The sequence below is a fragment of the Cohnella sp. LGH genome (assembly GCF_017671885.1).
Classification (GTDB): Bacteria; Bacillota; Bacilli; order Paenibacillales; family Paenibacillaceae; genus Cohnella; species Cohnella phaseoli.
Genome location: NZ_CP072117.1, coordinates 7259642 through 7317312 on the forward strand (window position 1 = coordinate 7259642; position 57671 = coordinate 7317312).

Here is a 57671-nt window from a genome sequence, read left to right on the forward strand (position 1 = left end):
GCAACGTTCATATCGACGTCGTACCGTTCCGCAAGCAGCTCTCCATTCTAGGCAAACGCCTGAGGGAAATGAAGCCGCTGCTTCCGGGAATGGTTCTGCAGACGCTCGGGGCGGGCATGCTGCTTCCGATTCTGCCAAGCTTTGCGGTTAACGCGCTTGATATGACCGCCACGCATTACTCCATTCTGTTGATGATTGGAGGAGGCTGCACGGTTATCGGGCTGATCCCGATGGGCAAGCTTTCCGATATGTTCGGCAAGAAGTGGTTCCTGATCGTCGGCTTTCTGGCGTTCGGCCTGGTTCTGTTCGCGCTCACCCTGCATCCTCCGCTTGGACTTGCTTTGTTCTGGGCGTTTGTGCTCGGCGTTTCCTATTCCGCCGTGCTGCCCGCATGGAACGCTCTGCTGGCCGCTTATGTTCCGCCAGGTCAGCAAGGGCTCGGATGGGGCGTATTCTCTACAGTGGAAGGCATTGGCGGCATGATCGGTCCTGTCGTCGGCGGGCTGATTGCTACCCGTTACAGCGAAGCTTCGGTAATCGGCATCGCCGGAGTTTTATTTATCGTCATCAGCGTGTTTTATGTATTCTTTCCTTTCCGACTGTTCAGGGGCGAAGCTTCGCCCGCTGCAGCGAAGGAGGCGCAATAGTCGAATTGAAGTCCGTCAGACGAGTCGAATGGAGCTGCTTGTGCAATGTTTAATGGAAATTTCAATCTCGAAGAGATCGAGCTGCTGCTGCACCGTTATTCGCAATTCGGACCGCTGCCGGGCATTGCGCTTCCTTTTCTCGAAGCGCTTCTTCCGGTCCTGCCGCTTGTCGTCTTTATCGTTGCCAACGCGGCCGCTTACGGCATGTGGTGGGGCTTCCTGTACTCCTGGATCGGCGTCACTCTTGGCGCGCTGCTCGTCTTCTCGCTGGCCCGGCGTCTGGGCAATCGCTACGGCGACCGGATTCGCGCGAGATTTCCGAAATCTAAAAAATTTTTTGAGTACATAGAGCGCAAAGGCTTTACCCCGATTTTCCTGTTGGCCTGCTTCCCGTTCTCTCCTTCCGTCATCGTAAATATCGCCTCGGGCATGTCGCGAATTCCGTTCCATACGTTCCTTACGGCAATGGGTCTGGGCAAAGCCGTCATGATCTTCACCCTGAGCTTTCTCGGACATGATCTGCAGGCGATGGCCGATCAGCCGTGGCGCATCGTCTTTGCCGTCTCCTTCGTCTTCCTGATGTGGCTGGGGGGACGCAAGCTGGAAAGCCGTTATCAGTGAACGAGATAGCATAACGTCCCTCTTCCCGTGGAATCCTAAACAGGCATTTCGAATGTCAAAGGAGGGAATGGTCATGTCCGGCAAACAGCCTTCCGACAAGCAGAAAACGGCCAGCAAAGCCCAGTCTGAGGCGGATCGGACCGGAGCAGGCAAGGAAGCGGCGAAGCGGCTGCAGTCCGAGGCCGACAGAGCCGCCGTTCCGAAGCACGGATTGTGAGGGGGCAAACGCGATGAGCGAAGCGAAAAGAATGGACCCGATGTCGGGAGAAAAAGTAGAAGTGGACGGCGTGTACGAGAACGAAGCCGGGCAAGCGCAGAAGCTTCAGCGGGGAGACGTATTCCCGTCCGATCTTATTCTCGGAGAGACGGAATGGACGCTCACCGAATTCGCCTTCGATAATCACCACGAAGGCCGAACGGACCCTCGACTCGTTCCGAAGGAGAACGATACGGACAAAATCGGCAAAATCGACCACCCCCGCCGCCAAATGGCTCCGGGCAAGAAGTAAATCAAACGCCCAACCGGCTGCGAATGATCTCCGCCGGTTGGGCGTTTCGTATAGCTATTCGTTCAAGCGGGAGAATAACGACCGCTCCTGTCTGTCCTCTTGTTCGCCGGTTTCCAGCCTGCGCTGAAACCATTGCTCCATCAGCTTGTCCAGCCTCCGCAGTCGTTCCTCGTAGCTGTACAACGCCCCTGAAATCACCAGCATACGACAACGAGCGGGCCGGTCGTTCTCCATCTGCCCGTCGATCAGCTCTGTCAGCAAAATCGAAGCCTCGGGCGGAGGTGCGGCCGAGGAAGCTCCGGGCTTAATTTTCCCGTCCCATTTCCATAGCAGCTGCTCGTGATAGGCACACAGAGCTTCGATCTCCCGATCGATGAGCCGGTTCCAGGATTTCGGCGTGGACACGGCCCAGTACTGCTCCTCCACCGCTTCGATCAGCGCGTAGCCCCGCTCCAGAGCGGCGAGCATCCCCTTGTATACGACCAGCAGCCGGACCCGCTTCAGCCGCGCCTCCTTCCGCCAAACTCTCTCCTCCGCGAACATATCGTAGTAATCCTCAAGCTTGCGAATTTTCGTCCGCAGCTCGCTTTGCTCCTTCCGGTACACGCTCTCCTTCAGCTCGTTGGAGATTACAGTGCGAAGCAGCCGGGACAGCAGCGCCTGAGCTTCTTCGACCTGCTTCACGAATCGCGAACGATGGCGGGGCGGAGCGATGCTGACGTTCACGACAAATGCGGATACCATCCCGGTCAAAATAGCGGCCAAGCGATCCCAGGCGACCATCCAACCTTGGGAGTGAGCCTCCATAATGACGACGACGGTGACCAGCGTCAAAGCGATCGTGTCCTCGGCCTTCAAACGAATGCAGATTAGAATGACGCCAATGCAGACAAGTCCGACAAGAATCGGCGTATTGCCGACGAGCCACACCGCGCCGATCGCGATAATTGCGCCAAGCACGTTGCTCTGAACCTGGTCCAGCATTTGCATCCACGAACGGTAGATCGAGGGCTGAATCGTGAAGATCGATGCAATGGCCGCGATAAGCGGGGATTCCAGGCCGATCAGTTGGCCGACCCACAGCGCGATGGCGACCGCAAGGCCGGTCTTCAGCACGCGTGCTCCGATCGTCATGCTTGCGCCCCTCCCTGCTCCGTGTCGGCCGTCAGCTCTACCTCGGCATAGGCGACTTCCCGTCCGTTCGCGACAAGCGCCATTCGGTGTACGCCAGGGTAGTGTCGGCGAGTCGACAGATCGGCGAAGGAAAACCCTCTCCCGCCTTGAACGTACGCACCGCCTGGAATACTTTTCTCGCTAAGCTTAAACAGTTTGCGGTATAGCTTGCCGTTCGAGCGCGGGAAGAATACGGCTAATTCGAGCCGCAGCTTCACTTCGTCCCCTGTGGGAGCGAGCAGCCCGTATCGGAACTCCACCGCCTCTCCGATCGAGAGTCTGGCCGGATGAATCTCCCATTCCAGCACCTCTATATCCCCCAACGGGGCCAGACCGAATAGGGCCATCGCTTCGGGATTGGCGGCTTTCAGCAGCCCGCGGCAGGCATGGCGAACGATCCAGTCCGTCCCTTGATCGCTGCCTTGCCAAGCTTTCGCGCGGTCAAGCACCAACTGCGGATGATCCTTCGAGATGTCGTTCAGATTATTCGCTACGCTGCGTCTAACGTATTCCGACGGATCCGCTTTTAGCCGTTCCAAAATCGGCCAGATCGGAGCAGGGTCCCGCTTCAGCGCGCCAAGCGCCTCTCCCCACGGCAGGCGAGGTCGGCAGCCTTCGCTGGCCAGCCTGCGCACATGCTCGTCGGGATGCGCGCTCCATTCCAGCATCTGCGCCATCATTCGCTCCTGATCCAGCTTGATGAACGGCCGCACGGCGAATTCGGCGCTGGAGCCGCAGGTGTAGCGTTCCAACGCCCGCATCGACCTCTCCCAATCGTTTAGCCCATACTTCTCTACAAAATCAGGAAAGAACAAATACGGAAAACCGCGGCATTCGTCCGCAATTGCATCAAGCACATCGAGCGCTTTGCCGTAGTCTTCGGGCAGCGTCTGTCGCAGACTCTCCGTAATTCTGCGCATTCGCTGCTTGAGCTCCAGCCCCTCCCATCCCTCGCCGAGAACGAGAGCAAGGAACCTTTCGACATCGAATTTTTCGTAAGCTTGTTTCACTTTATCGCCGAACGCCTTCAAAAAAGCAGCGTTGTAAATGGCCTTAAGCGGCTCTGCCATCACGAACTCCTCCAACCAAATAAATTCATTATAGCACGTCCGCCTTCCCGTCCGCCCGACCTCCCCTTATAATGAGAATTGATCAGCTTTCTTCAGAGAGGATTTGGCAGCTTGATACTGTTCGTCGTCAATGAAACCTCCGGCAATGGCCGCAGCCGTTCCATATGGAAACGCCTTGAGGCACGGCTTGTTCTGCAAGGCGTCGCCTATGAGCGCGTCTCGACTTCTTCCGCTGAGCAGGCCCGCGGGCTCGTTCGCGAACGCATCGAACGGGGCGGCTTGATCGCCGTGGCCGTAGTCGGCGGCGACGGCACGCTGCACGGCCTGCTTCCCGCCCTTGCGGGCTCAGGCGTACCGCTTGGCCTTATTCCGTCCGGCTCGGGTAACGACACAGCTCGCGCTCTTGGCATTCCGAAGAACGCCGACCGTGCCCTGGCGCTGATTTTGAACGGACATACGCAAAAAATCGATCTGCTGGATACGACCGCCAAGAATGAACAATCTCAGCTCACGCTGACCGCCGTCGCCATTGGGCTGGATGCGGCCGTGGCGGCGGACGTGAACGGATCGGCCTACAAAAAGTGGTGCAACCGCTTGGGTCTCGGCTCTCTCGCTTACGTCATCGGCCTGTTGCGCACGCTCGGCAGGTTCAACCCCCGCGACGTAACGGTCACGGTCGACGGAAAGACCCGCCGCTTCGAGAGGTGCTGGCTGTCCGCCGTCACCAACGTTCCAACCTATGGCGGCGGATTGCGAATAAGCCCATCCGCCCAACCGGACGACGGGCTTATTCATCTATGCGTCGTGCACGCCTGCAGCGTGCCCCGTTTTCTCATGATTTTCCCCACTGTGCTCTTTGGCCAACATGTGCGTTGGACGCAGTATGTAACGCTGCTGTCCGGAAGCGAGGCCGCGATCGAAGCCTCGCCTCCTATGCTCGCCTTCGGAGACGGGGAACCCGCCGGTCAAACCCCGCTTCGCACAGCGATTCGCCCGGGTCAGCTGGATTTCTTGATCTCGGCCTCCGGGTAGCGGAAGGGCAAAGTAATTTCGAACAACGTGCCTTTGCCAAGCTCGCTCTTCACGTCGATCTTGCCCTGATGGTTGTCTACGATTTTGTAGCTGACCATCAGTCCGAGTCCCGTCCCTTTCTCCTTCGTCGTGTAGAAAGGCTGGCCCATTTTCGCCAGTTGGTCTTCCCCGATGCCGGGTCCCTCATCTCGTATGCGAACGAATACGCCGTCGTGCTCGCGCGACAGATTGATGCGGATCCAGCCTCCGTCTATCATCGCCTCGATGGCGTTTTTGATCACATTGATGAACACTTGCTTGACCTGATTTTCCACCCCGTAAATCCAGAGAGGCTCCGTGCCGTATTCCGCTTCAATCGCAATATTGTGCAAAATAGCCTGAGCCTCCAGCAGCGTGACCGTGTCGCGCATCATCACGCGCAAATCCTGATACGTCAGCTCGTACACCTGCGGCTTGGAGAGCATCAGCAGCTCGCTTACGATGTCCTCGATCCGATCCAGCTCGGCATTCATAATATCGTAATAGCTGTTATTGTTTCTTCTCCCCGAGACGATCAATTGCAGGAAGCCTTTAAGCGAGGTCAGCGGATTGCGGATTTCGTGCGCGATGCCCGCAGCCAATTGTCCCGCCACGTACAGCTTCTCCGAATTGATCAACAGCTCCTCGTTCTTCTTGCGCTCCGAAATGTCGCGAATGATGATCTGAATCGCCGGCTCGTTGTCGAGCGTCGTCATCGTCTCCACGATTTCGGTGTGCAGCACTTTTCCTTTTAACGTAAACCATTCTTGCTCGATCGGCTTGCTGCTGCCCACGAACACCAGGTTATGCAGTCTGTCCTTGATCGTGTTATGATCGGCCGTCGGCAGGAACGCGTAGATGGACTTTCCGATCAGATCGCTCGCGTTCTCCGCTTCGAACATCCTTAACCCGGCGGCGTTGACGAAGCCCCAGCGATTGCCTTTCAGTATGGCGATCGTATCGAGAGAATTTTCCACCAGCAGTCTGTACCGTTCGTCCATCTGGTTCAGCCTCTTATCGATGTACCAGGTAATCAATGTGGAGACGAGGATGAGCAGCGCTCCCAAACCGAGAATCAACGCCAGGAAGTTAATATCCTGAGTCAGCTTGTCCGAAGTGCTGTAGATGCCGGAGGAGTACTCCACCTTGAGCGCCTGCGTCCCCAACAATTGGAGCGCGACGACCAACGTCCCCAGAAGCAAGCTCGCCATCAGCTCCCGAAACCTGAACGTCGATTCCGCCACCATGAACGCCAGAAACGTGCCGACGAACAGCATGAGCAGAGACAGGAACAGCTTGCCCGGCTCGATGTCCAGACGCTCGATCCGCGGGCCGAACACGCTGAAATAATTCAGAATGGCGATCCCAAAGGCGAGAATCGAGCTGCCGTACAGTAAGCGATACTTCAATACTCCTTGCAGGGTCAGCATCACGAAAGCCATCAAGGAGAAGAAGATAATGAACATCAACGTAACCGGCATCACCCATGTGAAAATAATCGGCTCCTGGTCGCCCAGCAAGGCCACGAAATGCTTCGCCCACAGCCCCAACCCGAACACAAAAGCCCCCCCTGCCAGCCAGAACTGACGGAACGTTCCGTTTGAACGTTTGAGGTTGCCAATAAAGTTAAACATGGTATAAGATGCGAGTATGCTAATTAACAGTGCCAGCAGCAGAAAAAAAGGAGGCCATGAGGCTACGGAACCGTTCATTGTTTACCCCTCGCATAATCTGACGTCAGGTGCTTTTTGCTTTATAAGCATTTCGACGAGTGCCAGCGAATTCCTTTTCAAATAAACCCTAAAATTTGGGAGGTACGGTATGATTAAATCTTTTTTTAATGAATTCAAAACGTTCGCCATGCGCGGCAATGTCGTGGATCTTGCCGTCGGCGTGATCATCGGGGCAGCTTTCGGCAAAATCGTGACCTCGCTCGTCAACGATATTGTTATGCCTCCTATTGGTAAGCTTTTGGGAAATGTGGACTTCAAAGACTTGTATTGGAATCTGGATCCGTCCAAAACGTTGGATGGCGGCAAAGTGCCGCAATCGCTCGACCAGGCGCGCGAAGCCGGAGCCGCAGTCATTGCCTACGGGGCGTTCATCAACATTCTGATCGATTTCCTGCTAGTTGCCCTATGCGTATTCCTGCTCGTTAAGGTGATTAACAAGCTCAATCGTAAAAAGGAAGCGGAAGCGCCGGCTCCTGTCGAATCGAAGACGCGCGAATGCCCTTACTGCCTGTCCGAAATTCCTAAGGCGGCCTCCCGCTGCTCCCACTGCACCTCTGAAGTTAAGCCGGTTGGACAAGCCTCCCCAACTAACGGGTAAAGAGCGTTGACGGAACTTTTCGACATCTACGATGAACACGACGTCTGGATCGGCACCGCCGAACGCAAGGAAGCGCACCGGCTTGGGCTATGGCATCATACGGTCCATTGCTGGCTCGTTCGCCGCGAGGATCGGGAGGGGCGGATCGCCGCCAAAATCTTGTTCCAGCAGCGTTCGGCCAACAAAGACACCGGCGCCGGCTGCTTCGACATTACGGCGGCCGGCCATCTGGAGGCTGGCGAAACGCCGGAAGCGATCGTTCGAGAACTGCAGGAAGAGCTCGGCTTGGAAGTTGGCTTCGAGAGTCTAAGCGAGTTCGGAGTCGTTCGCGAGCAAGGCTCCGGGGTTGTCGGGGGAGCAGCTTACATCGACAACGAGATCAGCCGCGTCTATGGCTTGGAAGTAGCTATGAAGCTGACGGAGTTCCGGCTGCAGGAGGAAGAAGTCGCCGGATTGTACGAGGCGGATGCAGATGAACTGATCGAACTGATAGAAGGTCGGCGAGAGCTTGTCCACGCACGCGGCGTTGCCCTGCGCGAGGGCAAGCTGCAGGCAGCGGAAGTCGAAGTCGCCCGCAGCTCTTTCGTCAAGCGGGATTTGAGCTACTACGTCTCCATATTCAAGTTTCTGCAAGCGCTCGTTCGGCAATAAGCCGGACGGGCTGCCAGCCGATCCGTCCGTTCCGAACTTTGCCCTCTACCCATTCGCCCTGCTGCGGATGCTGAAACAGCACTTCAAGCTTGCCGTCCCCGTCCGCATCCCAGATGCGGAAACGACGGCCGTCGTTCATCGGCCCGAATTTGCGGCTATCCCCGATCGACTTCCACTCCACGCGGATTTCGTTGGAGCGCTCCCCTTCCGAAGGATTTTCGCTCAGCTTTCCTAGCCACCAGTCTCCGAACAAGGAATTGTACAACAGAATCTCGTCGCCTTTTCCTTCGAACGAACCGTACCAGTAACCGCCATCCGCTCGAAAACGGCCAAGCCCTTCCCAGTTGCGATACCAACGATCAATCATATTGTGAATGTTGTAAAACTCCGTATAGCGAGGAGCGAAGTCGAAATCGTTAAGCTCGGGCTCTCCGTACAATCTTGCAGCTTCCTGATGGATACAGCCGTGCAGGTTCGACGATTCGATAAATCGTCCAAGCTCGTCGGCGCTCGCGAACGACTCCGGCTGGAACAGAATTCTTGCTTCCGCCGCCTGATTATAGCAGGGCGACCTGCGGATCGCTTCGGGAACGGATACCCACGCTTCGAGCAGCCTGGGATCTAAACCGTTCTCGCGATACCAGGCCTGAGCACGGCCGATAAAATCCCGGTGAAATTGCAAAAATTGCAGCCCGTAGCCGGGCGGCGGGTTGTTGATATCGACGTTGTGCCGGGCGTGATGCCAGTTTTTGTGCTCATCGAGCAGGCTCTGCGGAAAATTCGGAATGCGCGACATATCGGGTCAGCCCCCTCCAGGTTATGCCGCCTGCGCGGGTCGCGATTGCGGTTGCAGTTTGCGGGCAGTAGAATTGCCTATAGCATATGCAGAGGAGGCTTGGGAGGGTACTGACGCCTAATATGCAGGGACGTGACTAGGGCGTCGTCTTAATGTCGACTGACGTATCGGCCGCACTCCAGACGATCTTCGCCTTGTCGTGGACAGCGGCCAATTCTCTTATCGGAACATATCCTACGCTGCCGAACAACAATGTCGAAAGCGACTTGCCATTCGCGGTGACGGCTTTGTTGGCAAAGCCGATTTTGAGCTGCAGCGCTTCGCCGACAACTCTGGCGGCTACCCAGGTCTGTCCGGAAATGAGACGGCCTTCCGCCAGGAGCTCGCCGTTCAGACGAACGGGAATCGGCAGCGGCTCCGGTTCAGACGCCGGCGACTTCGTAGGCGGCTTTACCGGATCGGGCTTGGCGGCTTCCTCGTCGTAGCGCTTGAGCTTGTTGGCGTTGATTAGCGAGACGATCTTCGATCCGTATTGCGGATCCGTCGCATAGCCGCACAGACGCAGCGCCTCGGCTTGCATTTCGGGTGTTGTCGATTTTCTCACACGTTCATAACGGGTAAGCTGGAATAGCAGATCCTGATCCTTGTAAAAATCATAGATACTGTCATAGGCGCGAAAAAGGGCCGTCGTATCGACTCTCGTCCCATTTTCGACCTCCCATGTCCCTTTGCGCACATACTGGCCTTTCCAGTAACCATTCGGTTTACCGCTGCCTACCTTAATTCCGCCGAGATTGTACCACGGATGGATGACTCCCCCGGTCTCGAGCAGATTTTGCGCAAGCCGCACGGAAGGAAACAGGGGGGAGCCCTCTTTCCTAACTCGTATCGCGATCGGCGCCAGTGTGGCGATAAACTCCGTTTTGCTGAGCTTGACCATCTGATTGCACCTCTCTCTTCTTCGTAAAATGATAGACGCCCGACGCCGTCAGTCCGATAATGGAAATCGTCGCGAGCGTCTGCTGAACATGCTGGGGAACGAGTATAAATACAGTAGCAATGAGCAGGCTGACGAGATGATAATAGCGGCTTGGCACGCGAAACTCCTTCACGACGCCTACATAGGCGGCAACGATCGGAGCGAGAAGAGCCACCTCGTCGGTCATAGAGATCAGTTTGTCCATAGTGTATTCAACCTCCTTGCAGGTTGGTCACGGCCGCAATCACGGCTGCGATAATCGCCCCGACCAGCGTCCGCCACAGCCAACGCTGATTATCGGCAATCTCGTCAATCCGCAGATGCGCCGACCTCGTCGACTGCAGCGCTTCAAGCGCCGTGTCTCTCGCCGCCTCCGCCGTATCGCGGACATCGGTCATCGCATCGATCTTCGTCTCCAACCTAACGACGCGCTCCCGAATTTCCGAGAGCACGCGCGCTTCTTCGCTGGACATGGGTCACACCTCCTGGGTGTAGTTTTAGTTTTGTAAAAATAGGCTGCTAGTTGCAGGGGTTCCTGTTGTGTTTGAGGTTGCAGTTGAGCAGTCTTCGATACTATTTGTGCAGACTAGTAGAGCGACTCAAAAGTAACGTAATCCAGCATCGGAAACCTGCAAGCTTGGTCAGCACTCTTGCAGCCGTTCAATATCATGGTTGGACGCTCTAAGCTTGGCTAGTACGCTTGCAGACGTTCAATATCGCGATTGGACGCTCTAAGCTTGGCCAGTTCGCTTGCAGCCGTTCAATATCGCGGGTTGGACGCCCTAAGCTTGGCCAGCACTCTTGCAGCCGCGCAAAATCGCCGGTGGGACGCTCTAAGCTTGGCTAGTACGCTTGCAGCCGTTCAATCTCGCGGTTGGACGCTCTAAGCTTGGCCAGTCGTCTTGCACATCTCCAGGTGAATTTCATTACGTTATTTCGGAATCGCTCTACTAGGCATCGCTGCTTAAAATAGCTTCCACTTCCGCCCTTTTGGACTCCGGAACTTCGTCAAGCGTTTTGATGCCTTTGCGGATCAGATTGGCGTAGATTTGGGCCATGTTTCTTCATCTCCTTATTTGTGGATGGATAGCCGTATGATTCTATCGGAGCCTATCGCTTCGCGGAGGAAAACACACTCATCAGCTTCTGCAGCCGCGGCGCCGCATTCGTCTCTGCCAGCGCTTCATAGATTTCCGTCAGTCCTAGCATCACCTCGACGCTCTCCGCTTCAAGCTGCGCAATTCTGTCTTCGGGCGACAACGGCCTTGGCGCATTCCGAATCTCATCGATCTGTTCCTGTTCCATCCCCTCAATCCACGTCGAGTTAGAAAAATCCCATCGGGGCGTAAACAGCCCTTCTGGGACTTTCTCGGCGACGATGTAGCCAGTTAGAGCCTCTTCCATTTCGGATGGCGCTATCTCTAGAATCTCTGTTACGCCTGTTTGCGAGAGTGGTACGATGACCGGTTCGACGTAAAAGCCGTTAAGGTCTGTTTTTATGGCTTCTTTCATTTTGGCGGTACCTCCTTTAACTGAATGATTTATACGTGATACTACCGTAGATAAGATGTCCCATTGTAAAATTAGTAGTTCCCGAAACTATCACACCGCCCACCGTACCATTAATAGTTAATCCCAAGCCCGCTGAACCAGTATTATTATTATAAGTAGGTATTGGAGTATTGGTTGCAGGAAAGTAACCCGCTGGTAAAAACATAACGGGGGCGTTCAGTGTTAATGTTCCTACAGTTATACCATATCGGAGAGTAACCATGCCGTTTTCATCTTTAGTGTAGTGAAAGTCGCCGCTCCAATCAGATAGTAACGTTGCTTTTATCCACTTAATCGGTAAAGTTACTTTCTGATTATTTTCCTTCGTATTCTGCAAAACGGATGTTTCTGTCCTGGCTTCTACCAGTTCCCGCACGAGCGATTCGACCGACTCCCGAATGTTCGGCACATACTCTGCGTTTACTACTTGCGGGGTGATACCGATCTTGTAGGTGTCGAGCGCAAGATAGGTCGAGCTATATGCACCAGTTTTATCGAATTGAGCTGCTGGAGTCTCTCCATACCCAAGACCCAATATGGCGTTCAAAGGTTGATTAGCAAACTTCCAATCGTCTTTTTCTTGATTCTTATAGATGCAAACCATTTTATTGACTCTATATTTCATTGGTGCGGCACTACTACCATTAATAAAATATTTTCCATTGATCGTTGTTGGATTTGCTGTTTCCCTCACCACAATCCCTGTTCCGACCTCGACTTGATTATCACCCTCATGTAGCATTAAGGAGCCTTCATAGGTGACAGATTCGTCTACGCTTTGGGCGAGTTGGTACATTAGGCGGTAGGGGCTGAAGTTTGGTGAAATTTCTGTAGGCACGACGGTACGGACATCTGTCAACGTCAAACCTACTTCCGACCTCCGACACCAAAGTTTTGTACCTGAGATAAATTGGTCGGTGCTTAGTCCTCCTTGTGGATACATCTTCCACCCGTTGAAATAAGCCTTAACCTCATCAGCTATAGGAGTATAGGATTCTCCCCAACCAGTATCGGCATTTGCAACAGAAATGAAAAGAGTTTGGTTAAAACCTAAATCGGCATCAAACACATTATCCTCTGCTTCTAACGTCAGTCCGATAAGTTGCCTTTTTAGTATTTTTCCATCATATTTAACAACCGTTTTTGTCTGATAGACAGCATCCGACGTGAGATTCGTCACCCGTACCTCTTTGTAGCCAACTCGATCATTATGCCATTGCCATGCTTGTGAACCATCCAATATCGTCTCCCGGAACCACCTTGTCACCCTCGGTTTGCCTTGTCCATCCGTATACAGCCGATCTGCTACACTGCCGTCTACGTTGGAGCGTATTCTGCAATTCGGTAGATATAGGTAGGACGGTTTCTGCGGCTCGAACGGAAAAGGTCCGGAGCCGAGGTTAAGCATGGGATCAGCAAAGATAAATGTCCCAGTCTGTCCCCCTGTATTATAGACATCTATATATATTAATTTTTGCGTCTCGGTTGTAGTAAAAATAATTGGCACAGAATAAGGTGCATCGTGGTACAGATGACCATCATCTCCAAGTATTTTCGCTACACCATTACTTCCCTCACCCAAGGTAAAACAATAAGTCGTACTTGGAGTTACAGTAATTTCAACTCTAGATGTCTGCCAACCGTTTGGTGCGGTAAGAACTATCTTATATGGTTCAATGATGTCAGCATTGGGATTAATCGTTTTCCACTCTGGAAAAGGAGGAATCAGATTCTTCCCTTTATTCTCGATATAGACTGCATTTACGTGCCTCATGTCGTCTACGTACGGGTATTTTTGAAGTAAAGTCTGAATCGGCTCGCTTGCTTCAACGGACGTGATCTCATTGATCATAAATCCATCTGCATAACCATAAGCACCTGGGGAACCTTCAATAACAATTGCTAAATTCGTTGCTTTAGCATATTCCGAAGGTGTGATAACAAATCCTACCCTTTTCCATCCTACTGAGTTTTGGCTTACTCTCTTATCCGAGCTTGATAATTCAATCCTTAAACCTGCCCCCGTGTTATTGCTCAAGTAGGAACTCACCAGATAGTATTTTCCTGAAACAATATTGGCATTGGCCTTCGGCTTATAAACGTAAGCCTGACTATCTCCGGAAGCAACCTTCAATTCCAAACTTGACTTTCCAATTATCAACGTATTTGTTTGAGTAGATAACGAAACCGCTCCATATGTTGTCCACCCTGACAGCTCATCAAAATTCCCATCCCGCCCCAACAAATTAACAAGGGTCCGCCCCTGCATCGTCGGGCGAAGGATAGCAGGAACGTCACCGCCCTGGACGATCTGAACACCAGGAGTCAACGTCAACTGTTCATGAGGCTTATCAGCCAATTGATCGTATATTTCCGATATCGCTCCAGCCGCATTTTTGGCCGTCGTAGGCAAGTCTCCCACAGGACCCAGTGACTGATCGACTTTATCCATATTTTCGTTCAGGGTTTGAATGTTGACAAATTCGCTTTCCAGCGGCTTCTTCAACCCTATATTCGTTGTAACTTCCGCCATTAGCTCCAACTCCTTGTCATCACTTCACCCCAGGTGAAGGTATTGAGTTCTCCCCACGTTTTCTGCCTCAGCTCGCTCCACTGGGTATAGGTGAAGGCATATTCGACGGCGAGATGTGCCGGTTTGATTTCTTCAATGACGGCTTTGAGGTCGTCCAAGTTAGGCGGAATGCCCCGTGTATCCACGAACTTTATCGTAAAAGTGTAGGCTTCCGGCTGAAGCGTCACCTCGACTGAACCGCCATCGTAGGCTTCGGCAACTGATTTGATGAGACTGACCGTCACCGTCCCGATCCCACGCAGCTTGGACAAAATAACGCTACGTCTTTGCGTGACAGGCTTGGTAGCATCAATAGTAATACCCAGCTCACGTTCCCACTGCTCCAGTCCCCAAGTCGCCGTCGAGACAAAATATTGCTCAAGCGTTCCATCAAGCGCCTGCCATAACGCGTCCAATTCCTGTCCTTGAGCCTCCATATTGGCGCTCATGATTCTCGAAGTCGCATAATAGTTCGGGAGGAAGGACATCATCTCCTTCCCTCGGACGCTTGTCATCGTATAGTTACTCACTTAGGCTCACCGTCCCGATTACCGCAACCTCGCCAAGCGATAAATCGATATTATCGACACCGCCGCCCACCAACAAATCTTCAAAATCGACTATTCGAGGAATGTCCAACAAAATGGCCGAAATCCGATTATAACGAATGAGCGGATCGACAAAAGCAAGCTGCTCCAAATAGTCGGCAAGCCCCGCTTCAAAATCTTCCCTAGCTTGCTCCAATGTCGATCCGCTTGCCAGCGTCAGTTTAGCTTCTATATGAAGCGGTACTTCAACCGCAGCTTCCACCGTTACTGCAGCGCCGATCGGAGCTTTGCCTTCTCCTTGACCGGCAGCTGGAGAAATGTGATGCTGCACAGTATCAACAATTGTCTGACTAGGAGCACGCTTATCTTCACCCAGCACGTAGAGTCTTACAGTTCCCGGACCGTTCCATAACGGTTCCACTTGAACCCGGCTGACTCCCGGCGTTTCCAGCGCCCATTGCTGATAATCCGCCCTATTGCCGCTTGTACCCGGCTGACGCACCTTCAATAGATAGCGAGCGAGCAAAGCTTCATCGGACTCCTCGTCCGTTCCCCCTGTTATCGCTGCTGTATTTGTAATTCCCGTTACCCCCACAATCGGCTGAACGAGCAAGCTGACTGCGCCAATCGGTACGTTGCCGCGACTGCCCGGCTCGACCGCACGAATCGGAACAACCGCCTCACCTTGACTGTCCAGAACGGTGTTCTCCGTCGTTTCATACTCAATTGCCGAAGCTTCCGTCATCTCATCCGCAGGAGTCGCCACTCTGGAGCCAAGAGGAATAACGGCGCCCGCACTCCCCGTCAACACCACCATTCCAGTCGCCGCAACGGCTGGCCTTGGAATCACCCCATGTTCCTCGCAGCGCATTCTCAAATACGGGCCAAAAGTCGTCATTGCAAAGCCTCGATCCAGCACCTCACGCGCCCACTCGGAAGCTCTGTACAGCTGATAAGCCGTAGGAGCCAGCGAATCCCAAATATACGAACCCTCCGACTTATCGAGATCCGCGGGTACTCGTACCAGCATTCTCGACAGCATTGCCTCTTCCGTCTGTTCCTGCAAAAATTCCGGCATTGTCGCCATTACAAATTCACCGCCATTCCTTGAATTTCCGCCGTTTCGTCATGGACGTTGGAGACAACGCAGCTGAAACGACAGCTATCTCCCGACCATTCATACACAAAATCGTCAACGCTCGCGGTCCGGGGATCGCTCATCAGCGTCTCGGTTGCAATTCTTTGAATCTCCATTTCGATTGCGGAACGAGGCAGTCCAGAACGAAGCAGTTCCTCGAACTCTTGACCGTAATCCCGTGAATAAACAAGATGACGGTAACGCTCGGTCAGCAACGCCTTCTTGCACCATTCGACCCAAGCATCTTTGCCCTCGCTGACGGCAACCTTCCCGGTCGGTGTCGTAACGAACTCGCCCGCTTCGAAGTCAAAACGCCAGCTTCGCCCGAAAAACACGCCGGGCTCTACCAGTTCCTCCTGCTCCTCCACCGGTAATTCCGTTGGAAATAAATTAGCCACCTGAGCTCACCACCTTACAGACGATGACGGCATCCTTACCGCCGTTCACCGGAACGGCAAGCACGCGGTCTCCGGGCTTAATCCCGGCAGACCAATTCAGCCGCACTTCTCCTATTTTTGTCTCGTCAAAATCAAATCGCGTCCGCTGAGAGGGCGCACCGCCCCCAGTAGGGTTGCCTGTCTCGTCCACCGGAGCGATCATTGTGCCAACTAGGGAAAAGGCGGGTAGCTCCAGTTCCGCCATCCATTCAGCAACAAGGAAATCCGGAATTTCGTGTTTGAAGGAATCTAACTTCAAACCATTTGAGGTAATTAATCCCAGTTCTGATGGAATGCCGGATAACGACTTCGCGCTAATCCCAGAGAAGCGGCTCTCCAGTGTCGAAACCAAACTTTTGAATGGATCAGACAAGGTAATCCCTCCTGACTTTACCAGGCAAGGCAAGCTCCAGATCCATATGTCCAGGCGTACCAAGCCGATGGGTGACACGTGTTACCCATAACGTTGTCCCGTTCAATCGCACTTCGTCTCCTGCTCGAATCAAGTTAATATCCGGGGCTGTAACCGAGAATGTCTCTTGAATGCCGATAAGCGTTTTCTGTGCAGCTTTTTGAGCTTGATCGATTGTCTCGATTTTGCTGTCTTGGATCACCTTTTGAAGCGTTCCGAACTTCTCTACATCCTTCTTGACCACAGCCAAAACCGGTGCAAGCTTCTCATCACTAGCCTGCGCTCCCAAAACTTTGACCTGGGTGACGGCACCTTCCAACGTACGGTTCTGGGTGACATCCTCAATCACTTCCAGATCCCATTTCGTCTTATTGTCACCAAGCTTAATCAGCTCCAGCCCACTCGCAGTCATTCGCGGCCTGAATAACTCTCCCCCTTTATCTGCAGTTTCCTTAAGATCCTCTTGGATCATGGAGTAAAGAGTTTGAGTACGCTTGATATTCCTAGCAAGAGAAATTCGAGTGTCCGGCAAGTTGCCAACCGGAATTCCCCACTCTTTCGCATACAGCTTCAGACGATCGGAAGCTGTTTGTCCAGAAGGCATCAAACGTTCATCCTCCGACTTAGCTAAATAGATCGTGCGATCATAAACAGTGAGACTCAAGTACTTCGTGCCACTATTCGAGCTTGAGCATTCCCATACAATTCCCGGGTGTAGAAGATAGGTCATCCCGGTTCCACCATAGGGAATGCCCGAAATCCGTATTTCTTGCCCCGGAATAATTCCTGGCAGATCAGGTGTAACAACCAGTCGAATACTAGCCCTGTAAGATATCTCTTCCAAAGATTCTTCGAGTGAGATCTCTTGAACTAACTCGCTCAAAAAATAACGGTTATCCAGAACAACCTCGTAGCTCATGGCATCACCAACTTTTGTCCCGGTTTGATCAAGTTGTGATCTGGCCCGATAACCGATTTATTTTTATCGTAAATTGCACGCCACTTTGAACTATCCCCTAACTCCAATTTGGCAATCGTCCATAAGGAATCTCCAGGCTTCACCTGGTACACTTTCGGCACAGGTTTGCTGTCGGGGCGCGCTCTTTGGATAGAATTCTTGGATGATGAAACGGAACGAACCTTCATCGGACGATGTGTGCGGAATGTGACTTCATAGTTTACATCGCCAGGTTCTCCACCTTTAAAAGTCGTGTTATGCGCAGATAAATTAACTAATACGTTAATCGCTGTATCCGAAATGAGCAGTCGAACAGGCTGCTTTCGATTCATAATAGTCGTTAATCGATTCATAGCGGTGTGTGGACGCGGAAGTTCGATGTACCTGCAATAACTTGCGTCGTACTCAACCGGAAAAAAAGAAGAGAAGGAAATCGTCTTCACCTTCTCCCCTTGAGACAATTCCGCTTCCCCTAAAGATAAAATGTTCAATGTCTCCAATTGTTTTTCTCGCTGGATCGTGATTTCCTCCGGATTTACCGGAAAATGAAACTTCTCGCCAGAGGATTCAACGAGGTAAATGTCCATGGCCGCCTTCCCCCTTTCTCATAAAACCGGTAATAAAATCAAACTCTGTTCTCCACGGCTTGTTGAATGGAGGAGGCCAGTTGCCCCCCGATTCTATTAGAAATCTGCTCATAATCGATATCTGCGCTATTCACAGTAATCTGTATCGCACCATATGGAACATTTACGCTAATCGGCACAGAAGTAGGGACGCTAGTCGGTTGAGAGGATCCTACCGAATACACCGGAGCAGGAGTAGGCAAGGCCACCGGGTTCGGTTCCTTCTCCTTTTTCTTGCTTCCAAAGAAGAAACCTTTAAGCTTACCGCCCATATCTTTAATTGTGTCAGAAGCCTTTGTAGCAAGCTCTCCAATCTTCTCACCCACTGCCGATCCGCTAAGTCCGCCGATCGCTCCTCCAACCACCCCTCCAATTGCAGTACCTATACCAGGTATGACTGAGCCGATCGCTGCACCTGCTGCCGCACCCGCTGCCGCGCCTCCCCAACCTCCGAGTGCGCCGCCAATCGCTTTGTTTCTCTCCTTGCCTGGTTTGGCACTGAAGATTGAAATTGCTCTGGTGGCTAGACCAAGCGGAGCAAATGCCTTTCCACCTATCTTTAGAGCGGTTTTAGCGATAGAACCAGCAGCCTTAGCTGTGCCTTTACCAATCGGAGAGCTGCCTAATATACCTGAGCTACTCACGGCAGATAAGCCTACGATTGAATTTACTTTGGCACCGCCAAATTTGGACAGCACCTTCTTCCCCAAACCCAAAACTCTTCCAAACTTCGAACCTTTAGGTTCAGGTACTTTACTTGCGTCTGGCACTGAGGGTCGGGCTGTATTCGCTTTTTTCCCCTTAACTCGTTGTGCATTATTCCGCTTCCCGGAGTCACTCTTATTTTCATTACTTCTTTTAGAACTGCCTTGCTTTCGCTTACTCTCTTTTTTTCCAGAACTACCTTGCTTTCGTGTTGCTTTGTCAATTTTCTTCTGTTGCACTTTAGTTACACCACCATTAGAGGGGGGTGGCGCTATAACAGGTGGTTTAAACTTGGCTATTCCTTTAGTTACTATAGTTCCAAGGGAAGATATTATCCTAGGACCATATTTCGCAATTCCAGCCCAAACACCCGAACCCGCAGCACCGAGAACAATAGTTGAGAGAAGCGTACCAAAGCTATTGCCGCTACTCTCAGATGGATTAACATTTACGTCTACGGAAACGCCTTCAAGAGATTGCTTCACCTTATCCGCAAGCTTGTCCGAGTCAAATTCGGCTAAGAAGCTATCCGCAAAAGCCTTCCCGGCCTCCGTGCCTTTGAGAGCAAAAACCGCACTGTCCATCTTGGGATTTAGCTCAATTAAAGGTGTCCAATCTGTAGAAGATATTGCTTGTAATGCGTTTTTAATTCTCTCCAGCGGTTCCGTTACTCGATCGATCAATTGAATGACAGGGCGGATTTGCATCCGCGCCAGCCGCGAAGCCCGCACATGCAGCCGCTCCATATATCGGTCCAGAGAACGGAATACTTGTTCCGTTCTTGCCAAGCCATTCGCGTCTATAATAATTTCAATTTGCTCGCCTGCCATTCCATCATCCTCCTTCCTTCGCCGACATCGCTCTTTCCGCTTCCCACTCCAGCTCCATGCTGGCCATCAGGAACAGTTGCTCGCCGCGAGGCAGGTTCCAGAACTGTCCGGGGCGCAGGTGGTGGCGAACCCACAACGCATGAATCATGCCGGCGAGCGCCCCGGATCGGATTAGTTTTTTACGTCTTCCAGCTCTGTATTGAAGCCGGACAGATCAAGCACGACGTCGCCGAGCGCGGACATTTCGCCGGCCAGCAAAATACGCTTGATCACTTCCTCCGGTCCGCTGGCAGAAAACTTGGCCAGCAGCTGCGGATTACCCCAGTTCGGGGAAATGGTCGAAGCGGCGATCAACGATACGTTAAACAATTCCTCGTCCAAACGCTCAATCGTCTGCCCCCGCTTCTCCTTGCGCTCCGTGCAGCGCTCGCGAATGCTGAACACTTGCTTGCCGGTAAGACCGCGCAGCTTAACCGGAATGTCCAGCCGCTCCAAGCGAACGGCGCGTTCAGGAAGCGTATCTGCGCCCAGAAGGCGCTGCAAAATCTGTTCTTCCGTCAATTGTTCCAAAGACATATTTTCGTTCCTCCTCTTCTTAATTGGCCACGATCGGATCAAGCAGACGATATCCTTCGAAGGTGAACGCAGTCTCCTCCGTCACTTCCTCGCCGGCCGTCCAGTTCGCCAGTTGAATTTTGTCGGGAACGCAGTTGATCAGCTCGATGCGCTCGAAGCCGTAAGACTCCGGATCGGACAGCTTGTTAATGATGTTAAACTTCACGAAGCCGCGGCTGATCATATCGCTGGTCAGCTTATAACCACTCATCGTCCCCGTGCCCTTCTTCGTGCCGAGCTTATGAACGGTCCATTCCTGTCCCGCCAGCTTCAGCTCGCGCTTCTCCACCTCGACGGAGGCTTCCAGCTTGTTGATGTTCGTCTGCCACACCCCGTCGATAAACACTTGCCCGTACGTACCCAAAATCGCTCTTGTCGGATCCATCATGTTCCTCGTTCCCCCTTATCGCACGATGAACGTGCTGAAAATTTGTTCCATAACGTCGGTCAGACGAGCTTCCCATTTCAGGAAAACTTGGTCCGGCTCCGGAGTAAACTCCGGATCGACGTATACGTCGTAGCCTTCTGCCTCGATGACGCCCGATTGAGCAAGCGACTGCATGTATTGCTTACAAGCGCTGATCAGCGCCAGCCGGCCTTCCTCGGTGTTGTTCACTTTGCCAATGTAGGAATCCTCGGCCGTCCGCTGCAAGTCGGAGTTGATGCTGTCCATGACGCGGATTGTGCGAATCTTTTTCCACGGATGGTTCTGGCCCTCGCGCAGCGTAACTAGGCTATTGATTCCCCGAAGCGCTTTAACGAGACGACCGTCGTGAACAAGCAGGAAAACGCCGCCGCGAACCGCCTGCTCCTGCTCTGCCCGCGTCCAGCGACGAGTAACGTCCTCGAACGGAGACGGCGCGTAAGTGGTAGATTGGCTCAAGCCCTGGCCTGCAATCAAGCCGGCAACATATGCGGCAACTTGAGCGGAGCTGTATACCGCGTCGCCCAGCTTGGCGCCCGTACCGACATTCACGATGCCTTCGTGGTTCAGCGAAGCGCTGCGAGCGATTGCTTTCGCGACTGCATCCGCGGCCGTATCGTCCGCCGCAGTGCCGCCGAGAACCGCAACAATGCCTTTGCCTTCATTGCGCAAACGGCTTACCCAAGCCGCAACGCTGGCGTGAAGAGACGCGTCGGATAATCCGTCAAGCGCGATCACGTTAAACTCCCGCGTCTCAAAAGCGGCCAACGCATCCAAATAGTCGGCATTCGCCACGCCGGAAATGCCCGAGTCGCCGCCGCTCAGAGAAACGCCGGAGACGTTAGCGAACGTACCGCTACCCTCGGCCAGCTTCTCGGCTACGACCCACAGGTTGCCGGAATCGCCATTGATGGCGTCCGCCGCCGCTTGAATCGAATCACCGTCAAATGTAAACGTGCGCAGAAGCGTCGTTCCTTCAAACAGCTTCAGATCCTTTTTCGCAGCATCAACCGCATTCGCTTGAACGGTTACCTTGAAGTCGTTGCCCCGAGCGCCCAAATACTTCGCCGTCAGCTTCAGCACATTCGCAGGGGTTCCGGCCGTATCGGCCAAAGTCAGTGCAGACGCAGACGCGGCGCTTGCCGCTAGACGATAGGCAATCACCTTCTTCGCTCCGCCGAGCAGAGCCAATCGAAGGGTACGATACGCAGTTGCGCCGTCCGACTCCGATCGCGTGAATGCCTTCGCAGCATCGGCCTCGCTGGAAATCTCCACAAATTCATTCGCCGGGCCCCAATGCGCCCTCACCGGAACGATGGCCGTCCCCCTTGCCCCCGGTTGAATCGCAGCTGCCGCAGCAGCTTGAAAAGTCATATAAAATCCCGGCAATACCGGTTTGTCCGTCGCGCTCCAAGTTCCTCCCGCCATGTTACAGCACCTTCCCTTTCAGAAATTGTCCGACCAAGCGTCTCGCTTCGTCGACGGTAAATTCGTTTTTGCCTGCAGAGTGCAGCGCCCCGATTACAGCCTCAGGCTTAGCCTGAAACAGCTCGACTGCATGATGAATCAGTTCGTCCCGGGAATAAACCGCCTCGGGGTTCTTCTTGTTTGCCATCTGTGTACCACCTCGTTTATGAATTTGGATTCGGCTGAATCCTGACTTCCCGCATCAGCGGGCCTTGTTCGGCATAGCGTTCGATTTTGCGAGAGAAGGTGGCGTAAATCTGCCCCTCGGTCACCGCATCCCGCGTCAGATCGACGTTCGGCGCGCTTACGGTCAAGAACCGGCGCTCAAGCGGATTAAGCGGAATTTTTACAGCCTCGCTCAAGCTTTGCGTCAGGGCGGCGACCGTCGTCGTCTGCTCGTTCAGCGATCGACCAACCACGTGCCCGATCGCTTTCTTGCGCACTTCTACCGTAGAAACCCTGGAGCCCGCAACCGTCTCGAAGCTATCCCATCTCCAGAGGACGGAAGGACGCGTATAGTTCGCCGGCCACTGGTTGCCGTACGCCTGCCATTCTGGATCTCCCAACGTACTTAGCGTCCAGTCGCACAAAGCGTCCAACCAATCGTCCTGCACGGTCTCCTCGGCGGCTCGGGCTCCGATTACCAAGAACCGAAGCCCCCGAGTGATTACATCCCGATCGGCATCAACCTTATCTCCGCCGACTGTGCCTTCATAGCGGCATGTGAACTCGACCTGCGACACGGGATCGACAAGAGCCTGCCCGTCCAACGCTTCTACAATCAGATTCGCCAGCTCGTCCACATCGGCAAAATCGGACTGCTGCGAAACGCTCGGCCAGCATTCGAACAAAGCGCTGTACCCCGTCCAGTCGGTATCCGACTCGGTTCCTTGGATGAGAAGAATGTAAGGCTTGTCCAAGGTCGCCGCCGATTCGTGGGCTTCGTAGATGCGCCCTCCGATGGTTGGAATCTGCTGACTCAGCCGCTCTCGAATGCCGGCCCTCATGTGAGTACCTCACGGCTGTCGAAAGAAGAGATCATGGCCATGTTTTCAACCTCCTGGTCTTTCAAAATGTTCCTCTCATCTATAGGTGGCAATCGTACGACAAGCTTCCTAGCCGACGAGAATGTGGATGCTGCCGATGTTGCCGTCGACCTTGCGTTGAGCGCGGATGATGTAGGTGCCGACGCTCGATTTGCTGATGTTCAGCATCGCGGCGATCTCCGAATGGGAGAAGGTTTCACCGCGGGCTAAGGTGTAGCAGCTGCGCTCGCGTTCGGTCAGTCCTCGAAGGGCGGCTTCGAGGCGAAATCGCTCGGCCTCGTCGGAGGGACGCTCCGCCTCCGCCCTCTCCCATAATGAAGCGGAGGGCAGACGGGCCGGATCGGTCGGCACTTCGCGCTGGGCGCCGGACCGCCTTTCGATGCCCCGCCGATTGCCCGGCCTTCTTCCCGTCTCCAGCCACTCGATTACATAGGAGCAGCTCGCGACCATTTCCATTACTAAACCGCGATCCCGATCCAAATCCAGCAGCGCGTTCATCTCGTCCATCGTCCGAATTGGCTCCATCCGTGCAATGCGCACGGTCAGCTCGTCCGCTTGGCGAAGCAGTTGGCGCCTCGTCTCTACGTAATTCTCCAAAGTCGCCGCTCCAAGATTCGTAATACGGTTGCTTTTCATAGAATCACTCCCTTTATAATTTTGCCAAATTGGTAAACTGAAAAGATGAAGAGCTTCTAACTGTCGCTTCCAATTGTATCTCTCTTCTCCCCACTTCTAAATAACAAGAACTTATGTTCGCATTTAAGGAGATATAACCATCATAATTTACCATTAAGGCAATGTCAATCTTATTTTTGCCATTTTGGTAAACCAATCTGTTTACCATTTTGGAAATAGATGATATAATAAAGTTAACCTAATTGAAGAAGGAAGATCGGGATGACACTTGGTAATCGCCTTCGAGAACGCCGGGAGAAGCTGGGCAAGACGCAATTGGATGCGGCCCGAGGACTCGGCATCAGCAACGTCCAACTTTCCCGTTACGAATCCGATGATCGCAAGCCGGACCCGGATATGCTTGCGCGCTTCGCGGAATATTACCGCACGACGACCGATTATTTGCTCGGACGCACCGATAACGCTGCGATCGATGCGGTCCGCGCGCCCCGTGAATATCCGGCGTTCGAGGAGTTTATCAGCAACCCGGAGCATGGCGTATTTTTTAAGGATTATTTGAACGCTCCCGAGGAACGCAAGGAAGAGATGAGACGCTTCTGGGAGTTTATTATGGAGAAAGAGAAGGGCCGCAAGCCCGGAGATCCGCAAAATTAGCCATCAACCACCGCCCGAACGGGCTTTTCTTTTCGCCTTACACACGAACATACATTCGCAAAAGACGAGGTATAGCCATGTACAACTATTACCGAACGACTCCGTTCGAGCAATGGGTCGAGCATTTGTGGATCAGATCGGGAATCTTGACGCCTTCCCAGCTTAACGTCGAGGAGGTCGCTTCGCGACTGGACGTGTGGGTTCACTTCATGAACGATACGAGTCGGGCGCTCGATTACATGGGGATGAGATCGATTTTGGTCGACCGCAGATTGGGCAGGGAAGCCCAGTGGGAGGACTTTCTGCATGAGCTGTGCCATATTCTTCGTCATGCGGGCAATCAGACCGTGATGCCCAAGCTGTTCTGCGAAGGTCAGGAGGCCGAGGCTAACCGTTTCGTCTTATACGCCGCCATCCCTTTCTTCATGCTGCGAAAATTGAAGCTTCCGGCTAGAATTGACGAAGCTGTGGAGACGATCGCTCTGCACTTTGGCGTTACGTTCGAATTGGCCGGCAAGCGGCTGGAGCAGCTGCAAAGACGCACATTCGCGGCTATTTTGTGGGAGGAAGCGATCAAGCTGGAAACGCAGGCCAACCTGTACGCCTACGGAAAAAGCGCGACCCGTTGAGGGCCGCGCTAGCGTTACACTAATAATAGAATATTTCGTTTTAGTGTACAGTCCAAGAATCGGCGATTACTCCGACTTGATCAAGATATTTATCAAAGCTGTCGCGGCTGGCCGTGTAAGTCATGATGTATCCTTTACCGTCGCTTACCTCTATCGTTTGGAGCCAGCTCAGCTCGTTGCCGTTTTGAGTGCCTTTATATATGATATACGAGCCGTCGATACCTTCTTCCGCAGGCGCAGCGCCTTCTTCTACGATTTCGAAGTCTTCTAGCATGTTGGGAAGCTGCTGTTTGGTGATTTCCAAGTAATCGGCTGCGGAAATCGCTTGACCGCCCAAGTCCTCGATGATGAAGCCGACGTTTTCGGCGAATTTATCATCCGCTCCCTCCAGCGGAGCGAGAAAAATCGCGATACCGACCAGATTTTCTTGCAGCGTCCAATCTTCCGGATAGTGAATAGTCGTGCCGAAAGTTTTATCTTCAAACAATTTGTAGCCTGCCGGAACGCCTTCAGCCGCCGGTTGGCTTGCTTCAGCGGACGGCGATTCGGACGGACTTGCCGACGGAGATGCGGACGGCGACTCGGAAGGCGAAGCCGATGGCGATTCGGACGATGTCGCGGATGCGGATGGCGATGCCGACGGAGAAGCATCGTTCTTATCTCCCTTGCCTCCGCAAGCGCTTAGCGCCAACGCTAGAATAGCCAGAAACAACGACGTTTTCAATAGATTAGCAGATGATTTTTTCATTTCTCCCCATACCTCTCTCTATCCCACTCTAGGAAATATATGCCTTATTCAGACATTATCGACAAGGATACATGATTTCGCTCCTAATGTAAACAAAACTCGACTTTTTTCATAGAATTAGGTCAACAGGAGCAGTTTTTTAAAGCGGATATTCCGCCCTATTTCCTGCATCCCTCCATTTTCAGGAAAATTAATGCGGTTATTCCTCCTTATTTTCTTCGATTATCCATTTTCAAGAAATTAAAGCGGATTTCCCTCGTTATTTTTACTCATTTTCCTACTTCGACAAAATTAGCGCGGGTTTTCCGCCTAAAATCGCCCCGTCGTATATGGAGACAAGGTGCTGCTGTATGTAAGCCTGATATATCAGAAAAAAACGCAAGTTCAAGGCAATCCAGCCTCAAACTTGCGCTTATACTCATTCAATTCTCCGGTAACTCAAAGGAATCCCCGGTTCGCTCGATCCATTCGCGAAGCTTGACGAGCAGCTCGGTACGTTTGCCCGCGTACACGCTGTTGTGCGCCATATTCGCCAATTCGTACGGGTCCTCGTTCAGATTAAACATAAGCCAGGACACGCCCTCAAAGCAGACGAACTTCCAGCCGTCCTTCGTGACGATGCCCCGCCAGGGCTTATCGATGCTGTGGCCGTGACCGGTCGGGATCACCGATTGCAGGTAGGCGGAGTCAGGCTCGTCGTCTTCTGCTCTCCCGCGCCCCGGCAGCCGATGAGACGAATAATCCGTCCCTTCCATCCACTCTGGAGTCTCAATCCCGCACAGCCCCAATGTCGTCGGAGCGACGTCCACATGGTTGAGCAACGCCGATGAAGTGCCGGTTATTCGCCCATAGAACGGCCTTTCCCCACCGATCATGAACGGAACGCGAATCGCTTCCTCCCAGGGGCTTGTTTTGTGAAACTGACCGTGACTGCCGTGCATATCGCCATGATCGCTGAAGAAGACGATGTGCGTATCCAGATCCAGCCCCGCTTCGCGCAGGCTCTCTCTGATCCGTCCCAAATTCCAATCCAGGTTCTCGATCATCGCATAATAGCCCGACAGATTCACCTGCGCCTCATCCCGGACCCGGGCAATCGGCGGTACGTTCGGCCTTAGCTCGACGTTGCCGGGTGTATGCTCACGGCGGAACGCTTCCGGAGCCATGTAAGGATTGTGCGGAGCCTGTACGGACAGAACGGCGAAGAAGGGATTAGCATCTCCAGCCTTCTGCTCCTCTCCGCGCTCGCGAATATAATCGATGAACAGGTTCGTCATCTCGTCGGTTTCAAAACCCGGAAGCCTGTAGTGGAAAACATCCTCACCTTCCCCTCCATGCACCCAGCAATCCCACGGACTGTTGTTGTTCTCGTATCCGATCCAACGACGGAAGCCACCCCGGCGCTCCGGAGGTACGATATGGTACGCTCCGCGGCCCTCGCTCTCCTGAAACCCGTCCAGATGCCATTTTCCGAAATACGCCGTCTCGTAGCCTTCTTCATTAAATACGTTCGCGATCGTAGGCTGGTCTTCCGGAAGACGACGTTCATGCCCCGGCACGCAGTGATGCGGATAGCGCCCGGTCAACAGCGAACCTCTGGTGGGACAGCACAGCGGAAACCCGGATAACGCACGGTTGAAGTTGACGCCCCCGGCCGCCAGATTGTCGATGTTCGGCGTGTGCACATTGCTGTCTCCGTTGCATCCTAACGCTTGTGCGCGGTGTTGGTCGCCGAATACCCAAATCACATTGGGACGTCTATCTGCTGCTGAATTCACGCTCACGTCGATCCCTCCTTCCATTACCCTTTGACGCCGGAGGTTACGATACCTCTGACATAGTATTTTTGCAGCAAGAAGAATAGAAGCAGCACAGGCAGCGCGATCAGCGTCGTCGCCGGCAAAATATAATTCCATTGAACCGAATATTCCGTCTTGAAAATGCTCAAAGCCAACTGCACCGTTCTCATGCTGTTATCGTTCGTGATGACGAGCGGCCAAGTGTACTGGTTCCAGGAACCGATCGATTTGAGCAGCGCAACCGTCGCGAATACCGGCAAGCTGGCGGGCACGTAAATTCTGAGCAGCGCCCGCAAGCGGGAGCAGCCGTCGATTTTCGCCGCCTCGTCAAGCGCCTTCGGAAACTGCAGGAAAAACTGTCGGAACAGAAAGACGCCGAAAGGATGGGCAATCTGCGGAATGATCAGCCCCAGATAGGAGTTGAGCATTCCGACGCCGCCGGTTCCCCACAGATCGTTGCCGCCGAACAACGGGAATTGCTTGATCTTGATAAACACCGGTACGAGAATGACCTGCTCCGGAATCATCAGTCCGATCAGCGAGAAGAAAAACAGCAGGTCTCTTCCTTTGAAATTCAGTCTGGCAAACGCGTACCCCGCCATCGACATCGTGATTAAGCCCAAGCTGACCGTGATCAGGGTAATGACAAGCGAGTTGGTAAAATAACGGCTCCAATTGCCTTGATTCATCGCCTCGATGTAGTTGTTGAACGAGAACGAATTCGGCAATATTCGAAACACGGGAGACTGAATTTCCGCCATCGTCTTGAACGAGCTTAACAGCATCAGCACAAACGGCATTGCGACTATCGCGGACAGGAGCACGATGGCAGCGAGCAGCGCGATTTTACGATAAGACAGCCGTTTCAACGCACATCCCTCCTAATCCTCTCCATACTTTTTCCGCGACCCGCCGAAGCGGTAGTTCAGAATCGTAATCAGCACGACTCCGCACAGCAGCGTCACCGATTGCGCCGAAGCGTAGCCCATCTTAAACTCCGTGAACGCTCTCAAGTAAATCTGATGAACCATCGTCGTCGTCGAATTGACCGGACCTCCCGAGGTCATCACATTGATCTGCTCAAATACGTTAAAAGAATTAATGACGCCGGTCACGAACAGGAAGAAGGTGGCGGGAGCGAGCAGCGGTACGGTAATATGCAAGAACTGCTTGATTTTGCTGGCCCCGTCAACCTCTGCGGCCTCGTAATAATCCTTCGGTATCCCTTGCAAGCCGGCCAGAAAAATAATCATATTGTACCCGATGCCCTTCCAGATGCTCATCACGATGACAGAGGGCATGGCCGTCTTCGGATCGATCAGCCAATGCATCGTATCGAAGCCCAGCGAGCTCAGAACTCGGTTAAACAAGCCATAGGTCGGATCGTACAGCCACATCCACACCATCGACACCGACACCATCGAGACGATATGCGGCATAAACACCAGCGCGCGGGCCCACGACGTTCTGAACAGCGTCGTATTCAGCAGCACCGCAGCCAAGAGGCCAAGCGCCATCGTCGGAATCAAGGTGAACAAGAAATAAACGCCTGTGTTTCTCATCGCCTTCAGGAAGACCTGGTCTTCCAAAAGCAGATTGAAGTTGTGGAATCCGACCAGCTTGCGTTCCGAGAACAGATTAAAATCCGTAAAGCTGTAATAGATAACTTCCCCGATCGGAATCAGCAGGAAGTAAACGAACAATGCGTAAAACGGAAGAATGAACAAGTAACCGGAGCGGTCCGTAAACACACTCTTATTTCGAAAGTATCGCATGGCGGCGCCCCGTTACTTACCGATCTCTTTTTTCAGATCGGCAACGGCGTCCTTGAGAGCCTGCTCTACCGGCTTCACTCCGAATAACGCCTCTTCGTATCCCTGGTTGGAATATTTCTCGAATAGCGGCGACCAGGTGACCTTCGGCCGGCCGGCTCCGATCTGAACCGCCTCCATAATGGCTGCGTTCATCTCCGGATCCATCTCGACAAAACGATCCGACAACGACTTATTAACGACCGGAACCATCAGCTCTTTCATTCTCAGCTCCGCGCGCTCCTTGCTCAGGAAAAACTCGATCAGCTTCCACGCCTCGTCCTTCTGCTTGCTCGTGCTGGCGATCGAGAACAGGCGAAGTCCGTTAAAGGTAGACGGCTGTTTGCCGGGAACGTTGCTGGCAACGCCGATTTTGCCTTCCAGGCTCGGGTCGTTCTTGATCATCTCTCCGATCGAATCGGGCGCAATATAAGTCATCGCGGACTGACCCAAGCGGAAAGGAACGGTTTCCGCTTTCTGCGCATCGTAAGGGATCGAATACTGCGACAGCTCCTTGACGAACTCCAACGCTTCCACCGCGGCCGGCTCATCGAACACCGGCATTTCGTTCGTTTCGTCCACTACCGCACTTCCGTTCTGATGTCCGAAAATTTCCAGCCAGAACGAGCCGTTCTGCTTGGGAACGTCGAAGCCGCCTCTTACGACTTTGCCGTTTTCGATAACGGCCAGCTTCTGGGAGTATTCCATTAGCTCCTCCCAGTTTTTCGGAGGGGTGTTCGGGTCAAGGCCCGCTGCCTCGAAATAATCTTTGCGATAGGCGAACACGTTAGGGGCAGGCATATAACCCATTCCGTACACTTTATCCTTATAGCTGCCCAGCTTGTAGATATTGTCGATGATGTCGTCCTTACCCGCCCAGCCGTTAATAAAATCGTCAAGGGGAGCAAACTGCTCCAGATTCGCGCGGCTGGCAATGTTGATGATGCCGACCTCGAACAAATCCGGCGCCGTGCCGCCCGCGAATGCGGTGTTCCACTTGGCTTCTACGTCCGCGTAGGGAATGTAATCGATTTCAACTTTGATATCGGGATTTTGCGCTTCGAAGGCTGCAATATCGGAGGCGACGCTGCGCGTCAGCGCTTCGTTCGGGCCGGAGCCGCGCATCCAGAATTTCAGTATCTTCTGCTGCGTCTGCCCGTTTCCAGAATCGTCTCCTTTGCTTAATTGGTCGCTGTTGCTTGAACCGGAGCATGCGCTCAACGTCATCGACAACGCCACCACTGAGGTCAACAGCCACCCTGTTTTTTTGTTCATATCGATTCTCCTTTAAGTTTTGTAACGGCTTACAATCACATGTTAAAGGAGAGGTTTGCGGTGAACCATACGAGCCGATTAGAGCTTGTTTCGTTTAACCTCGCTCTCTTGTCCGGCGGCGAACGCTCATTGCGGCTCGCTTAGATTTTGTATCGGCTGCCTTAGAGAATCGACGTATTGAGACGGAGTAATGCCATAATGTGTCTTAAAAGCCGTGCTGAAATGAGCCTCGCTCGCATAGCCGACCTCGGACGCGACTTGGTTGACCTTATGACGCATCGTGGCCAGTAGCCGCTTGGCCTGCTCCATTCGAACCTCGATCATATAGCGCGTAATCGTCTTGCCCGTCTCTTTTTTGAACAGCTGGGACAAATAATTTTCGTTCATGTGCACTTGGTCCGCCAGCACCGACATGGACAGCTTATCGGCATAGTGCTCGCTCAGATAAGCCATAATTCGATTGGTCGTCTCGCTGTACACAAAAGTATGACGATAGGCTATTTCCTGCATTCGGGACAGATGACGCTGAACCGCCTCTTTCAGCTCTTGCCAGCAGGATGGCCGTTCCAGATCGGAGAAGATATCTGGAGATTCCGCATATCGCCGTTCAGTTTTCCCTATTAGCTGACCCTCCATCCGTTCCAGGAAGGCACGGACGGCCTCCGCCGTTTCCGACGGTTCTACGAGTCTCGCTTTGAATTCGTCGAGCCCCTGCAGCACCCGCTTGATTAAGCCCGACTCCATTAAGTCGGCCGATTTTAACGGCTTCATAATCTCGGCTGCCGCCGCATGATCCTCAGACAAGCCGAAATCCCCGCTCCCTTTGGCCAGATGAACGCTCATCTCACCAGTATAGAATTGAAGACGATACGCCCGTTTCGCTTTCCGAAACTCGCTGTGTAGAGCGGACGAAGAGGAGAACGTCTCGCCGATTCCGAACGAAACCGTGCAGTCGTATTTCGTACGAGCCTCCGCGCCCCAAGCTCTGCACCGCTCTGCCAGTTCTACGTCGGACGGCATAGCCGACGCGTGAGAATAACCGATCAGCATAGCTACACTATCATCTCGCTCGTCAACAAACAGTTGAATACGCCCCCGAGTGAAAGCGGCCTCCGCCCAGTTCCGGTACACTTCCGTCAGCGAGGTCGAAGGAATGGGGCCCGTCCCGAGATTGCCTTGCGCCATCCGGTCAAGACCGCAGATCACCCAACGCATCGTCCCCTGCAGCAGTTCAAGCGAGAGCCATTCCTCCGGCCGACTCAGAACGTCGCGAAGCTGCGGCTGCTCGCGGTCTTGTCGAACTCCCCTGCGCTTTCGATCCTCCGAAATTTTGCGCAATGCAGCCACAATATCCTGATCGTCCGTCTCCGCCTTCAGCAAATAATCCTTCACTCCGACTCTCAGCCCATGACGAACGAATTCAAACTCGTCATAGTTGCTCAGAATGAGGAAGGAAATATCCGCGTTTACCCGTCTCGCTTGCTCAATCAGTTCAAGCCCGTCCATGACCGGCATTTTAATATCCGTGATCACAATATCCGGCGCGGTCGACATGCACAGCTTCAGCGCCTCTTGCCCGTTGGCCGCGAGGCCCGCAATCTCGAATTCGTCGCCGCATTGGCGAATAACGTGCTCGAACCATTGCCGAATCGGCTTCTCGTCGTCCACGATCAGAACCTTCCACATGCTGCATCGCCCCTAGCTGTTTTGCTTGATTGCCGGAATCCGGATTGTAATTTTTGTCCCGCCGCCTCTGCTGCTTTCCAGCTTCATCCCGTATTGCTCGCCAAAGTGCAGTTTAATCCGCTGCTCCACGCTGCGAATGCCCAAGCCTCGACTACCCTGGTCCGGATCCATTCCCACTCCGTCGTCCTCGATCTCGATCCACAGCTGATCATCGCTAAGCCATGCGCTTACCGTAATCAGGCCGTTGCCGTCCTTCGGCTCAATGCCGTGGAAAATCGCGTTTTCCAGCAACGGCTGCAGTAGAAGATGCAAAGTCAGGCACCTCTTGACTTCCTCCTCGATATGGAACACGACATCGAACTTATCGCCGTAGCGAACCTTTTGGATGAAAATATAATCGGAGAGAAACTGCAGTTCCTCCTCGAAGGTGATTCGTTCCTGATCCTGCCTGAAGCTTTTGCGCAGCAGGCGCACCAAGGAAATAATCATGCGATTAACCATGGCCACGTTGTTCGTTTTGGCCATCCAGCGGATCGAGTTTAACGTGTTGTATAGGAAGTGAGGATTGATCTGCGAATGAAGCGCCTGAATTTCCGCCGAACGTTTCAGCTCGTTCTCTTGCTGCACCTGTGTCAGCAATTGATCGATCCGGCTTAGCATCGTGTTGTATTTTTTCATGAGGAGACCGATCTCGTCCGTGCGATCGACGGACACCGATACGTTGAAATCCCCGCTCTGCGCCTGCTGCATCGATCCCACCAGCCTTTTGAGCGGTGCGGAAATCCGATAGGACAAATAATACGACAGCGCAAACAAGGCGATCAGAATAGCAATGGCTGCGAACATAATGAGATTGCGAATCTGGTTCATATCCTGCAGCAGCACGGAAACCGGCGTCCTCTCGATCAGAAACCAGTTCATCTGCGGAACTGTGCGGAACGTGACAAGAGAATTTTCCCCCTCGGCATCCGCCATGAAGCTTCCATCTGTATAGGGGCTCAGCTTGAGAAAGTACGATTCTTCCCCGATCGACTGCCCCACTAATGACTCGTCGCGCGCGGACAAAATTTGCCCTTTGTCGTTGACGATCATCAACTGCACGCCGGTCAGATTTTTATATGCATCGAACAGCAGCCGCTCTTCGAAGTCGAGCACGAGCAGCCCCAGATCCTCTCCAGTATAGATATCGCGTAAATAGCGAACGGCGGAAAACACGTTTTTACCATGATGCAGGTAAGTGTCGCTCCAGTACATTTTATTTTTATCCGTGATCCGCTCCTGCATGCTCAGCTCTTCGCTAAAATCGTAGTTCCCCTGCTCGTCCGAAGAACTCGAATAGACCGCCCCGTTAAATCCGATGAAGGCAGTCGAATATTTAAGATGCTCAAAATAGTTCCCCGTATCGCCTACCGTCACGATGACTTGCTTGAGCGCTCTATACTTCTCATACTCCGTTGAGCGGGGGCTGCTGCGGAGCCAGTCTCTGACCTTCGGGTTCAGGTAGTAGATGTTGGAAACCGAGAGCATGCTCTGATTGATCGATTCCAGCTTCTCCGATACTTGCTGCAGGAGCAGCTGCTTGGAATCCCTCACCTGGCGCACGATACTTTGCTTCGCCGCCTCGTAGGCAACGGACGTCAGGGCGATGACGCCGATCAGAAACAAAGGGGCAATCGTGACGAAGAGCTTGTTCTGGATCTTCATGTTGTTGAACATTCTGGTTAACAAATGCGCCGACTCCCCTCTCTCGCTGTACTCGTACTCGTCCTGCTGCCGGCTGAAGGTGTCCGCATGAAGCTTTCTTATCGTACCATAAGAAAAAAAGCACTTCATCTCCCGCGCGGAAGATAAAATGCATTCTGTAAAAAATGGTGCCGACTAGAGGACTTGAACCCCCAACCTACTGATTACAAGTCAGTTGCTCTACCAATTGAGCTAAGTCGGCATATTATTTTGATTGCTCACAAGATAAGATGGTACCATGTTTCGACACAAAATGCAAGGGTTTGATGATTAATCGTGTGACGAGTGATTGTGGTGGCTGTTGAATGGGTTGGCCGTTGGATGGGGGCCGCGATTGGTTCGGCAGTTGGTTGAGTTGGCTGTTGGATAGGGGCGAAGGCTGGCCTATCGGCCCGTCCATTTTGGAATAAAGCGGGTTTTCCGCTTTATTTGCAGCGATCAGGTTAAATCGGCGAGATTAAAGCGGGTTTTCCGCTTTATTTCTCAAAAATATGTCTTTTTCCAAATTTAAGAAGGATAATCCGCTCTATTCTCTTCGAAATGGACGATTCCCCAAATTTAAGGCGGAATTTCCGCTCTAGCACGGGATATGAAATTCCCAAGATAGCTCAATAACATTTTGGCCGAAGCGGGATAGGAACTGGAACTGGAACTGGAGCGGGATCGGAAGGATCGGAACAAGAAATTGGGTTAATGCAACGAAATCACAAAGCATCCGTTGCACTAAAAAAGCGCACCGCCCGAATCCCGGGAAAGCGCGCCGTTAAAGGATTTATTTAGTGGTGCTGATGAAGGGATTCGAACCCCCGACCTACGCATTACGAATGCGTTGCTCTACCAGCTGAGCTACATCAGCAAATCCTTTATTATCTTAGTCATTTCAGAAGCAAAAGTCAAGCGATTTTTCGCTGTTCATCTTATTTTCCCGTCAGACGACATGAAACACCTTGTTCGAACGCGGCTCCCGAAGCTCCGGAGTCTCCTTCGCCTCCGGCTGTTCGTTGCCGAATCCGCTGATCATCAGATGCAGCTGGCGCTTCAAATCGACTTCGTACGGCTTGCTCAACAGCTCCCCTTCGGACGAGCGGATGACGCGGACGATCGGTCGCTGCTTGCTGTCTTCATGAAGCGCGGAGACGACGCCCAGCTCGCCGGTGCTAAGACGCACGGTCGTTCCTCTCGGGAAAAGCGCCATATTGTCGCGCAATCTGCGCACCTTATCCATGTCGTACAGCGATCCGGCGCCTCCGTACAGCACTTCCAGAGCCTCGTGCGGCAGCATCGGAGCGCCGTTGCCCCGCCCGTTCACCATCGTATCGAACATGTCGAAAATGCTGATCCACTGATGATGAGGATGAATCTTCTTGCCCTCCAGCCCGAACGGGTACCCGCTCCCGTCCAGCCTTTCATGATGGAACAACGCACAGTGAGCGGCCATAAGCGGAAAACCGCTGTCCCGAAGCAGCTTGTAGCCAAGCTCGGCATGCTTCATATAGGCTTGGTCGTTCAGAGTCACGCGCGCCTTCAACCCGTTAGGAAGCAGCAGCCTGCCAACGTCGTGCAGCATCGCTCCGATCGCCAGCGCATGCAGATCCTCTGTCGCCAACCCCTCCTCCAAACCAAGCCGAGTCGCACAGACGCCCACGTTCATCGCATGCTCAAGAAAATGCTGCTTATCCCCGTCCGTCAGCGTCGTCGTCAAATGAACCGGCAGGCTGGGAGCGTTGCGGCGCGACTTCAAGTCGTCCACCAGTATTTTCGTCGCGTCGCACACGAAACGAACTACGTTCGGAGACAGCGTCTCCTTGTCTCCGCCGAGCAGTTCGTCCATGACATGGGTCAGCGCTCCGTGCAGAACAATCGTCGTTTCGTCGCGAATCGCCTGATCGGGAGCAATATCCTCCGTGCCCTCCTCCTCGATATGAAGATACGGCATTCCCAGCTGCTGCAATCTTCTGATCGCGTGCTCGGTCAGCACGAAACCTCTGCCGGCCAGCACATGACCCTGCTCCGTATAGATAGATCTGCCAAGCTTCATCCCTGGACGGCATTGGCTTGTATGAATAATGATCATTGTTTTCCGCTCCCTTAGTCGATATGCGGGGCGTAGCCTGGCCCCGTTCCCATGGCTTAATCGTAGCGGAACCGCTCGTCATATGACCAGTGACCCCTGTCACCGATTCCGTCATGCACGCCGGCCACAAATCCGATAGTTGCGTCTGTTCAAATCCGCCCGATCCACTATAATGGAAAAGAAAGGGGAGATCGCACGCATGCTTAAAATATTGATTGCCGACGATCAAGCGTTAATGAGAGACGGACTGCAGACGATTCTTCAACTGGAGCACGATATCGAGGTTATCGCTACCGCCGAGAACGGAGAAGAAGCCTGCCGACTTGTCGCGATTCATGACCCGGACCTGGTCCTGATGGATATCCGCATGCCGGTCATGAACGGGATCGAGGCGGTCAAGAAGCTGCGCGAAGAATCTCCGCATACGAAAGTGCTCGTCCTTACAACATTTGACGAAGACGAATATATTATCGAGGCTCTGGCCAGCGGAGCGGCCGGTTTTCTGCTGAAGGACATTCCGACCGAGAAGCTGCTGCAAGCGATTCGGGACGCCTCGCAGGGAGAGCTCATGCTTCCCTCGTCCATCGCCGTTAAGCTGGCGGCCAAGCTTGCATCGCCCTCTCCCGCAGCCGGCAAGTTCCCATCCTCCCGTTCTCGCGAACGGACGATGGACTTGAAGTTCACTAACCGGGAGATGAGCATTATCGCCTTGATGGTGGAGGGCCGCACGAACAAGGAGATCGCCCAGCTGCTCTTCATGAGCGAAGGCACGGTCAAAAACTACATCAGCTCCATTTACGATAAAATCGGCACGAACGACAGAACGCAAGCCGTCATCTGGTTAAAAGATATGACGATCATATGACTCCCGTCACTAGGCCACTTCTCGCCGCGCGGGTAGAATGATAACAGCGCCGCAAGCAAGGCGCCGGGTGGAGGAATGAAGTTGGTCGGGAGCGGCGTGCGCAGTCATCTGCCGTTGTTGCGTTTTCTTGGGGTACTGATCTGCCTTCATGTCCTTCTGGCATGGGGCTTGGTCGCTATGAGCCGCGATTTTAATTCCGCCGGGTTGTCACCGGACAGCTGGAGCTGGACTCCGGCCGATTCGGCGCAAGCTTCAGAGCCTCCCGCGGACGGCTGGCTTCCCTATTCGGACAAGCCCGGCCACCCGTCGAACTCCTCCTTATATTGGATGCGCATTCCCCTTGAGCCTAGCGATTCTCGCGATCCCCGATTGTTTATTCTGAACGCCATCGCGCTTTCCGTATACGACGGCGGCAAGCTCTTATATGCCTATGATCCAATAGATTACAATCATAGATTAAATCTTCTGTATCATTGGAATCTCGTCCCGCTCTCGACGCCGGTTCCATCCGAGATTTATATGTTGCTCGACGACCGGGAGCTCCATCGGCCTCAGCTGTTTATCCGCCAGACTTCTTATGGCGAATTCGTCTCCTCTCTGATTCGGAAAGAAACCTATGCTTTCGTTTTGTCCGCGCTTTTACTGTTCAGCGCCTGTCTAGCCCTAGGGCTTTATTTCAATCGTCGGGAGAAGCTCCATCTCTATTTCGTGTTGATGGCGCTATGCGGCAGCTACGCGGCGATCGCCCGTACTTTTCTGCTTCAGCTGTTCTGGGACCAGCCGTGGATGAGCTACTTGGAGCTCGCCGTTTTCCCTCTAGGCGTGTACGGGTTTCTCGGCGTTATCATCGAAGTATTCGACAAGAAGCTTACCGCAACGCTCCGCGGCATTAGCCGGATCATTCTGGCGCTCTCTCTTTTCTCGCTGGCGAGTGCCGTTCTTCTGGACGTCAAATGGTTCGGTTGGATGCTCAGTTATCCGCTTGTGGCGATGTTTCTGATTACGGCGGCTTTCCTGTTCCATGCTCTGTGGAAGGCCTACAAGCATAGACAGGGACCGGAGTCGATCTGGATGCTGGCGGGCTTCTTTATCGTGACTTCGACCGCGCTTTTATATGTGGTCCGCACTTATTTGACGGTATTTTTCGCGAAGATGCGTTACACCTTCCCTATCTTTAACGTGCTGCAGTACGATTTTCTCTCCGTCGCCTTGCTGCTGTTCTTGATCTGTCTCGTGCGAGTCATCCTGTATCGATTCGGGCAGATGAATGACCGGCTAAAACAGTTTAATCAAGCTCTGGAGTCAAACGTCAAAACCCGTACATCGGAGCTCCGAAAAAGAGAAGAGCAGCTTCGCGAAGCGAACGTCCAACTAGCCGGCACAATGAGAGACACGGCCGAATCGATCGCCTCCTCTATCGTTTTGGAGGAGCGGCATCGACTGACCGGGGCTATCCACGACACGCTTGGCCATTCCCTGACGGCGACGTTGGTGCAATTGGAAGCGGCCAAGCGGCTCCTCCCCCGCGATCCGGAGCTGGCTCTCTCTAAGCTGGGGGCCTCGCAGCAGCTAGTCAGAAGGGGCTTCGAGGAAATCCGCAATTCCGTGCGGTTGCTCCGGGACGACTCCAGCCATTACGATCTGGCCGAAGCGATACACCGTCTGATCGGGGAGACGGCCAGAACGACAGGCGCCGTCATCGACTACCGGCTATCCCCGCTGCCGGACAGTCTCTCGACCCTGCAGAAGAGAGTGATCTATCAGGCATTGCAGGAAGGCTTGACCAACGGCTTAAGACACGGAGACAGCCGCAGGTTCGACTTTGAACTGACTTCTCTTGCCGGCCGTCTGGAGTTCCGGTTGACCAGCGACGGAAGAACCTACTCCCCTTCCGAATTCGGATTCGGCCTTAAAGCCATGTCTGAAAGAATCGCCGATCTCGGCGGGATAATGATCATTGCTCCGGGCAACCCGGGCTGCGTGTTGACGTTGTCGCTGCCCTGTTCGCCTGCGGAGGAGCTTGAGAAAGGAGCGCGGCAAGCATGAGCAATTCTACCGCCCGCTTCTCCCTCTATCGCGCATTATTGATTTTGGTCGTTCTGCTGATCGGCTTAGGATTGCTGCTGTCCGCGTTTCAGCGGTACAACGAGCTTATTTTCGCACTGCGAGGCAAGGACTGGCAGATGGCTCCCGCCTCCTCTTTCGACGAGGCGCAGCCGCCCCAATCCGGCTGGCAGCGCTATAGCACGCAAAAGTTAGAGACGGAGCAGAGCTATTGGCTGCGAATTCCGCTCCCGTCCGCCAAGCTGACCGACCCTTATCTCCAGATTCGCAATTTCGCCAGCATGAAGGTGTATGAGCGCGGGAGCGTGCAGTACGAATACGTACATACCGCCTTTGACAAACGGATTAAGAACGGCTTCAGTTGGAAGCTTGTTCCGCTGTCCGCGCCTTTGCCCGACGAGCTCTATATGCTTGTCCGATATTCGAAGCATTTTCCGATCGACGGCCGCATTGAGCTCGGCAACAAAGCCGATCTGCTCGATGCGATGTTCCGTTATGATATCGATAACCTCATACTGGGCTTCCTGCTCCTGTTCTGCAGCCTGATCGGATTGGGCTTGTATGCGAGCCAGCGAGAATCGCTGTACCTCTACTTCGCGCTGCTGTCCTTTACCGGCGGCTACGGAGCGCTCGTCTGCAATCATTTGTTCATGGTGATGTGGGATACTCCGGTTCCCGGTCATTTTCAGGACGCCTGCATGCCGCTTGGCGCTTACGCGCTTGTCGGCGCGATTTCAAAGCTGTACCCCAATCTTTATACGCGTACGCTTCGTCTCTCCCGAAGACTGCTGCTTGTCTATGCCGCATTGACGCTTGCCAGCGCGCTATTCAGCTTTACCGCCTACGTTCAAGCTATCGTCGCGTTCGCCCCGCTGTCTCTTGCGATCGTCGTGCTCGTCTATTGGACAATGAGAACCGCCTATCGCTTAAAACAGGACATCGAATCCGTATGGATGCTGGCCGGTTTTCTCTCCCTGATTACCATGGTCGCCATTCATATGTATCGCGCCGCTCTGCATACGTTTGTCCCGCAAAGGATCAAATTCCTGCTAAGTTGGGTGTTCGAGCTTCCCGTCGATCTGCTGTTCTGGGGACTGTTTGCATTTGTCGTGTGCCTGATTCGCGTTATCGTCCATCGCTACACGGCCATGAATCGGCAGTTGACCGAATTCAACCGCACGCTGGAGCAAGCCGTCCAGACCCGAACGGCACAGCTAAGAGAGCGTAAGGAACAATTGGAAGCGGCTCACGAAAATTTGGAGACATCGATGAGGGAAAATGCAGAAGCTTTGGCGGAGGCAATGAGATTGGAGGAAAGACATCGGATTACCGGCAGCATCCATGATACGGTCGGCCACACGCTTAGCGCCACCATCGTGCAGCTTGAAGCGGCCAAACGTCTGATCGACCACGACCGCCTTCTGACCGAGGAGAAGCTCAGTTCGGCTCAAAGTCTTATCCGCACCGGCTTGGAGGATATACGCCGCTTCGTCCGCATTCTGCGAGAGGACGGCTCCTACTACGATCTGGTTGGCTCTATCGGCGCTCTATTCCGCGATGCGGAGCATTCCCGCGGTTGCACCGTGGAATACGATCCAAGCACTCTCCCGACCGCCTTGGACACGTTGCAAAAACGCGTCGTATTCCAGACCCTCCAGCAAGGGATCGAACTCGGAGCGAAAATGAACCTGGGACGCCCTTGCGACTTCCGTCTCTCCGTACAGGCGGATGCGGAGGAGATCGGTCTGCGGTTTACCCTTCTGAACGCTTCCCTTCCTTCTGACGCCGACCTGGAATTCGGACTTCAGACGATTGCGGAACGTGCAGAGCGAATCGGCGGAAATTTGATCGTCGAGGAGGATAAGTCAGGCTTCACGCTTAAGCTGATCTTGCCTCTCGTTTCACACGATTCCGGCGAGCTGCATAGACTGGGATGACAACAGCCCATGCAGGCGAGGGGGAATACAGATGAACGGACAGACGTTAATGCTCCCGATCCGAACTCGAACTTTTACCGCGAAGAACGTCAAAGTCAATGTACCGTATGTGAGCGGCGGAACATCGCTCGCGGCGCAAGAGAAAATGAACGATGCGATCGGCGAAGCGACGCAGCGGCTGATGAAGGATCAAGGTTTTCCCAGCAGCGACATCCAGCAGATGGACGGCACGTACGAGATCAAGACAAACGAGAGAGGCGTGCTCAGCCTTTCCCTCCTTAACTACGTGTTTACAGGCGGCGCGCACGGCAACACGCTGCAGCGGTCGCTTACTTTCGACGCCGACACCGGCCGCAGTTATAAGCTCATCGAATTGTTTAAATCGGGAGCCGACTACAAGACGCGCCTGAATAAAATTATCGAGGCGCAGATCAAGTCGCGAGACCTCCCCTTGCTCGGTCCCTATCCGGGGATTAGCGACGACCAGGAGTTCTATATCGCCGACAAATCCTTAGTCATCTATTTTCCGCTGTACGACCTCGTCCCTTATGCCTGGGGCTTCCCGTACTTTCCGATTTCGGTGTTCGAAATTCAGGACATCATCGACGAGGATGGACCTCTGGGCACGATGATGTATTGATAAGTCCAATATGGAGTCTAGGGGCTGTCCCATATAAGCCAAGGAGGGGTATGCCCCTCCTTGCGATGCTATACACTCCTGAAACGGGAATGAGTAACCCCGTTACGAGGTCGTTTCAGGAGCGTAAGAGGCAATCTCCAGGCTAATCACGCGCTAAAATACTTCCAGATCATCCCCAGGAGTTGTCCTTTATTATCATTGAAGACGTTTTAGCGACATACAACCCTTGATTTTGGTTTCTTTGTACGATTTTCCCTACAAACGTTCGTCGTTTGAGCCTGGAGCGAGTTGATTTGTGCGGTTTTCCCTACAAACGTTCGTCGTTTGAGCCTGAAGCGAGTTGCTTTGTGCTGTTTTTCCTACAAACGTCCGCCGTTTAAGCCTGGTTCGAGCTGCGTTGTACGAATTTCCGACTATCTTCCCTGCGTAAGCTCATTTCCTGCAAATAGATCCGCCGTAAAGGTTCAATTTCCAATCAATTGGGGTCATTCTGGGTCATGACTAGATCTCCAGGAGATACATATCCCCCTTATTTGTCTATCGATCATCTCAAGCAACTCTTCTTATGAGACAGCCCCTGTAGGCCTACCATTTGCCCGCATCAATGTCGGAAGGCTTGAGTCCCTCCCATATATTCGGCACATCTACCGTTTCCGGATGCTCGAAAACGAGGAAGGCGGTCGGCAAATATCTTTCGCCCGACGAAGAGGACGGCTTATTAACAATCTCGCCGCCTTCTTGGACCAGCACCGTCGAGGAGCCTCCGTCCAGATTGGCCGCAATGACCGCGCCATTCTCTAACAATATCTCCTGAGCGTCGTATAGCGTAGCGCCAATGCTGTAGCCCGGCTGCCGCCCGTCGATCAGCAGGAACAGAATCGCCCCGTCCTCGCGCTGTCCCATAACAGTGCGAGGAGCGACTCCCCACCCTTGCGAACGATTGGGGATCAGCCCTTTGCCATTCACGATAATTCGCGGCGAGAAGCTGACCGCTTCGGAAATACCCAGCTCCATCAGCTCTTTAAGCGAGTATTTGCCGGCGAGCATCTTGCCGTCTTTGTCGATGCCGACAATCTGCACGCTTTTCGTATTGCCCAAGCCGTTGTAATAAACCTTGCCTTGACTAATAACGAGCCCGATCGGCTTAAAGCCGTTGCCGCGCCAATTCGGATCGGCGAAGCCGCCCGCATTCACGCCTGCAATCGCGCCCGTCCGCTTCACCATGCTGGACACCCTTTCGCCCCGTCCGGTTTTGTTAGGCACGACCAGCCTGACTTTCTTCGGATCCCGCACCGTCAGCAGGTAACCGTGAAAGCCTTCCCCATCAACCTCTTTGACGGAAGTCAGTTCCTCCGGCGCTTGTTCCCCGGTCCCCGAACCTTCCTCTTCTTCGGGAATCGTATGCGTATCGCGCTCCTCCCCCATCTCTTCAAACTGCTTCACATACCCTGCCACCCGTTCCCTAAGCGCCTTTTCCCCGATAATATATTTCGCCCATTCCCTATGCTGTGTCGTGATCAGCGAATCGGCCAGCATATAACGATAGGTGTTGCCCCACGGGGTGAGATAGAACCAGATCGCAAATAAAAGAATGGACAAGCATCCCGTAACGAAAACAAATTTATATAATCTCCACAGAAAGGATTTCTTTCTTCTGACCGTCTTTCCGCTTCGCTGCGGCGCGGCCGTCTTCGTTGCCCCGCTGCTTGCTGCGTGCGAAGACGTTCTGGTGGATCTTGGCGGCAATGACTGCAAGGCCCGCACGCTCCTTTGCTCTACGAATATCGTACCTCCTATATACGAGAGTAAGCGCCAGGTTGTTGCTGTCGAAAGAAAAAACGTCAGAGAGAGGATTGCCCCCTCTCTGACGCCTGATGCCTTCTTTATTCGGCTTTGCTACGAATAATTTCCAGCAGATTCAACATGATTTGTGCTGCTTCCGCACGAGTTGCTTCCCTTTGGGCATAGAAACTGCCGTCCGACCGCCCCTTCATCAATCCGATCGCCGTAGCCTTGCGCACGGAGCTTTCCGCCCAGAGGGCTATTCGACCAGCATCTTTAAATTCCGCCGTGACACCGGACCTCGCTTCATAATCGCCGGTCGTATATTCGTATGCCCTTGTCGCCAATACAGCCAATTGTTCCCTCGTAATAAGCGCATCGGGAGCGAATGCATTCTCCCCGACTCCCTTAATCAGCCCGGCTTCGTAGGCCGCAGCTATATGTTCCGCGTACCAAGCGTTACCAGGCACATCTCCGAACTTCGCTGCGCCTTTCGCTTCAATTCCTAACGCTCGGACTAGTAGGACGGCAAACTCCGCTCTTGTCGTCGGTTCGCGCGGCGTGAACTCCGATTCGTTCACGCCGCTCACAATCCCTTTCGCCGCTAGCACCGTTATCGCTCGCGCAGCCCAATGTCCCGCCGGAATGTCGACGAACGTTCTCTCCACTTCTAGAACGACATATTTGCCGGGCCTGTTTGCTTCGGCCCATACGAGATTGGAGTTACGGTCTACGGTTCCCCCGACATACTCCCATTTATCCGCCACTTCGTTGAAATAATACATTCCGATGAGCTCCTCATCGACAGATGCCGAATAAGGAAGGGCGATTCGGACGCCGCCGGAACCTTGCCAATCGACGGACCGATCTCCGTCCGTTAAAGACACCCGAACATCATAGACCCGATCGGCCTGCCGGATTATGGCCGTTCCTGCGGCTAACGGCGCTTTTTCGTTGGCTCCGCCGCTAACCGGACCGACGCTGACGCGCAGTTGGGCATCCGTTCCCGAATTCAAGCCAGATGACAAATGATCCATAACACCGCGTTTTATGTCCAACGTAGCTTTACCGAATCCGACGCGAAGCGGAAGCACGCTCGCCTGACGGAAGGGGATATCGACAGAGGTTTGCCCCTGCGGAACCTGAATCACCGCCTGCCCATCCGTGACAATGACTGGATTGCCTGCACTGCCGCTGCTTCCGTTGTTGCTGCTATTGCTGCCGTTATTGTCATTATTGCCGTTATTGCCGTTGTTTCCGTTATTGCCGTTATTGCCGTTATTGCCGTTATTGCCGTTATTGCCGTTGTTTCCGTTATTGCCGTTGTTTCCGTTGTTTCCGTTATTGCCGTTGTTTCCGTTATTGCCGTTATTGCCATTATTACCGTTGTCCTCCGCAAGCGTCGTAACGGTAACGGTCGGTCCGTCCGCGCTCCAGACGCCGGAAAAACTGCCCGCTTCCACTTTGAACGTATACGAGGTCGCTGGACTTAACCCCTCAGCCATATACGAGTAGACGGCTCCCGTTACGGACGCCGCTTCCGTCCCGTCCCGGTAGATCTTGTACTGTGCGATTCCGTCGGATGAATCGCTCGCTTCCGACCAGTGGAGCAGTACGGAGCGGGAGGTAACGTTCGCGGTCGTCAGCGTTCCGTTCACCCACGACGGACCAGCCTGAACGTCAAGAGAATACGTTTGCGAGGTTCCGCTTTCCGACGTAACGACGACGATCATCCCCGGCTGAATCCCCCCTTGGACGACCGGCGTCAAACCATCGCTTTCATACACCCCGAATACCGCGCCCTCGGCGGCTACGATTCGATTCACGAATTGCTGCATGTCGGTATCCAAAGAAATTCCGCGAATCGTTCCCGCCGAGCTATCGATCTCGTATGCTCCGGAAGCCAGCGCAGTATCTTCGCTTGGACCGTAGATTTCCGTTTCCGTCACAGCAATGATCTTGCCGGGATCGAAACCTAGGACGACGCGAATTTGCGAGATCTGCACGGCGTCGAAAGCGACTCGGTTCAGAGCGACGGCAGGTACGCTCGGATCGTTCGTCTGATTCGGAGGGTTCGCCCACCCGTTGCCATCCCAATATTCCACTCGAATGAACGTCGGAGGGGTCTCGTTCCCTCCTCCCGCGTAAACGTACAGATCGACTCTATCAACCGTTTTAACCTCGCCGAAATCGTACTTCAACCACTCTTCCCCGACAACCGCATTCGTCGTTTTATAGTTGTGCCATCTGCTGTGAGGGTCGTCGGTATACGAAATGATGCCGTCTACCGTCTTCCATGCATCGGGCTGATAGGTCGTATAGGCATAAGACTGCGACGCTTTGGGATATCCTTGCTTGGAAGGATTGAGCGCCAAGTTCGCCTTTCCGACAAGCAAAGCGTACGTCTTGGAGTTCCGACCGTCCTGGGAGGTTACTTTTAGCTTCATGCCGGAAGTCAACGCTTGCTCCGCCACCGGAGTCGTACCGTCGGCCAGATAAAGTACGCAGGATGCGCTATCCCCGCAAGTGAGCCTGGAGAAGAAAGCCTGTGCCCGGGTGCCGCCAGGCACATTAGAGATCGTCCTCATCGCCTCGTCGATCGCGTAAACATCGGAGCGGATGCTGGCCTCCGAATTCGGTTCGCGGACGACCGTTAACGAGAATATCAGCTCATAAGTATCCGCGCCGTCGCGAATGGTCGCGATCAGCTTCACCGGCAAATCTCCTCCAGCGAACGGCGGCCTCGTCACGATACCCTCTGAGGTAATCGCGCCCGGGTTGTCCGTACGCCACGAGATCGCTTCCCCAGCCCGCCCGGTATCGGGAAACACCAGATTAGCGACGATCCGATCCTCCGAAGCATTGTCGCCGCGGATGTCTTCGAAGGACACAGCCGTCGGTTTTTCCGATATCGTCAGCCTATGCGAGCCCTGGGCGGAAAACTTATAGGTCGCCTGTCCGTTCGTCGGCAGCAGCAACACCGATCCCACGGTGCCGTCCATTAGATTTTCGTCCTTAACGAGATAGGATTGGCCGTTGTCCAGCTTTCTCCAGATCGATTCGACGGGAATCGCTCCATCCGTGTTCACAAATCGGGTTTTATCGTCGACATGCTTGACCGTGAACAAATGTTCTCTCAGCTTATAATTTACGCTCGTCCCAAACAAGGAAGCGTCGAGCGACGGGTCGATGACAAGCCGATCGTACTTGGGCTTGATCCCCATGATGATGTCGTAAAATCCGGCGATCGGACGGGCGTTCGCGCTCATCCAAGGTTCCCGCAAGGTGTCCGGCTGAAGGTCCCACGTATAAGTGTTCCAGATCAGACCGTCTTTGCCGTATTGCTCGACCAGCGTTCTAAGCAGTTCAGCCGGAACCTCGTTATCTCCGATTGCTGTGTAAGCCGCCATCATGTCGTAGCTCATCTGAGGGAAACTGCTTCCGTGCAAATAGCTTGGAAATGGATTATTGTTTTCCGAGCTCGAATAAGCCGTTCTCTGAGCCGGGAACAAAGCTAGCGGCTGGTTCAATTGATTATTCCCGTTCCGGAAGTCCGTATATTGCTCCAAAATTAATCGCGCGCGCGTCTCGTCGACCAAGCCGAACATAATGGCATAGGCGTTTTCAAAAGTATGGCCGACGTCGCCGTAAATTTGCCCGTTCAAGCCTCGGGAGTGGACGAACGATTTCGTGGCCTCCGACCAGAAACCTCCTTGCGACTTGTCCTTGTTATAAGTCGTTTTAAGCTGTGCCGCTTTGGCCTTGTATTTATCCGCTCTCTGTTGGTCGCCGAAAACATCCTCCTCCAATGCGGCCCAGTCGAGCAGCGCTTTATAAAGAAAGGCGTTTGCGTAAGCACTGTTTTGGCCGATCTTGCTCTGATCGTCCCATTGAGACACTTCGTAGGCGAAAGAATCCATTAATCCGTCGTTGTTCGTATCCCTCGTAAATGCCGCCCAATCCAGTACCTTCCGTCCCATGTCTTTCACTTCCGCTAGCCAGGCGTCATCCGCCGACAAGTCGTAAATCGCCGCGATTCCGGCTATAAACTGCCCGTACGTGTCAAAGAAATAATCCTTATACCAGACGTTCTCCCTGGCGGAGACGGCCCACAACTGTCCCGTTCCATGAATCGGATAGTTGTAATTTTTGATGAAACGAACGAAATTTTTAAGTGTATCCAAATACGCTCCATTACCCGCTCCTTGCAGAGCTAGAGCGTTCCGAGAATACCACCATGTTTCGTAAGGACCCATTCCGCTGACATCCGTGTCCCCCATGCCTACGTTCAGATCGATGACGGACGATCTGGCGTAATCCTGAAGGGCTTCCGCCAATGTGAATTCATCGATGCCCGAGCTAGCGGGAATTTCTCCGATATCGTAATAGGCATCCAAGTTGTCTTCGCTACCGAACGTATAAGTGAACGTATCTGTCTGACCGGCCTGCACCTGCACGGTCTTGAAATCGTTTTTCTGAAAAATGCCAAGCGGCAAGTATTTATCGGTGTTCCCGGTTTGCGCGTTAGAAGTGCCGCCGAGCGAGAACGCTTGATCGCTCAGTTTATGCTCGACGATCAAAGCTCCCGTCTCGTTCAAAGGTTTGCGCCAAATCTTGGTCGCCCGGTTGCGGTTCGAGGCCAAATCGATGCTCAGCATCCGATGGTGAAGCTTGTCGATCAAATCCAGGTTTGCCGTATAAAAGCTGAACCTATCGTTGTCGTACCAGCTACCGGTACGAATGACATTGGATTTCTCCGGGTTGGCGCTCGGGGACGTCGTATAGGGAGTTCGCGATAAAAAACGGTTCAGACTTCTTCTCTCCCCCGCTCCGTTCACGCCGGGATCCAGCAGAATCAGGCTGCCTCCGTCTTCCGTCCTCTGCACGACGTCGAACGCCTTGCTTTGGAATGCGAACGACAGTGTCCGTTGATCCTTAAGCTGAAGCTCACCCCCGTAGGTTCGGGAGACATGGAGAACAATGTCCGAGGATCGCGCCTCTACGGTCCACGTCTCGTTAATCGGGATTCCGCCGCTCTCGTAAATAATTCCGTTGAACGTGACCGTCCGACCGTCCACCGTCGCCTGCGGGGAAGCAGCTAAAAGATGGGTGCCGATCCATTGGGATTGAGTCAGGTTAGTCGTCCCGTCATAGGCTTCGAGTTCCGTAATGGCCGCATAATAAGCGGTTTTGCCTCCGCCTGGGCTTTTATTGATCATATTCAAACGGATTTTCGATGTATGGATTTTGTCGAACGAGACGGTGTTCGCCGCGTTACCGAGAGGAGCAGACGGGCTATTCGAGGAATTGGTAACGTTTACAAAAGTGGACCCATTCCAATATTCGACGGAATGACTCTGAGGCGCGGCCGTATATCCGGCATCCTCGAAATAATAAATCTTGAGCCTGTCTACGTTCACGTTCTTCCCGAAGTCGTACTCGATCCAATCCGAGGTTACCGGTTGTTTGCTGCTCCGATAAGCGGTCCAGCGATTCCGCGGATTCTCGGTATAAGATATAATTCCGTCTTTCAAGTGTTTAATATTATCGCCGGAATTCGTATACGACGCGCTTACGGTTACTGGGTTAGCAGCCGTAAGCACCCCGGAGCCCGATACCTCTCCCGGCTCGAGCGTTTCGTTCCCTCCCAGCTTCATCGACGACAAAACCAACTTATCGTCGTAATCGAACGCGAGACTCAACTCTCCGGCGTTAACGGTAATCTTCTTATTGCCGCTGTCCTGTATAATCGCCGGGAGGGCGTTCGTGGAAGACGCGCCTGCACGTTCAGGAGCGGCCGTCAAGGTCGAGAAAAGCAAAGTACCGCACATCGCCGAGAGTATCCATTGTCTTGTCATCGAAATTCTCCTTTCGACTCAAATCGGAGTCGATTATGATTTGCCGCGATTGGTCGCCAACGCAATACACCGGAATTCGTCCTGCCCCTCGAACACCTCGACCCGTGTCGCATCGCCTTCGAACCACGGTCGACAAGCGCAGTAGTAATGATAGAGCGTACCGTTCCACATGACGACCGACGATTTGTGAGCGTGAATCTCGTCCAGCTCTCCCGGGGAGCCGTGCGGGAGCAGCGGCTTGTCGAGCGTCGTCCACCGAAGCAAATCCTCGGATACCGCCAACAACCCCTGCGCATGCTTCCCGTCCAAACCGAATCCGAAGTTCATCCAGCGCCCTGTCTCTCCGTCGTAGCGGATGCAAGGATCGCTATAGAACTGACTGTAGAACGTTCCTTCTTTGCACGGCATCACCGGATTGCCGCCATAACGCTCCCAATGCATCAGGTCGTCCGATGTTGCGACGCCCGTCTCTTCCTTCCATGGCCATACACCATCGCCCTTGGCGTTGTAGAACATCCAGTACTTCCCGCCATGCTCCAGCAGGCAGCACTTGTACAAGCCTTCTTTTTCCCAATCGCCGCCGTTCTCGTACGTATAGATCGGGCGCTCAAGCCGATGCCATTCCCGCAGCGATTCGTCCGTCGTCCAAGCCAGCCCCATCACGGCTCCCCCGGCTTCGTATCCCTCGTCCGGATAAGCATGATAGATCATCCAGTACTTACCGTCCCGCTTGCGAAGCGTCGGCGTCTCACGGATCTCGTTCGAATTCAGCAGCATCCACGAACCCGCCGCACCGACCCGGTCCCAGCGGTCCGAGTCCTCCAATCGGGGGAGAATGACAGCTTCGTGCCGCCATTCCAGCAGATCGTCGCTGACGGCAAGCCCCGTTTGATAGCCGATGCCGTCAAAGCCGACGTGCATCATGTAGAACCGTCCGTTATGCCGGAAGACGAACGGGCAGTCCACGCCGTGAGAATCGTAGCGTCCCGCGATTCCGGATCCTGACAGCGCCGGCGTTACCATCTTGCTAGGCGTGCTCCACCTGGCGAGCCACTCTTCCTGTTCCACTCTCATCTTAGCTTCATCCCTTCACCGCGCCTGCCGCGACGCCTTTAATAATGTATTTCTGCAGCGCCAGATACAACGCCAGCACGGGAATCGCCGCCAGAATGAGCGACACCAGCGCCAGGTTCCACTGCTGGCTGTACGTTCCGAAATATCGGTAGACGGTCAGTTGCAGCGTCATCACTTCCTCTCGCTGAAGCATGAGGAAAGAGAGAATAAAGTCGTTCCAAACCCACAGCACGTTTAACACCGCTGCAGTGGCCGTGACGGGCAGCAGCAGCGGAACGATAATGCGAAAGAACGTCTGGTAGACGTTCGCCCCGTCGATTCGAGCGGCCTCTTCCAGCTCCGCCGGAAGCTGAGTCATAAAGCCCCTGTAGAGGAAAATCGTAAACGGAGAGAACAACGCGACGATCATCAGCACTAGTCCTAAGCGGGAGTTCATCAGATTCAGCTCGGATGCCAGCTTAACCAGAGGGATCATAATCGTCTGGAATGGCACCATCATCGACAGAGTGAAGAACATGAGCAGCCAGAAGCCGCGAGAACCGTTCATTCGCGAGATCCGATAGGCCGCCATTGCGCTTAGCAGCAGCGTGAATCCGACTCCTAAAGCCGTTACGAGCACCGTATTCCATAGCGCCCGCGGGTAATGCATATCCTTCCACACCCGCTTGTAGTTGCCGAGCTCCCATGTCTCCGGCCAAGACACGAAGGAACGTAGCATTTCCCCGTTCGTCTTGAAAGAGTTCAACAGGGCGAACAGAATCGGCAGCAAAAATAGAAGCGCGAGCAGCACAGCCGCGATTTCTCCGAAGCCTCTGCGAATCATGCGCTCACCTCCTTATTGCGCAATACTCGGAACTGTATGAGCATAACGATGACGATAAACAAGCAGAACACGATCGAGCGGGCCGTTCCCGATCCATACGAGTTCGCCGTGAACGCCTCGCGGTAAATGTTGATCGCCAAGCTTTGGCTGGAATTGGCCGGGCCTCCGCCGGTCAAAGCCAAAATCAGGTCGAACACTTTGAACGAATTCGTCGTCGTCAGAAAAACATTGGAGACGATCGCGGGCATCAGCAGCGGAAGGGTCATTTTCCAGAACCTCGTCCAGCTCCCCGCTCCGTCCACATGCATCGCTTCCTTCAACTCTCCGGGGATGCCTTGAAGTCCTGCCAAATAGATCACCATGGCCAGCCCGACGCTCGACCATAGAGAAACCCCGGCAATCGGATACAGGATGTGGTCCGGGTTGCCTAGAAAGCTATAAGTAAGAAAGTTCCACCCCAGCTGCGTTCCCAATTCGTAGAAGACGGAGGAAAACACGAATTTCCATAGGAAGCCGACCACGATCAAGGAAATGACGTTCGGCGAGAAGAAGACGACGCGAAGCGCGTATTTCGATTTCAGCTTGGAATCGACGAGCAGCGCCAGAAGTACGCCGAAGACGTTGACAAGCACGATGTTCAGCGCGGAAAATTGCAGCGTAAACAAGAAAGAATCGCGGAATTCTCCGCTGTGCAGCAGCAGATCCGCATAGTTGCGAAAGCCGACCCAATTAAACGAATTTTGCAAGCCGTCCCAATCGGTGAACGAATACAGCAACGAGCCTCCGAGCGGAACGATGAAAAAGATCGCATACAGTATCAAGATCGGACCGATAAAAGATAACGTAATCCCGATCCCTCTTAGCTTCGACGAAGCTCCGGATGACATTTCAAACCACTCCCAGAAGAGGGGAAGGACACTTCTCAAGGTGCCCTTCCGCCTCTAACACTTTATTTTTTCGCCCACGAAGCCGCGATTTCCGTCATGACGTCTTCTGCCGTTTTCTTCTTGAAAAAGTAGCCCTGCATGATCGCTTCCGCCTCTACCCGAGTCGAGCCGTTCATCAGCACTTGCGACCATGGAACAACCTTCTGCGCGTTGACGTAGGACAGAATATCGTCGGCGATCGGATTGCTGGAGACGGTTACGCCTTCGATGGCCGGAATCTGCTTCATATTCTCGTTGGCAATGCCGTTGCCTTCCTTGGTCGTTAGCCATTCGAACAGCTTCTTAGCCGCTTCCTGATGGGCGGACTTGGTCGTGATCGCGTAGGAGACGTTCACGTTAACTCCCAGCTTCGCATCGTCGGCGTTGTCGCTGTAAGGGATGGCGCCGAAACCGAGCTTCGCGTCTTTGTTGATGTCGATAATGCTGGAATACGCCCAGTAGCCTTGCTGAAGCATGGCGACCTTGCCTTGAGCCAGTAACGATAGGCTCGCGTTATAGTTATTGGAAGAGGCTTGCGGATCGGCATTCCCATAGATCAGGTCCAACGTTGCGAATCCTTGCTTCAGCCGATCCGATTGGATAGACTGACCGGCCTTGGCGTTCTCCGCCAGCGCTTTGACGTCGTCGGCCGTACCCGCGATCGTCGTGAACAGGGTATGAGCAAGCGTCCATCCATCCGCTACCGCCAAACCGAACGGCGTAATGTTGTTCGCTTTGAGCTTGTCGATCGCCTCCCGCAGTTCCGTCTGCGTCTTAGGAAAAGCTTCGATGCCCGCTTCCTTGAACAAATCCTTGTTGTAATAGATGCCCATTCCGGAAATGTCGAGCGGAATCCCGTAGATTTTACCGTCCGGTGTCGTCATCTGCGAACGAATCTGCTCCGAATAATTGCCGATATAAGCATCGTTAGCCAGATCGAGGATATGTCCGGCTTGTCCGAGCTCCAACAGATCTCCGTATTCGCCCATGACGATATCCGGCATGTCGTTGGAGGCGATCTTCGTCTTTAGCACCGTGTAATAATCCTGGTCGTTTACGAGCAGGTCAACCGTGATGCTTGGGTTCTGCTCCGTAAATTTCTTGAAAGTCTCCTCCAATGCCTGCCGTTTGTCCATATTGAAAAGGAAGGCAGTAAGCGTTACGGGCTCGCCCCCGGCGCTGGCGCTTGGCGAAGCGCTCTCGCCAGCCGGCGAGGAAGCGGGGCTAACCGACGGCGAAGAAGCGTTGCCGCCGTTATTGCCGCAACCGCCAAGCACGAGGGCAGAGCCGATCAACAGCGTGGATGTCAGGGTTAGCAAGTTCTGTTTGCGCAAAATAAAGACCCCTCTCGAATTGAATATCCTCATTATAAGGATTCCGAGAAGGGCCACCTACCATGATATTAAGCAATCGATTAGCACGATATTAAGATCGTTCGCGCCTGACCGTCGAGTTAATGCGGTATTCGGAAGGCGTGCGCCCGTATTCCCTCTTGAATAGCTTGTCGAAGTAACTGAAATGATCGTAGCCCACGGCTGAGGCGATCGCGGAGACGGAGCGGTCGTCCTCCTCCAGCATCCGTCTCGCCTCGTCTAAACGCTGAGTATGAATGTAACGAACGACCGTGACGCCGAATTGCCGCTTGAACTGGGAAGCCAAATACTCTTTGCTCATAAAGAATCTCTCGGCCAAGTCCGCAAGCGACATTTCCTCTCGAAAGCCGATGTCGATATACTCCTTCACTGCGAGCGCCCGGTTTCCTCGCGTCGAGCTTTCCGCCAGATAGGCGGCGTCGGTTACGAAGGATTGCAGCGTCTCCTCGAACAGCTCCAACGCTCTCGCCCCGTCGAAGTCGATCCTCGTCGCAAACGGCTCCACCCCGTCCAGCAGATCGGCAGCACAGCGCAAGCCGAATTCCGCCTCCACTCGCGCCAGCAGCAGCGTCCAGGCCTGGAACAGGAACATCGCCGACAGACGCCCGGAAGCGGTCGCCGCCCCGAACAGCCGCTCTAATTCGCCGCGAATCCGAAACGGCAGCCCGTGTTTGACTAGATGGCAAGCCTTCGGCACGAACGCGTCAACCGCCGCAAGCAGCTCAGGGCTGGAAGCCTGACGATTCGCCTGTCCGTTCGGAAAGATTGCTGTTCCTAGCTCAAGCGAACGAAGATCGGCATAGAACGCCGAGTCCTCCAACGCTGCGATTGCCGAAGAGAAGTCGGCTATACGTCGGCCCAAATCGTCGGATAAGGCGAAAGCTTTCAATTTGAGCACTTGACCGAGCGCGTCCAATAGCTCCTTCACCCACTCTCCCGAGGAGACGGAAGCGGGAACGGTCAACCAATAGCTCCAGTCGTACCGTCCGGACGGACCGAACAACAAGTGCAAATCTACGCTCTCCGCATGTTCGGCAATAAGCTTACCAATCGCATAGTTCAGCAATTGTTTATCCTTATTAAATCGCTCCCGCAGCGCATATTCATAATCCGCAATTGCGATGACATGGACTTGGCACAAGTCCTCTCGGACAAACGCGGGAAGCCGTTCCGTCTCCTCCCGCGACAGCTTGCGCCCTTCGTACACATTGTCCAACACGGAGGCCAAGCGAAGCTGCGACTTCTCCCGCTTCATTTCCTCCCACAGCCGTTCAGTTTGCTCCCGGAACCGATTTTTGCCGATTCGCTCCTTCGCTTTGGCTAAAGCCGCCTCCACGTCTTCTCGATCAAACGGCTTAAGCACGTAATCAACGGCCTCGTTCGCGAGAGCCTGCTTCACGTAACCGAAATCGTTATGTCCGCTGACAACGATAACCGGAATGTCGAGCTTGCGTTCGCGCAGGCGCTCCAGTAATTCGTTCCCGTTCATCACGGGCATGATCATATCGAGCACGATCAGGTCAGGCTCTTCGTCCCGCACAGCATCCAGCCCTCCGACGCCCGTCTCGGCCTCCCGAATCGATTCGATCGCCGGATCTATCTCTAACAGTAATCTTTTTAGCGCCCTTCTGACTTTCGGCTCGTCTTCGATGATCAGTACTTTCATGATGCCGCCTCCGTCCTCCAACTGATCGATACGCTTGTCTTTCCATGGATCGCTTTAATAGCAATGCCATCGGAGCCGGGAAACAAATATTGCACGCGCTTATGCACGTTGGCGAGCCCCACGCTTGTCCCGAGCGACCCGCTCTCCCGCACCTGCCGAGTTAACTGATCCGCTTCCCGTTCATCGAGCGTACCGGCCGAATCGCTCACCGTCAACACCACGCTCCCGTCCGTCTCATGCGCCTCGATCGCAATCTTGCCATGACCGGAGCGGGAAATACCGTGAACGAAAGCATTCTCAACGATGGGCTGAAGGCTGAGCTTCAGCATCGGCGCCGTCTCCAGATGATTCGGAATGTCGATGCGGAATTCCAGGCGATCCTCGAATCGGTACTTCTGAATCGCCAGATAATTGCGGATGTGATCGACCTCGGCAGAGAGCGTTACAATGTCATTTTGATGATCCGTCGTATAGCGGAACATAGCCGAGAGCGACTTGACCATTTTACAAACGTTGTCGGCCCCGGCCTCCAGAGCTTCGGAGTAGATCGAAGTCAGCGTATTGTATAGAAAATGCGGATTGATCTGCGACTGAAGCGCCCGCATCTGCGCGACCGATTCGCTCATCTTAAGCTCGTACTCTCGCTTGATCAACGCCTCGATTCGTTCGACCATGGATCGGAATTGCAGCTCGAGAAACCCGATCTCGTCCCTACGTTCCCGCTTCGGTTTCCATCCCGCCAGACTGAAGTCGCCCTTGCCGACTTCTCGCATCCGTTTGACCAAGCCATAGATCGGAACGGAGATTTGCCGGGACAGCATGAGCCACAGCACGATTCCGACCAGCAAAAATGCGGCCCCCCAGAGCAGGGTCGGCTTGACGGCGTCCCACGCAATCTCCTGCAGCGTAGCCTTGGATAGAAAGGTCGCGACTGTCCACCCATAGACGTTGGTCTCGCTTACGATCTCAAGCTGATCCTTGGCATCCGACGGTTCCTTCAAGGTCGAATAGATGACGTTGCCGTCCGCATCGCGAATTTCCGTATTTTCTACGATAAAATCTTTGCCCAGCATATTTTGAAAATACGTGCCGCCCAGGTCGATGCCGATCACCCCTGCCTGCATCTTCTCAATGACGTCAGGGATCGATCGTCCCACGAACAGCAACGGCTGGTCGGACTCGGCGCTCGCGTTACGAACGACGACCAGATTGCCGTCGTGGCGTTTCGTCTCCTCGATCCATGCCGGATTGTCCGTCTCGGGAACCTGCTCGTTGCGAACATCCAGAAATTTCGCATTCACTTTGAACATCCGATGATCCGCATCCCTGTACAAGTACACGTTACTGAAGTCGTTCAGCGAATGGGTCAATATTTTCAGCAAATTTTCCACGCGGCGCTGCTTCGCGATCGCTTCCTCGCCGGCATGCTGGCTTTCCGTAACAAAATTGTACAACTCGGCCGTCTGATAGATGCTTAGCATATTGTTGTCCATACCGCGAATCGACAGCTCGAACGACTGGTTAAGTCGGTCGGCCTGCGATTTGTATTGGGCGATCAGTTCGCTCTTCAGACGCTGATTAATCGAGTCATAAGAGACGAACACGTTCACGGCGAGCGGAAGAATCGTGCAAAACAGCAGCAACGCCAGCAGCTTGAATTTAATTTTCATCGAGACTGATTCACCGCCGGATTTGTAGGATTGAAACCATGGAATCCCCCTTATTAAAACACACGATCCCCCATTTGATAAGGTATAATAAAAGGGACAACCGCAAAGATCCAGGAGGAATTGACTTTGAGCGCCAACGAAAATTACACGATCAGTACCTATACCGACGGCTTTCCATTGTACGAACTGAAGGAGCGCGACACCGATTCGTCCTTTGTCGTCTGTCCGGAACGCGGAGGCATTCTGACAAGCTGTCGTCTTCATGGACAAGAGCTGCTTTACTTAGATCGCGACACCTTTCTGAATCCGCAAGCGAACATCCGGGGCGGCAACCCCGTACTGTTCCCGATTGCGGGCCAGCTTGTGAACGGCGAATACGAATGGAACGGACAAGTCTATCCGATGAAAAACCACGGAGTGGCACGGACTGCCGCGTGGGAAGTCGTAGAGACCGGCTCTTCGGATTCGGCGTTCATTACGTTGTCCCTGCGCAGCAATGCGGAGACTTTGGCCGCGTATCCGTTCGAGTTTGAGCTGGTTTTCACTTATCGGCTTAAGGACGGCGTCCTCTCGCTTGAACAGCAATATCGCAACCTGTCCGCGGAGCCGATGCCGATGGTTGCCGGCTTTCATCCGTATTTCGCCACCGAGAGCAAAAATCTCACCTACGATACGGACGCGACCCGCATGCTGGATTACAACGACAAGCAAGAGAAGCCGTTCGACGGATATTTGAAGCTGGAGGGAATGGTCGAATCGGCGGCGCTTCTGAATGCCGACAA

The 57671-nt window shown here is 53.6% G+C and carries 55 protein-coding genes and 2 tRNA genes (2 of these 57 running past the window's edge); 15 read left to right on the top strand and 42 right to left on the bottom strand.

The genetic code is table 11. The annotated features are described in order from the left end of the window. The 4 genes from J4772_RS29945 to J4772_RS29960 form a co-directional block, all read left to right on the top strand. Positions 1-647, top strand: the 3' portion of a protein-coding gene (locus J4772_RS29945; protein ID WP_247740890.1) for an MFS transporter. 559 nt of this gene lie to the left of the window's left edge; 647 of the gene's 1206 nt are visible here — the last part of the coding sequence; its start codon lies beyond the left edge, outside the window; the stop codon is at positions 645-647. Between the two features lie 45 nt (positions 648-692). Next, complete coding sequence (locus J4772_RS29950) at positions 693-1268, top strand: TVP38/TMEM64 family protein (protein WP_116059759.1); 576 nt, start codon at positions 693-695, stop codon at positions 1266-1268. A gap of 73 nt (positions 1269-1341) precedes the next feature. Continuing rightward, positions 1342-1485, top strand: coding sequence for a hypothetical protein (locus tag J4772_RS29955; protein ID WP_181917516.1), 144 nt, complete (start codon positions 1342-1344; stop codon positions 1483-1485). A 13-nt stretch (positions 1486-1498) separates the two neighbouring features. Next, positions 1499-1777, top strand: a complete 279-nt coding sequence (locus J4772_RS29960) for a transposase (protein WP_116059758.1) — start codon at positions 1499-1501, stop codon at positions 1775-1777. Positions 1778-1831: 54 nt separating this feature from the next. On the opposite strand, the gene J4772_RS29965 is transcribed toward J4772_RS29960, so the two are convergent. After that, complete coding sequence (locus J4772_RS29965; RefSeq protein WP_209072700.1) at positions 1832-2911, bottom strand: FUSC family protein; 1080 nt, start codon at positions 2909-2911, stop codon at positions 1832-1834. Continuing rightward, complete coding sequence (locus tag J4772_RS29970) at positions 2908-4020, bottom strand: DNA alkylation repair protein (protein WP_209072701.1); 1113 nt, start codon at positions 4018-4020, stop codon at positions 2908-2910. The genes J4772_RS29965 and J4772_RS29970 overlap by 4 nt, the downstream gene beginning before the upstream one ends. 111 nt (positions 4021-4131) lie before the next feature. Here J4772_RS29970 and J4772_RS29975 point away from each other — a divergent pair, with 111 nt between their 5' ends. Beyond that, positions 4132-5052, top strand: a complete 921-nt coding sequence (locus J4772_RS29975) for a diacylglycerol/lipid kinase family protein (RefSeq protein WP_247740891.1) — start codon at positions 4132-4134, stop codon at positions 5050-5052. Here the strand turns inward: J4772_RS29975 and J4772_RS29980 are convergent. After that, positions 5019-6782: an ATP-binding protein gene (locus J4772_RS29980; RefSeq protein WP_209072702.1), complete on the bottom strand. Its 1764-nt coding sequence runs from the start codon at positions 6780-6782 to the stop codon at positions 5019-5021. The genes J4772_RS29975 and J4772_RS29980 overlap by 34 nt on opposite strands. Before the next feature lie 109 nt (positions 6783-6891). On the opposite strand from J4772_RS29980, the gene mscL reads away from it, so the two are divergent. Both mscL and J4772_RS29990 read left to right on the top strand, forming a co-directional pair. Next, complete coding sequence (gene mscL, locus J4772_RS29985) at positions 6892-7401, top strand: large conductance mechanosensitive channel protein MscL (protein ID WP_209072703.1); 510 nt, start codon at positions 6892-6894, stop codon at positions 7399-7401. A 6-nt stretch (positions 7402-7407) separates the two neighbouring features. Beyond that, positions 7408-8052: an NUDIX hydrolase gene (locus J4772_RS29990; protein WP_209072704.1), complete on the top strand. Its 645-nt coding sequence runs from the start codon at positions 7408-7410 to the stop codon at positions 8050-8052. On the opposite strand, the gene J4772_RS29995 is transcribed toward J4772_RS29990, so the two are convergent. The 4 genes from J4772_RS29995 to J4772_RS30010 all read right to left on the bottom strand — a co-directional run bounded on the left by J4772_RS29995 (position 8021) and on the right by J4772_RS30010 (position 10300). After that, positions 8021-8848 carry a hypothetical protein gene (locus J4772_RS29995; protein ID WP_209072705.1) on the bottom strand — a complete coding sequence of 276 codons (828 nt, stop codon included), beginning with the start codon at positions 8846-8848 and terminating at the stop codon, positions 8021-8023. The two genes, J4772_RS29990 and J4772_RS29995, sit on opposite strands and share 32 nt — an antisense overlap. Before the next feature lie 136 nt (positions 8849-8984). Then, entirely contained in the window at positions 8985-9788 is an 804-nt protein-coding gene (locus J4772_RS30000; RefSeq protein ID WP_209072706.1) for a glycoside hydrolase family 73 protein, read from the bottom strand. Next, complete coding sequence (locus tag J4772_RS30005) at positions 9727-10032, bottom strand: hypothetical protein (protein WP_116059751.1); 306 nt, start codon at positions 10030-10032, stop codon at positions 9727-9729. Before J4772_RS30005 ends, J4772_RS30000 begins: the two co-directional genes overlap by 62 nt. Before the next feature lie 7 nt (positions 10033-10039). Next, positions 10040-10300 (bottom strand): hemolysin XhlA family protein, encoded by a 261-nt coding sequence (locus tag J4772_RS30010; protein WP_116059750.1) that lies wholly within the window; start codon positions 10298-10300, stop codon positions 10040-10042. A 264-nt stretch (positions 10301-10564) separates the two neighbouring features. On the opposite strand from J4772_RS30010, the gene J4772_RS30015 reads away from it, so the two are divergent. Beyond that, a complete protein-coding gene (locus tag J4772_RS30015) occupies positions 10565-10714 on the top strand; it encodes a hypothetical protein (RefSeq protein WP_209072707.1) in 150 nt (49 codons plus the stop codon). A 63-nt stretch (positions 10715-10777) separates the two neighbouring features. On the opposite strand, the gene J4772_RS30020 is transcribed toward J4772_RS30015, so the two are convergent. From J4772_RS30020 to J4772_RS30100, 17 genes are all read right to left on the bottom strand, one after another. After that, positions 10778-10885, bottom strand: coding sequence for a CD1375 family protein (locus tag J4772_RS30020; protein WP_209072708.1), 108 nt, complete (start codon positions 10883-10885; stop codon positions 10778-10780). A 52-nt stretch (positions 10886-10937) separates the two neighbouring features. Next, positions 10938-11339 (bottom strand): hypothetical protein, encoded by a 402-nt coding sequence (locus J4772_RS30025; protein ID WP_116059749.1) that lies wholly within the window; start codon positions 11337-11339, stop codon positions 10938-10940. 16 nt (positions 11340-11355) lie between these two features. Further along, entirely contained in the window at positions 11356-13911 is a 2556-nt protein-coding gene (locus J4772_RS30030) for a hypothetical protein (RefSeq protein ID WP_209072709.1), read from the bottom strand. Then, entirely contained in the window at positions 13911-14480 is a 570-nt protein-coding gene (locus J4772_RS30035; protein WP_247740892.1) for a YmfQ family protein, read from the bottom strand. The genes J4772_RS30030 and J4772_RS30035 overlap by 1 nt, the downstream gene beginning before the upstream one ends. Continuing rightward, complete coding sequence (locus tag J4772_RS30040; protein ID WP_209072710.1) at positions 14473-15585, bottom strand: baseplate J/gp47 family protein; 1113 nt, start codon at positions 15583-15585, stop codon at positions 14473-14475. Before J4772_RS30040 ends, J4772_RS30035 begins: the two co-directional genes overlap by 8 nt. Then, on the bottom strand, positions 15585-16034 hold the full coding sequence (locus J4772_RS30045) for a DUF2634 domain-containing protein (RefSeq protein WP_209072711.1): 450 nt from the start codon (positions 16032-16034) through the stop codon (positions 15585-15587). Before J4772_RS30045 ends, J4772_RS30040 begins: the two co-directional genes overlap by 1 nt. Then, positions 16027-16446 (bottom strand): hypothetical protein, encoded by a 420-nt coding sequence (locus J4772_RS30050; protein ID WP_209072712.1) that lies wholly within the window; start codon positions 16444-16446, stop codon positions 16027-16029. Before J4772_RS30050 ends, J4772_RS30045 begins: the two co-directional genes overlap by 8 nt. Continuing rightward, the gene (locus J4772_RS30055; protein WP_209072713.1) at positions 16439-17404 is read right to left on the bottom strand and encodes an XkdQ/YqbQ family protein; all 966 of its coding nucleotides are present in this window, start codon (positions 17402-17404) and stop codon (positions 16439-16441) included. Before J4772_RS30055 ends, J4772_RS30050 begins: the two co-directional genes overlap by 8 nt. Then, positions 17401-18030 carry a LysM peptidoglycan-binding domain-containing protein gene (locus J4772_RS30060; protein WP_209072714.1) on the bottom strand — a complete coding sequence of 210 codons (630 nt, stop codon included), beginning with the start codon at positions 18028-18030 and terminating at the stop codon, positions 17401-17403. The genes J4772_RS30055 and J4772_RS30060 overlap by 4 nt, the downstream gene beginning before the upstream one ends. 38 nt (positions 18031-18068) lie before the next feature. Continuing rightward, entirely contained in the window at positions 18069-19604 is a 1536-nt protein-coding gene (locus J4772_RS30065; RefSeq protein ID WP_209072715.1) for a hypothetical protein, read from the bottom strand. A gap of 4 nt (positions 19605-19608) precedes the next feature. Continuing rightward, positions 19609-19752 carry a hypothetical protein gene (locus J4772_RS30070; protein ID WP_181917514.1) on the bottom strand — a complete coding sequence of 48 codons (144 nt, stop codon included), beginning with the start codon at positions 19750-19752 and terminating at the stop codon, positions 19609-19611. A gap of 23 nt (positions 19753-19775) precedes the next feature. Beyond that, positions 19776-20180 carry a phage tail assembly chaperone gene (locus J4772_RS30075; protein ID WP_209072716.1) on the bottom strand — a complete coding sequence of 135 codons (405 nt, stop codon included), beginning with the start codon at positions 20178-20180 and terminating at the stop codon, positions 19776-19778. A 19-nt stretch (positions 20181-20199) separates the two neighbouring features. Continuing rightward, positions 20200-20607, bottom strand: a complete 408-nt coding sequence (locus tag J4772_RS30080; RefSeq protein WP_116059739.1) for a phage tail tube protein — start codon at positions 20605-20607, stop codon at positions 20200-20202. Between the two features lie 15 nt (positions 20608-20622). Beyond that, a complete protein-coding gene (locus tag J4772_RS30085; RefSeq protein WP_209072717.1) occupies positions 20623-22071 on the bottom strand; it encodes a phage tail sheath family protein in 1449 nt (482 codons plus the stop codon). 1 nt (position 22072) lies between these two features. Next, the gene (locus J4772_RS30090) at positions 22073-22258 is read right to left on the bottom strand and encodes a YqzN/YkzM domain-containing protein (RefSeq protein ID WP_116059737.1); all 186 of its coding nucleotides are present in this window, start codon (positions 22256-22258) and stop codon (positions 22073-22075) included. A 16-nt stretch (positions 22259-22274) separates the two neighbouring features. Further along, positions 22275-23117 carry a hypothetical protein gene (locus tag J4772_RS30095; RefSeq protein WP_209072718.1) on the bottom strand — a complete coding sequence of 281 codons (843 nt, stop codon included), beginning with the start codon at positions 23115-23117 and terminating at the stop codon, positions 22275-22277. Positions 23118-23225: 108 nt separating this feature from the next. Further along, the gene (locus J4772_RS30100) at positions 23226-23792 is read right to left on the bottom strand and encodes a sigma factor-like helix-turn-helix DNA-binding protein (RefSeq protein ID WP_209072719.1); all 567 of its coding nucleotides are present in this window, start codon (positions 23790-23792) and stop codon (positions 23226-23228) included. A gap of 261 nt (positions 23793-24053) precedes the next feature. Between J4772_RS30100 and J4772_RS30105 the strand changes: the two genes are divergently transcribed. Then, positions 24054-24446 carry a helix-turn-helix domain-containing protein gene (locus J4772_RS30105; protein ID WP_116059734.1) on the top strand — a complete coding sequence of 131 codons (393 nt, stop codon included), beginning with the start codon at positions 24054-24056 and terminating at the stop codon, positions 24444-24446. Between the two features lie 77 nt (positions 24447-24523). Next, on the top strand, positions 24524-25075 hold the full coding sequence (locus tag J4772_RS30110) for an ImmA/IrrE family metallo-endopeptidase (protein WP_209072720.1): 552 nt from the start codon (positions 24524-24526) through the stop codon (positions 25073-25075). A 40-nt stretch (positions 25076-25115) separates the two neighbouring features. Here J4772_RS30110 and J4772_RS30115 read toward each other — a convergent pair whose 3' ends face one another. The 10 genes from J4772_RS30115 to J4772_RS30160 form a co-directional block, all read right to left on the bottom strand. After that, a complete protein-coding gene (locus tag J4772_RS30115) occupies positions 25116-25823 on the bottom strand; it encodes a DcrB/PsbP domain-containing protein (protein WP_209072721.1) in 708 nt (235 codons plus the stop codon). 422 nt (positions 25824-26245) lie between these two features. Beyond that, positions 26246-27607, bottom strand: a complete 1362-nt coding sequence (locus J4772_RS30120; RefSeq protein ID WP_209072722.1) for a sulfatase family protein — start codon at positions 27605-27607, stop codon at positions 26246-26248. 17 nt (positions 27608-27624) lie between these two features. After that, positions 27625-28491, bottom strand: coding sequence for a carbohydrate ABC transporter permease (locus J4772_RS30125; protein WP_246017009.1), 867 nt, complete (start codon positions 28489-28491; stop codon positions 27625-27627). Positions 28492-28503: 12 nt separating this feature from the next. Then, positions 28504-29397: a carbohydrate ABC transporter permease gene (locus J4772_RS30130; RefSeq protein ID WP_209072723.1), complete on the bottom strand. Its 894-nt coding sequence runs from the start codon at positions 29395-29397 to the stop codon at positions 28504-28506. Positions 29398-29409: 12 nt separating this feature from the next. Beyond that, a complete protein-coding gene (locus tag J4772_RS30135; protein ID WP_209072724.1) occupies positions 29410-30708 on the bottom strand; it encodes an ABC transporter substrate-binding protein in 1299 nt (432 codons plus the stop codon). 126 nt (positions 30709-30834) lie between these two features. Continuing rightward, positions 30835-32394, bottom strand: a complete 1560-nt coding sequence (locus J4772_RS30140; protein WP_209072725.1) for a helix-turn-helix domain-containing protein — start codon at positions 32392-32394, stop codon at positions 30835-30837. A 12-nt stretch (positions 32395-32406) separates the two neighbouring features. After that, positions 32407-34122: a sensor histidine kinase gene (locus J4772_RS30145; RefSeq protein WP_209072726.1), complete on the bottom strand. Its 1716-nt coding sequence runs from the start codon at positions 34120-34122 to the stop codon at positions 32407-32409. Positions 34123-34263: 141 nt separating this feature from the next. Then, a tRNA-Thr gene (locus J4772_RS30150) sits at positions 34264-34339 on the bottom strand. Positions 34340-34917: 578 nt separating this feature from the next. Beyond that, a tRNA-Thr gene (locus tag J4772_RS30155) sits at positions 34918-34993 on the bottom strand. Between the two features lie 72 nt (positions 34994-35065). Next, complete coding sequence (locus J4772_RS30160; protein WP_209072727.1) at positions 35066-36211, bottom strand: HD-GYP domain-containing protein; 1146 nt, start codon at positions 36209-36211, stop codon at positions 35066-35068. Positions 36212-36410: 199 nt separating this feature from the next. Here J4772_RS30160 and J4772_RS30165 point away from each other — a divergent pair, with 199 nt between their 5' ends. From J4772_RS30165 to J4772_RS30180, 4 genes are all read left to right on the top strand, one after another. Beyond that, complete coding sequence (locus J4772_RS30165) at positions 36411-37076, top strand: response regulator transcription factor (protein WP_209072728.1); 666 nt, start codon at positions 36411-36413, stop codon at positions 37074-37076. Positions 37077-37151: 75 nt separating this feature from the next. Beyond that, positions 37152-39122: a sensor histidine kinase gene (locus J4772_RS30170; protein WP_209072729.1), complete on the top strand. Its 1971-nt coding sequence runs from the start codon at positions 37152-37154 to the stop codon at positions 39120-39122. Further along, positions 39119-41077, top strand: coding sequence for a sensor histidine kinase (locus tag J4772_RS30175; protein ID WP_209072730.1), 1959 nt, complete (start codon positions 39119-39121; stop codon positions 41075-41077). Before J4772_RS30170 ends, J4772_RS30175 begins: the two co-directional genes overlap by 4 nt. 31 nt (positions 41078-41108) lie before the next feature. Continuing rightward, positions 41109-41717 (top strand): DUF3298 and DUF4163 domain-containing protein, encoded by a 609-nt coding sequence (locus J4772_RS30180; protein WP_209072731.1) that lies wholly within the window; start codon positions 41109-41111, stop codon positions 41715-41717. Positions 41718-42302: 585 nt separating this feature from the next. On the opposite strand, the gene J4772_RS30185 is transcribed toward J4772_RS30180, so the two are convergent. From J4772_RS30185 to J4772_RS30220, 8 genes are all read right to left on the bottom strand, one after another. Then, a complete protein-coding gene (locus tag J4772_RS30185; protein WP_371822921.1) occupies positions 42303-43463 on the bottom strand; it encodes a phosphodiester glycosidase family protein in 1161 nt (386 codons plus the stop codon). Between the two features lie 137 nt (positions 43464-43600). After that, the gene (locus tag J4772_RS30190; protein WP_209072732.1) at positions 43601-49357 is read right to left on the bottom strand and encodes an S-layer homology domain-containing protein; all 5757 of its coding nucleotides are present in this window, start codon (positions 49355-49357) and stop codon (positions 43601-43603) included. Positions 49358-49390: 33 nt separating this feature from the next. Next, entirely contained in the window at positions 49391-50431 is a 1041-nt protein-coding gene (locus J4772_RS30195; protein ID WP_209072733.1) for a glycoside hydrolase family protein, read from the bottom strand. A gap of 7 nt (positions 50432-50438) precedes the next feature. Further along, complete coding sequence (locus tag J4772_RS30200; RefSeq protein ID WP_116065107.1) at positions 50439-51254, bottom strand: carbohydrate ABC transporter permease; 816 nt, start codon at positions 51252-51254, stop codon at positions 50439-50441. After that, a complete protein-coding gene (locus tag J4772_RS30205) occupies positions 51251-52141 on the bottom strand; it encodes a carbohydrate ABC transporter permease (protein WP_209072734.1) in 891 nt (296 codons plus the stop codon). The genes J4772_RS30200 and J4772_RS30205 overlap by 4 nt, the downstream gene beginning before the upstream one ends. Positions 52142-52203: 62 nt before the next feature. Beyond that, positions 52204-53514: an ABC transporter substrate-binding protein gene (locus J4772_RS30210; RefSeq protein WP_209072735.1), complete on the bottom strand. Its 1311-nt coding sequence runs from the start codon at positions 53512-53514 to the stop codon at positions 52204-52206. Between the two features lie 91 nt (positions 53515-53605). Beyond that, positions 53606-55219, bottom strand: coding sequence for a response regulator (locus J4772_RS30215; RefSeq protein ID WP_209072736.1), 1614 nt, complete (start codon positions 55217-55219; stop codon positions 53606-53608). Continuing rightward, positions 55216-56889 carry a sensor histidine kinase gene (locus J4772_RS30220; RefSeq protein WP_209072737.1) on the bottom strand — a complete coding sequence of 558 codons (1674 nt, stop codon included), beginning with the start codon at positions 56887-56889 and terminating at the stop codon, positions 55216-55218. Before J4772_RS30220 ends, J4772_RS30215 begins: the two co-directional genes overlap by 4 nt. A 126-nt stretch (positions 56890-57015) precedes the next feature. Here J4772_RS30220 and J4772_RS30225 point away from each other — a divergent pair, with 126 nt between their 5' ends. Continuing rightward, a protein-coding gene (locus J4772_RS30225; protein ID WP_209072738.1) for an aldose epimerase family protein crosses the window boundary here: on the top strand, positions 57016-57671 show its 5' portion. 220 nt of this gene lie beyond the right edge of the window; only the first 656 of its 876 coding nucleotides appear in the window; its start codon is at positions 57016-57018; its stop codon lies off the right edge, out of view.

Excerpts from the sequence above, each read along its gene's own strand:
- J4772_RS30215 (WP_209072736.1), bottom strand. The coding sequence starts at position 55,219 with ATGAAAGTACTGATCATCGAAGACGAGCCGAAAGTCAGAAGGGCGCTA.
- J4772_RS29980 (WP_209072702.1), bottom strand. The coding sequence starts at position 6,782 with ATGAACGGTTCCGTAGCCTCATGGCCTCCTTTTTTTCTGCTGCTGGCA.
- J4772_RS30135 (WP_209072724.1), bottom strand. The coding sequence starts at position 30,708 with ATGAACAAAAAAACAGGGTGGCTGTTGACCTCAGTGGTGGCGTTGTCG.
- J4772_RS30130 (WP_209072723.1), bottom strand. The coding sequence starts at position 29,397 with ATGCGATACTTTCGAAATAAGAGTGTGTTTACGGACCGCTCCGGTTAC.
- J4772_RS30040 (WP_209072710.1), bottom strand. The coding sequence starts at position 15,585 with ATGGCGACAATGCCGGAATTTTTGCAGGAACAGACGGAAGAGGCAATG.
- J4772_RS30195 (WP_209072733.1), bottom strand. The coding sequence starts at position 50,431 with ATGAGAGTGGAACAGGAAGAGTGGCTCGCCAGGTGGAGCACGCCTAGC.
- J4772_RS30085 (WP_209072717.1), bottom strand. The coding sequence starts at position 22,071 with ATGGCGGGAGGAACTTGGAGCGCGACGGACAAACCGGTATTGCCGGGA.
- J4772_RS30175 (WP_209072730.1), top strand. The coding sequence starts at position 39,119 with ATGAGCAATTCTACCGCCCGCTTCTCCCTCTATCGCGCATTATTGATT.
- mscL (WP_209072703.1), top strand. The coding sequence starts at position 6,892 with ATGATTAAATCTTTTTTTAATGAATTCAAAACGTTCGCCATGCGCGGC.
- J4772_RS29995 (WP_209072705.1), bottom strand. The coding sequence starts at position 8,848 with ATGTCGCGCATTCCGAATTTTCCGCAGAGCCTGCTCGATGAGCACAAA.
- J4772_RS30055 (WP_209072713.1), bottom strand. The coding sequence starts at position 17,404 with ATGAGCTACGAGGTTGTTCTGGATAACCGTTATTTTTTGAGCGAGTTA.
- J4772_RS30115 (WP_209072721.1), bottom strand. The coding sequence starts at position 25,823 with ATGAAAAAATCATCTGCTAATCTATTGAAAACGTCGTTGTTTCTGGCT.
- J4772_RS29955 (WP_181917516.1), top strand. The coding sequence starts at position 1,342 with ATGTCCGGCAAACAGCCTTCCGACAAGCAGAAAACGGCCAGCAAAGCC.
- J4772_RS29970 (WP_209072701.1), bottom strand. The coding sequence starts at position 4,020 with ATGGCAGAGCCGCTTAAGGCCATTTACAACGCTGCTTTTTTGAAGGCG.
- J4772_RS30090 (WP_116059737.1), bottom strand. The coding sequence starts at position 22,258 with ATGGCAAACAAGAAGAACCCCGAGGCGGTTTATTCCCGGGACGAACTG.
- J4772_RS30140 (WP_209072725.1), bottom strand. The coding sequence starts at position 32,394 with ATGTGGAAGGTTCTGATCGTGGACGACGAGAAGCCGATTCGGCAATGG.
- J4772_RS30095 (WP_209072718.1), bottom strand. The coding sequence starts at position 23,117 with ATGAGGGCCGGCATTCGAGAGCGGCTGAGTCAGCAGATTCCAACCATC.
- J4772_RS29965 (WP_209072700.1), bottom strand. The coding sequence starts at position 2,911 with ATGACGATCGGAGCACGCGTGCTGAAGACCGGCCTTGCGGTCGCCATC.
- J4772_RS30070 (WP_181917514.1), bottom strand. The coding sequence starts at position 19,752 with ATGATTCATGCGTTGTGGGTTCGCCACCACCTGCGCCCCGGACAGTTC.
- J4772_RS30220 (WP_209072737.1), bottom strand. The coding sequence starts at position 56,889 with ATGAAAATTAAATTCAAGCTGCTGGCGTTGCTGCTGTTTTGCACGATT.
- J4772_RS30200 (WP_116065107.1), bottom strand. The coding sequence starts at position 51,254 with ATGATTCGCAGAGGCTTCGGAGAAATCGCGGCTGTGCTGCTCGCGCTT.
- J4772_RS30160 (WP_209072727.1), bottom strand. The coding sequence starts at position 36,211 with ATGATCATTATTCATACAAGCCAATGCCGTCCAGGGATGAAGCTTGGC.
- J4772_RS30020 (WP_209072708.1), bottom strand. The coding sequence starts at position 10,885 with ATGGCCCAAATCTACGCCAATCTGATCCGCAAAGGCATCAAAACGCTT.
- J4772_RS30080 (WP_116059739.1), bottom strand. The coding sequence starts at position 20,607 with ATGATGGATCCGACAAGAGCGATTTTGGGTACGTACGGGCAAGTGTTT.
- J4772_RS30105 (WP_116059734.1), top strand. The coding sequence starts at position 24,054 with ATGACACTTGGTAATCGCCTTCGAGAACGCCGGGAGAAGCTGGGCAAG.
- J4772_RS30005 (WP_116059751.1), bottom strand. The coding sequence starts at position 10,032 with ATGGACAAACTGATCTCTATGACCGACGAGGTGGCTCTTCTCGCTCCG.
- J4772_RS30075 (WP_209072716.1), bottom strand. The coding sequence starts at position 20,180 with ATGTCTTTGGAACAATTGACGGAAGAACAGATTTTGCAGCGCCTTCTG.
- J4772_RS30190 (WP_209072732.1), bottom strand. The coding sequence starts at position 49,357 with ATGACAAGACAATGGATACTCTCGGCGATGTGCGGTACTTTGCTTTTC.
- J4772_RS30100 (WP_209072719.1), bottom strand. The coding sequence starts at position 23,792 with ATGAAAAGCAACCGTATTACGAATCTTGGAGCGGCGACTTTGGAGAAT.
- J4772_RS30000 (WP_209072706.1), bottom strand. The coding sequence starts at position 9,788 with ATGGTCAAGCTCAGCAAAACGGAGTTTATCGCCACACTGGCGCCGATC.
- J4772_RS30065 (WP_209072715.1), bottom strand. The coding sequence starts at position 19,604 with ATGGCAGGCGAGCAAATTGAAATTATTATAGACGCGAATGGCTTGGCA.
- J4772_RS30165 (WP_209072728.1), top strand. The coding sequence starts at position 36,411 with ATGCTTAAAATATTGATTGCCGACGATCAAGCGTTAATGAGAGACGGA.
- J4772_RS30060 (WP_209072714.1), bottom strand. The coding sequence starts at position 18,030 with ATGGACATTTACCTCGTTGAATCCTCTGGCGAGAAGTTTCATTTTCCG.
- J4772_RS30110 (WP_209072720.1), top strand. The coding sequence starts at position 24,524 with ATGTACAACTATTACCGAACGACTCCGTTCGAGCAATGGGTCGAGCAT.
- J4772_RS30180 (WP_209072731.1), top strand. The coding sequence starts at position 41,109 with ATGAACGGACAGACGTTAATGCTCCCGATCCGAACTCGAACTTTTACC.
- J4772_RS30170 (WP_209072729.1), top strand. The coding sequence starts at position 37,152 with ATGAAGTTGGTCGGGAGCGGCGTGCGCAGTCATCTGCCGTTGTTGCGT.
- J4772_RS30025 (WP_116059749.1), bottom strand. The coding sequence starts at position 11,339 with ATGAAAGAAGCCATAAAAACAGACCTTAACGGCTTTTACGTCGAACCG.
- J4772_RS30205 (WP_209072734.1), bottom strand. The coding sequence starts at position 52,141 with ATGTCATCCGGAGCTTCGTCGAAGCTAAGAGGGATCGGGATTACGTTA.
- J4772_RS29950 (WP_116059759.1), top strand. The coding sequence starts at position 693 with ATGTTTAATGGAAATTTCAATCTCGAAGAGATCGAGCTGCTGCTGCAC.
- J4772_RS30030 (WP_209072709.1), bottom strand. The coding sequence starts at position 13,911 with ATGGCGGAAGTTACAACGAATATAGGGTTGAAGAAGCCGCTGGAAAGC.
- J4772_RS30010 (WP_116059750.1), bottom strand. The coding sequence starts at position 10,300 with ATGTCCAGCGAAGAAGCGCGCGTGCTCTCGGAAATTCGGGAGCGCGTC.
- J4772_RS29960 (WP_116059758.1), top strand. The coding sequence starts at position 1,499 with ATGAGCGAAGCGAAAAGAATGGACCCGATGTCGGGAGAAAAAGTAGAA.